The organism is Actinoplanes sp. NPDC004185, from assembly GCF_053603475.1.
This window is the reverse complement of record NZ_JBSGFR010000011.1, coordinates 109,866-165,764: the sequence shown is the minus strand read 5'-3', so window position 1 is coordinate 165,764 and position 55,899 is coordinate 109,866. Positions and strand designations below refer to the sequence as shown.

The window sequence follows — 55,899 nt, the reverse complement described above, 5'->3', positions numbered from 1 at the left end:
AGGTCGGGGCTCTCCTGCGGCCTGGCGATGAGGAAGACCCCGGCGGCGAAGCGCAGGCCGTCGGCCCGCTTGTGCCGGATGCGCAGGGCCAGTTCGTGCAGGTCGGCGCGGATCGTGCCGGGCGTGGCCAGGGCGTGCAGGACGGCGACGCTGCCGTCGAGGGCGGCGGCGACACCGGTACGGACGCTGATCACGTACGCGGCGCCGGTGCGGGCCAGCTGCTCGCGGTGGAACGCGACCACGTCGGCGATCGGCTGTTCCGGCTCGAACGGCAGGCCCGCGATCGCCTGCCGGTCCAGCCCCAGCGCGGTGGCCACCTCGTCGACGGTCTCCTGGGCGAACGTGTCGATGCTGACCGGCGTGGCCGGCCAGCCGTTGCCCCGGGCCCGGGCCCAGGCCAGGGCCAGATCCAGCGCGGCCGAGCGCGTCACCGCGACCGGCAGCTCCGGCGGCAGCAGATCCCGGGACCGGGCGTACGGGACCAGCCCCAGCAGCAGTCCGTCGAGCTGTCCGGCCCGCAGCAGCCCGGCGACCCGTTCCCGGATCTGGTCCTCGTGCTCGTAGACCGCCCAGGCGAACCGCACCCCGGTCAGGGTGCGGGCCGCCTCCTCGAACCGGGGACGGTGGCTCGCGTGCAGCACCAGGCCGATCACCATCGCCGCCGGCACGCCCGCCCCCCGCCGCACACCTAGTGGTTCGTAATTGGTCCGTAGTAGCGTGCGCGAAAGGACCGCCCCGGTCAAGCTGGAGGAGACGGACATGACCCTCGACATCCCGGACGAGCTCATCGACTGGCGGGCCAAGGGCTTCTGGTTGCCGGCCGGCGAGGTCACGACCCGCGACTTCGCCGCTGCGCGGCATCACCTGTTCGACGGTTCGTTCACCTGGCCGCTGCTGGCGGTCCGGGATTCGGCGGTACGGGCGAACATCGCGACGATGGCCGCGTACGCCCAGCGGTACGGCTTCTCCTTCGCCCCGCACGCCAAGACGTCGATGGCCCCGACGTTGCTGGACGCCCAGCTGGCGGCGGGTGCGTGGGCGATGACCGTGGCGACGGCGAGCCAGGCCCTGGTGCTGCGCCGGCTGGGGGTGCCCCGGGTGCTGATCGCCAACGAGGTGCTCGATCCGACCGCGCTGGGCTGGCTGGCCGCCGAGTCCGCCGCCGGCTGGGAGGTGTTCCTCCAGGTCGACTCGGTGGCCGCGGTGGATGCGGTGGCGGCCGCTGGCGGGTTGCCCGTGCTGGTCGAGCTCGGGCATCCGGGTGGGCGGACGGGCTGCCGTACCGTCGAGGAGGTTGTCGCCGTGGCCCGCGCAGCCGCCGGCGCGCCGGGGGTCTCGCTGCTCGGGGTGACGGCCTACGAAGGCGCGCTGCCGGATGTCGAGGCGGTGGACGCGTTCCTGGCGACGCTGGTCGAGGCGGCCCGGGCGGTCGCCGGCCTGGCCGGGTCGGAGCTGCTGGTCTCGGCCGGCGGCAGCGCCTGGTTCGACCGGGTGATCAAGGCGCTCGAGGGCCAGTGGCTGGACGGCCACCAAGTCCGCGCGGTGTTGCGCAGCGGCGCCTCGGTGACCCACGACGACGGCTTCTACCGGGAGCGCACGCCGTTCAACCGCGAGCCGGGCGACGGGTCCCTGGCGGCCGCCCTGGAGATCTGGGCCCAGGTGCTGTCCACTCCGGAGCCCGGGCTGGCGATCGTGGGGATGGGCAAGCGGGACGCGCCCTTCGACGAGGGGCTGCCGGTCACCGAGGGGCTCACCGTGACGAAGATGAACGACCACCACACGTACGTGACCGGCGGTTCGCCCGCCGTCGGTGACATGCTGCGCTTCGGTCTGTCGCATCCGTGCACCGCTTTCGACAAGTGGCGGTTCATCCCGGTGGTGGACGACGAGAACGTGGTCGTGGACGTGCTGCACACGTACTTCTGAGCCCTCGACCAGCGAACTACTTACGAACCTGCGCGGTGATGACGTGATCCCTCGCCCGGCGGTGCTGATGCCCGGCTCCGGCAGCTTCACCCTGCACCCGGCGACCCCGGTGACCGCCGAGGCGAGCTTGGAACGGCTCGCCGCCCGGGTCCGGGAGTCGCTCCCGGCGGTTGCCGGACCGGGCGGTGATGAGGGCGGCGCGGTCCGGTTGCGGCTCAGCACCGGGCTGGCGCCGGAGGGGTACGTGCTGGACGTCGGCGCCACGGGGATCGACATCCGGGGCGGCTCCCCGGCCGGCGTGCACCACGGCGTGCAGACGCTCCGGCAGCTCCTGCCGGCCGACACCCTGCGCCGCGCCCCGATCATGCCCGGTCCAGTGCCGGTGCCGGCCGTGCACATCGAGGACGCGCCACGCTTCGGCTGGCGCGGCGTGCTGCTGGACGTGGCGCGCCACTTCATGCCGGTCGCCGACGTACTGCGGTTCATCGACCTGGCCGCGTTCCACAAGCTCAACGTCTTGCACCTGCACCTGACCGACGACCAGGGCTGGCGGGTGGAGGTGCCGGGCCGGCCCCGGCTGACCACGGTCGGCGCCTGGCGGCCCCGGACGATGCTCGGCTCGCGGATCCACGACCGCTACGACGACCGGCCGCACGGCGGGTACTACAGCCCCGCCGACCTGCGGGAGATCGTGGCCTACGCGGCCGACCGGCACATCAGCGTGGTGCCCGAGATCGACATGCCGGGGCACATGCAGGCCGCGATCGCCGCGTACCCCGAGCTGGGCAACGGGTTCGCGGGCGGGGTCCGTACCTCCTGGGGCATCTCCCCGCACGTGCTGAACGTCTCCGACGAGGCCCTGGATTTCTGCCGCGAAGTCCTCGACCACGTCGTCGCGATCTTCCCGGGCGAGCTGATCGGCATCGGCGGCGACGAGTGCCCGTCGGGCGAGTGGGACACCCCGGCGGCCCGCGCCCGGATCGCCGCCGCCGGCCTGGCCGGCCCGCACGAGCTGCAGGCCTGGTTCACCGCCCGGATCGCCGACCACCTGGCCGGGCACGGCCGCCGGATCTACGGCTGGGACGAGATCCTCGCCGGTGGCGCACCGGCCGGAGCCACCATCGCCGCGTGGCGCGGTGCCGAACCGGCGATCCTGGCCGCCCGGGCCGGCCACGACGTGGTCTCCTGCCCGGACACCTCGGTCTACCTGGACTACCGCCAGTCCGACAACCCGGGCGAACCGACCCCGGTCGGCACCCTGCTGACCCTGGCCGACGTGTACGCCTTCGAGCCGGTCCCACCCGGACTGAGCGAGGCCGAGGCGGGGCGGATCATCGGCGCGCAGGCCAACGTCTGGACCGAGCACCTGGAGTCGGCCCGGCGGGTGGACTATCAGGCCTATCCGAGGCTGTGCGCGTTCGCCGAGACGGTGTGGGGTCCGGCGGACCGTGACCTCGCCGACTTCACCGCCCGGCTGGGGCCGCATCTAGGTCGGCTGGATGCGCTGGGGGTCAACTATCGGCCGCTGTCCGGGCCGCGCCCTTGGGACGCCCGGCCGGACGCGCCGGGCCATCCCCGGGATCTGGCGGACCGGGTGGCCGAGGTGCACGAGATGACGGCTGACCTGCGGCGCTGATGCGGCCGGATGCGGCATCGGCCTGAGGAGGCGGATGTCGGCCGGTCAGGAGTGGACGTCGGCCTCCGGGTCGGCGGCCGGGTCCGGCTCCAGCAGCAGCCGGGCGTAGTTCTCCATCGAACGCTGATAGCGCGGCAGATGCCCCGCCAACGCGCCCACCGCGATCCCCACCGCCTCCCGCTCCCGCCCCATATCCGCCAGCGACAAAGCCAGCACCGCCTTCACCGCATCGTCGAGCTCATCCGAACCGGCGGCCAGCTCCGCGGTCAGCAGCGTGACACTCTCCGGCGCCTCACCCAGCTCCCGCAGCGAGCTCGCGAGCTGGATCACGGCCTGCCGGCGACGGCTGCCGGACAGACCGGCCGCCAGCGCCTCCCGGTAGAGCGGCACGGCCTGGCCGGTGCGCCCGACGGCGTCCAGCGAGCCGGCCCGCTCGAAGAGTCCGATCGGGTCGTCCGGGCCGAGTTCGTCGGTGAGCTGCTCGACCAGCTTCAGGAAGGGCGCCTCGTCGAGCTCGTCGAACGCCGCCCACGCGGCGTCCATCCGCCGCTCCCAGTCCGGTGTGATCATGGTTTCAGCGTCGCACGACGGACGGCTTGACGCGGCCGGGCCTCGGCTGATCGGATGATCACAGCGTCGCAGTGCACCCGGCCAGGAGACCGCCGCGGGCATGGAGGCGCCGGACCATGGGACAACTCCGTGGACAGTGAATACTTCCGCTTCCGGGCGTACGGCCAGCAGTTGATCGAGATCCACATCGGCTTGCGCGACATGCTCGCCGACCTGCGGGAGGGCTTCGTCCCCGACGCCGAGCTGGGCGTCCACTGCCTCGCGTTCTGCGCCGCGGTCACCCGGCATCACACCGGTGAGGACACCGGCGTGTTCCCGCTGCTGGCCGAGCGTCATCCGGACCTGCGCGCGTTCCTGGCCGGGCTGGAACGCGACCATCAGGTGATCGCCGGCCTGCTGACCCGGGTGAGCACGCTTAGCCGGCAGCTGCGCGACGAGCACACGGCGGCCGGGGCCGCGGCGGTGCAGAGTGAGCTGGACGGGCTCGCCGCCGTGCTCGAGACGCATTTCATCGGTGAGGAGAAGCGGCTGGTCGCCGTGTTGGACGCCCTCGACCCTTCCGAGGGATTGACCGGTCTCACCGCCTAGGCCCAGCATTGCCCTACGCGACCGCAGGGAGTGCGTGTGAGTGCTTCGTCACGGCGGGCCGAGCTGCTCGAACGTCAGCGGGAGCTGCGCGCCCGGCACGACGCGCTGGGCGGGCTGGGCGCGGAGCCGCCCTACGACGCCGGGCAGCTCGATCGGGTCTTCACCGGCACCGACGAGCTGATGACGGTGGTCGACGAGCTCGCGGGCGAGGCCGCCCAGCGCCGGCTGATGCTGACGTTCGTGCTGCTCGGCGTGGCCGCGCTGGCTGCCGTGCTCGTCGCGGCCGGGGTGCTGCCGGCCTGGGCGCTGCTCGGCGTCGTGGTCGTGCTCGCCGCGGCGATCGCTCTGTGGCTCACCACCCGGGCCGGGCCGGGGGCGAGCCCGTGAGCGCCGACGCCTCCGGTGACCTCGCCCGGGTCGCCGCCGGGCTGCGCCGCGAGATGGGCAGCAAGGTCAACACCTTGCGCCTGCAGCTCACCCAGGAGATGCAGCGGATCGACAAGACGGCGGAGAGACGCGCCCGGGAGGCTTCCGCGCGGTTCGACGCCGGCGAAGCGCGGGTGGACGCCCTCGCCGCGGAGCAGACCGAGTTGCGCCGGCACGTCGAACGCAAGCTGCGCGAGTACGCGACCCGGGCCGGCCGGCTGGAGGGGGAGATCCAGCAGATCGAGGGGCTGCTGCGCCGGCAGCAGGGTGAGCTCCCGGTGGATCTGGACACCGTGCCGGCCGAGCTGGCGCCGCTGGTCGCGGACGTCCGGGCGGCCGAGCAGGTCCGGTCCTCCATCATGGACGACGCTGCCGTGGCCTTGCGCCGGCAGCAGATCGAGCGCTTCGAGCAGGACGAATGCCGGCTCGCGGAGACCCGGCAGCGGGCGCTGGGCGTCAGCCGTTCACTCGCCGTCCGCAAGGCCGGCGGGTGGGCGTTCCGGCGCGCGGCCGCGGCGTACCGGTCGGAGCGGGCCCTGATGGACGAGCAGGAGGCGCAGGTCGCGGCGGCGCGCGTGCAGCGGGACGAGGCGGAGCGGGAGTTGCATCGCGACGCCGCGCAGCAGCAGGCGTACAGCGCGCATCCGGGCGCCTCGGCCGCGGACCGGCTCGCCGCGCACGTCCGGGACCGGATCGACGCTGCCGTCGCCGGCTACGAGCTGTTCCCGCCGTGGTTCACTACCGTGCTCGGGCACCGGCCGTTGCCCGCCCGGGCCGCCGACTGGCGGGAGGTCGCGGTCCAGGTGGTGCTCTACCGGATCACCCATGGGGTCACCGACCGGGTGGTGGCGCTGGGTCCGCCGCCGGAGAGCGGCCACCGCGCCGCCCAGCACCGCGCCGTCCACACAGCACTGAGGCAGCTCGACGAGTGACCGGGCGGCACAATCGTCGGATGAACGACGATTGGACGCAGGCCGACAGCCGGGTCCGCTTCGACTGGGGTCCGTCCGGGGCGGACGCCGTCAGCCCCGGCGCCGGCCTCGTCGCCGTGGTCGACGTGCTCTCCTTCACCACGGCCCTGACCGTCGCCGTCGAGCGGGGGATCGCCGTCCTGCCGTACCGGTGGGGTGACGACTCGGCCGAGCGGGTGGCCCGGGAGCATCGCGCGGTGCTCGCCGTCGGGCGCAAACGGGTGGTGCGGCCGGATCAGGTGAGCCTGTCGCCGGACAGCATCCGGCGCAGCACGGGGATCGAGCGGCTCGTGCTGCCCTCGCCGAACGGCGCGACGATCTCGGCCCGGCTGGCCGAGGCCGGCGCGACCGTCGTCGGGGTGTCGCTGCGCAACGCGGACGCGGCCGCGGCGAGCGTCGTGCGCCGGCTGGGTGCGGGGGAGGCGGTCGCGGTGGTCGCGGCCGGGGAGCGCTGGCCGGACGGTTCGTTGCGGCCGGCGGTCGAGGACCTGTGGGGTGCGGGGGCGTTCATCGACGCCCTGGTACGGCGGGGAGCCGGTGGTCTCTCCGTCGAGGCGGGGACGGCGCTGGCGGCGTACCGGAGCGTCGCCGACGACGTGGCGACCGCCCTGCGCGACTGCGCCTCCGGGCGCGAGTTGCGGGCCCACGGTTTTCCGGAGGATGTCGCGGTGGCCGCGCAGCTGGACGCCACCACGGCGGTGCCGGTCTTGACCGACGGATGGTTCGTGGCAGATCCACTTCCGCCGGAAGGTCATCAGGGCGTTCTTTGATCTCCTGGCGCCTTGCCATGTCGGATTCCGACGTCGGCGTGGCTCTGGCTGGCGGATCGCGGTCGCGGTGAGAGATCGTGATGCGGTCACGCCTAGTGAGGAGATTCCCGTGCGGAAATGGTGGCCGCTGATCGCGGTGTGCCTCGGCACTTTCATGCTGCTCGTCGACGTCACCATTGTGAACGTCGCACTGCCGGAGATGGCGGTGGACCTCGGCACGTCGTTCAGCTCCCTGCAATGGGTCATGGACGGCTACGCGCTGTCACTGGCCGTCCTGTTGCTCGGCGCCGGGGCGCTCGGCGACCGGCTCGGGCACCGCCGGCTCTACATCGCCGGCCTGATCGTGTTCGCGCTGTCCTCGCTGGCCTGCGGGCTCGCCGGCGACGACGGCCTGCTGATCGCCGCCCGGGTGGTGCAGGGCATCGGCGCCGCGGCCATGTTCACCACCACGTTCGCCCTGCTCAACAGCGCCTACCAGGGTCGCTCCCGCGGCGTGGCGTACGGCGTCTGGGGCGGCGTCTCCGGCGCGGCCGCGGCCATCGGCCCGATCCTGGGCGGTCTGCTCACCGAGGCGCTGAGCTGGCGCTGGATCTTCCTGGTCAACCTGCCGGTGAGCATCGCCGCGCTGGTGCTGTGCTTCACCGCGCTGACTGCCGACCGCGCGGCCCGGCGCGGCCGCTTCGACCTGGCCGGCACCCTGACCTTCACCGTCGCGGCGGGGGCCCTGACGCTGGCCGTCATCCGGGCCACCACCGTCGGCTGGGGCTCGGTCCAGACCTGGGGACTGCTGCTGCTCAGCGGCCTCGCGCTGGCCGCGTTCGTCCTGGTGGAACGGCGTAGCCCGCACGCCATGCTGGACCTGGCCTTGCTGCGTAACCGTTCCTTCGCCGGCATCCTGGTGGCGGCGCTGCTGGTGAACTTCGCGGCCTTCGCGGCGTTCACCTACACCTCGATCTGGCTCCAGACGGTCATCGGGCTCTCGCCGCTGCAGGCCGGCCTGACCGGGCTGCCGATGTCGATCGTCTCGGTGATCGTCTCCGGGGTCGCGGGCGCCAAGCTGCACGGCCGCTCCCCGCGGCTGCTCATCGGCGGCGGGATGCTGCTGATCGGCCTGGGCAGCGCCCTCTGCGCCCTGCTGCTGGGCGCGCAGTCCAGCTGGTCCGCCCTGATGGCCGGGTACGCGGTCATCGGCGCCGGTGTCGGCCTGGTCATGCCCACCCTCGCCGAATCGGCCATGGGTGCTGTCCCGGCCCACCGCGGCGGCATGGCCGGTGGCGCGGTCACCACCGCCCGGCAGCTCGGCTTCGCGATCGGCATCGCCGTACTCGGCACGGTTTTCGCGGCCCGCGCGGAGGATCACCTGGGTGCGCAGGGCGCCCCGGAGCCGGAGCGGACCGCGCACGCCCTCGCCGGAGGACAGGCCGGCCGCATCCTGGCCGCGGTGCCCGACGGCCTGCGCGGCACGATCGACCGGGCCCTGCACGGCGCGGCGGTCGCCGGGCTGGACGCGGGCTTCCTGGTGGCGGCCGGGGTGGGCCTGCTCGGCGGGATCGCGGTGCTGATCCTCGTACGGCCGGCCGCCCCGGCACCCTCAGAGGACCGGCTCCCCGAGTACACCGCCGTCCACGAGTGAGACGGCATGCTTGACCCGGCTCAGCACCGGCACCGTCTCGCAGGTGCGGATCTCCGGGATGGCGGCGATCTCGGTGGTCAGATAGCGGTAGAGCTCCTCGGCGTCCCGGCACAGCGCGATCGCGGTGATCGTGGCGGTGCCGGTGACCGCCGCCGCCCAGGCCAGCTGGCGGTGATCGGCGAGCCGGGCGCCGACCGCGGCCAGATCGGCCGGCGCGACGGTGAGCCACAGGTTCGCCGCCGACCGGAAACCCATCAGGGAAGCCGCGACCTCGGTGTCGAAGTACACCGCCCCGGCGGCGATCAGCGCGCCCAGCCGCAGGGCGACCTTGCGCTGCGTCCAGCCGGTGACGGTGGCCAGCGCGGCATAACCGGCCCGGCCGTCCCGGGCGAGCGCGGCGAGCAGCGCCCGGTCCCCGGGCTCGACCCGGGCGCCGCCCTCGCCCCTCAGCTGCAGCTCAGCCCCCACCCGTACGCCGGGGTCGGCGCCGTCCAGCAACTGCTCGCGCTGCCCCGCGCTCAACTGCTCGTCGCCGGCGATCCAGTCGGTCTCGCCCCGGCCCACGAAGCGGTGCAGCACCTGATGGGCGCTGAGCGAGAGCACGTTGGCCGCCCGCGGCAGATGATGCAGCAGGCCCTCGCGGCGATCGTGGTCGGCGGTGACCCGCACCGCGCAGGTCAGCTCGGCGCCGCCGGCCCCGATCGTCACCCAGCTGGTGTCGGTGCGCCGCGCCAGCGCCTGCGCCGTCACGGCGGCGGTGCCGGGCCGGCAGGAGATCCGCAGCGTCCAGTACGTGGTCCCGGGCAGCCGCTCGGGGTCGGCCTGCCCGAAGACCCGGATCAGCCCCCGGGTGCGCATCCGCTGATAGCGCCGGGCGACGGTCTGCTCGGAGACGGCCAGCACAGCCGCCAGCCGGGCGAACGGAACCCGCGGAGCAAGCCGCAGTCCCTGGAGGATCTGCCGGTCCAACTGGTCGACCGAGGCGGATTCCGCCCCGCTGTGAGAGTCCACGGCTGGAATGGTACGTGCCCAGGTCAGCCGCCGAGGGTCGCCGCATCCAGGATGACGATCCCGTCCGGACGCTGGCAGCGCACCTCGACCAGCAGCTGATCGGCTCCGGTGACCTTGGCGCTCAACGCGCGGCCGGGCTCGTTGACGACACCACCCTGCACGCCGGCCTCGAGGGTCCGGAAGGTGTCGTCCTTCTGCCGGGTCTTCGTGTAGACCCGCACCTCGACCGGATCCGCCTTGCGGGTCTCCGCCCAGCCGCTCACCGTGGCCGCGAAGGTGCGGAACCTGCGGTCGAGCTCGTAGGTGAGGGTCCGGGTCTGGTCACCGGTGTTGTTACTGGGGCACTCGACGGCCACCGGCCGGGTGTAGTCCGCCGCGGTCACGCCGTCGGGCAGGGCCACCACCGTGCCGCCGATCCGGTCCAGGCTGTCCAGCGGCGTGCCGGCACCCGTCCCGGGCGGGGTCACCGTCGTACCGGCCGGGGGGCTCGTGTCCGACCGGGCCGGCGGGGTGGCGGGCGGGATCGCGGGCGCGGTGGTGGCAGTGCCCGACACCACCTGGTCGTCCGGGCCGGAGAAGTGCTGCCAGGCCCAGTTGCCCCCGGCCGCGAGCGCCGTCACCGCCGCGATGACGGCCGAGATCACGCCGGCCTTGTCACCCATGTTGAGGGCGCGCCAGCGCTCCCGCCGACTGTCTGTGTGTGTACTCGTGCTTTCGGTCACCACTCTTGCCTTAATCATCGATGCACGGCCGACGATGTGCGGAATATCGTCCCGGATGCGCGCCGATCGAGTGTTGCGTACCGCCGGCTGCGTGAAAAAGCACTTTCAACCGTTCCGGCGCTTCTCGTGTCCGTTCGACCGAGTCGTCCCGGTCATCGATCTTGGAGTTCGGGTGTCCTCACCGCAGCCGCCGTCCGGCGCCGGCCCGTCCATGCCACCGTCCGCCTCCCGCCCGCCGGCCTTCGGCCAGGCCCAGGCCCCGGCGCCCGGTGCGCCGAAGCAGCCGCCGGTCTCCGGGGCGCCGTACGGGTCCCCGGTGTCCGCGGGTCCCGGGCCGGGCCGGGGCGTGGCCCGGCTGGCCATGCTCGTCGCCGCCGTCGCGGTGCTGCTCTCTCTCGGTTCCCTCGGGGTCGCGGCGTGGGCCTTGAGCAAGGCGGACAACGCCGAGGAGACCGTGGCGGCGCTTCCGCCCGCGCCCGGCCCGGCGCAGGGCGCGGACCCCACAGCGCCGGCCGCCGAACCGACGGCCGGCACCGGGCCCACCGCCGACCCGGAGCCGGCCGAGCCGCCCGCCGGGGAGGCCAGCGCCGCGCCGCTCAACCCGCAGTCGGTCTTCAAGCTGTTCTACGAGAAGCGCACCCTGAACGTGCAGGTGACCGGCTGCGACACCCGGAAGATCGATCTGGACGAGCCCCGGCTCGACGCGGAGGGCGCGGCGGACATCTCCCTCGACGCGTGCACGGGCGGGATCGCCAAGATGGAGTTCAGTGACGGCGTCGTCGCGGCGGTGGGAGAGAGCGCCATGACGCCGAACGCGTGCGCCGAGCAGATTCAGTTCAGCGCCATCCCGTCGACCAAGGAATACGCCATGCGCAAGGGCGACGCCTACTGCATCCAGACGTCGCTGGCCGCGGCCAACAGCCGGGGCGACAGCCAGCGCATGGTGGTCGTCACGGTCACCGGGGTCAGCGCCGACAATCTGGTCACGTTGCAGGCGACCGCGTACATCGTGCCTCAGTGAGCGGTGCGGTCCCGGGCCTGTGCGCAGCGGTACGGGGCGTAGCTGACACAATGTCGGGTGCGCCCCGTGAACCCCTGTGAGGAGAAGTTTCCGTGATCCGTACCCATGACGCCGGCAGCTTGCGTGCGAGCCACGCCGGTCAGACGGTGACGCTCGCCGGGTGGGTCGCCCGCCGCCGCGACCACGGCGGTGTCATCTTCGTCGACCTGCGTGACGCCTCGGGTGTCGTGCAGGTCGTCTTCCGCGAGGAGGACGCGCACGCGCTGCGCAACGAGTTCTGTGTGAAGGTCACCGGTGAGGTCACCCAGCGCCCGGCCGGCAACGAGAACCCGGACCTGCCCACCGGGGCCGTCGAGGTCACCGCGAGCGAGCTGGTCGTGCTCTCCGAAGCCGCGCCGCTGCCGCTGCCCGTCGACGACACCATCACCGCCTCCGACGACCTGCGCCTCAAGTACCGCTACCTGGACCTGCGCCGCAGCGGCCCGGCCAACGCGCTGAAGCTGCGCAGCCGGGCCAACCAGATCGCCCGGGAGATCCTGCACGCGCGGGACTTCAACGAGATCGAGACGCCGACGCTGACCCGGTCGACGCCCGAGGGCGCCCGGGACTTCCTGGTCCCGGTCCGGCTGCAGCCGGGCACCTGGTACGCCCTGCCGCAGTCCCCGCAGCTGTTCAAGCAGCTGCTGATGGTGGCCGGCATGGAGCGCTACTACCAGATCGCCCGCTGCTACCGCGACGAGGACTTCCGCGCCGACCGGCAGCCGGAGTTCACCCAGCTCGACATCGAGATGTCCTTCGTGACCCAGGACGACATCATCGAGCTCGGCGAGGAACTCGTCGTCAAGTTGTGGGGCGAGCTCGCCGGCTACACCGTCCAGACCCCGATCCCGCGGATCACCTGGACCGACGCGATGAACCGGTACGGCTCCGACAAGCCCGACCTGCGGTACGGCGTCGAGCTGACCGAGCTGACCGACTACCTGCGCGGCACCGAGTTCCGGGTGTTCGCCGGGGCGATCGACGCCGGGGGTTACGTCGGCGCGGTCGTCATGCCGGGCGGCGCCGCGCAGACCCGCAAGGAGCTCGACGGCTGGCAGGACTGGGCCAAGGCGCGCGGCGCCCGTGGCCTGGCGTACGTGGTGCTGGACGCGGAGACCGGAGCGGCGCGCGGCCCGGTCGCCAAGAACCTGTCCGAGGCGCACCTGGCCGGGCTGGCCGACGTGGTGGGCGCGAAGCCGGGCGACGCGGTGTTCTTCGCCGCCGCGACCGAGCGCCGCGAGGCCCAGGAGCTGCTGGGCGCGGCCCGCATCGAGATCGCCAAGCGGTCGGGGCTGATCGACGAGTCCACCTGGGCGTTCTGCTGGGTCGTCGATGCGCCCATGTTCGAGAAGACCGACGACGGTGGCTGGACGGCCGTGCACCACCCGTTCACCTCGCCGAACGCCGAGTGGATGGACAAGTTCGAGGAGGCGCCGGACCAGGCGCTGGCCTACGCGTACGACATCGTGGTCAACGGCAACGAGATCGGCGGCGGCAGCGTCCGTATCCACCGCGGTGACGTGCAGAGCCGGGTCTTCGACCTGCTCGGCATCACCCCGGAGGAGGCCCAGGACAAGTTCGGCTTCCTGCTGGAGGCGTTCAAGTACGGGCCGCCGCCGCACGCCGGCATCGCCCTCGGCTGGGACCGCACCTGCATGCTGCTCTCCGGCAACGAGTCGATCCGCGAGGTCATCGCGTTCCCGAAGACCCGCGGCGGCTACGACCCGCTGACCACCGCGCCGACGCCGATCACCGCCCAGCAGCGGCTGGAGGCCGGCATCGACGCGAAGCCGAAGGCCACGGCGGCGACGCCGGGCACGGACGGCGTGGCAGCCCCGGTGGAGCCCTCGAACTGATGCGGGTGCTGGTCGTCGGCGCCAGCGGTCATCTCGGCAGCGAGGTGGCCCGGCTGGCGTCGGCGGCCGGGGCCGAGGTCGCCGGGACCTCCACCACCGGCGCGAGCGGCTGGTCCCGGCTGGACATCACGGATCGCGAGGCGGTCCGCGCGCTGGTCTCCCGGGTCCGGCCGGCGGTCGTGGTCAACGCGGCGTACCGGGCGGACAGCTGGGCGATCTGCGCCGACGGGGCAGCCCACGTGGCCCTCGCCGCTGCCGAGGCCGGTGCCCGTCTGGTGCACGTGTCCTCCGACGCGCTGCACGGCGGCCGGCCCGAGCCCTACGGCGACGAGGCGGCGCCGACCCCGATCTACCCGTACGGTGCGGCGAAGGCAGCGGCCGAGACGGCCGTCGCCGCGATCGACCCGGCAGCCGCCCTGGTCCGGACTTCGTTGATCGTCGGGGACGAGCGCAGCAAGCAGGTCCGCTTCGCCCTGGACCTCATCACCGGCCGGGCCCGGGGTGTCCTCTTCAGCGACATGGTCCGCTGCCCGATCGACGCGACCGACCTGGCCGCCGCGCTCCTGGAACTGGCCGGCGGCGGATACCAGGGCCTGATCAATGTCGCCGGGCCGCAGGCAGTGAGCCGCGCGGAGCTCGGTCGCCTGGTGGCGAGGCGCTACGGACTCGACCCGGCGGCCGTGCCGGTGTGCACGATCGCCGAGAGCGACCTCACGGCGGGCGCCGCGGAGGTCCGGCTGGACAGCACCCGCGCCACCGGCCTGCTCAAGACGCCGCTGCGCGGTGTCGGCGAGGCGCTGGGCGTCGCGTAGCCGGATCGGCGGCCATCGAGGTGCGCTTCCGGTGACCGTTGCCGATGATGGAGCCAACCCGTCACCGAGGAGGCGCCCGTGCTGGCCGAACCCACCATCCTGTGGCGCGACGAGCAGCTGTACGTCGCCCGGCGCGAGTCGATCACCATGACCGAGTTCGCCCGGGTCGCCGATCATCTGCCGGCGATGTTCGGCTGGCTGGGCGAGCGCGGGGTGGTGCCGGCCGGCGCCCCCTTCTTCCGCTACCGGGTGATCGACATGTCCGCTGAGCTGGTCGTGGAGGCCGGCATCCCGCTGTCGGCGCCGATCGAGGTCGCCGAGCCGGACTTCGTCGACGTGCTGCCCGCGGGCCGGTACGCGACCCTCACCCACGTCGGCCACCCCGACGAGCTGATGGGTGTCACCGCCACGCTGCTGGACTGGGGACAGCACCAGGGAGTGCGCTGGGACGTGACCCCGACCCCGGAGGGCGAGGTGTGGGGCGCCCGGCTGGAGGTGCTGCTGACCAACCCGGCCGAGGAGCCGGACCAGCACAAGTGGGAGACCGCGCTGCTGTTCCGCCTGGCCGACTAGCCTGCCGGCATGGAGTTCTTCTGCTACCACCGGGACCGGCCCGGCTCAGCGGCGCTGCGCGACGAACTGTTGTCGGCGCACTGGTCCTACATGGACGGCTATGCGGCCGGGATGATCGCCCGCGGCCCGACTCTCACCGACGACGGTGAGACGGCGACCGGCAGCGTGCACATCGTCGATCTGCCCGATCCCGCTGCGGCGCGCGCGTTCGCCTTCGAGGAACCCAACTACCAGGCCGGCGTGTACCGGGACGTGCTGCTGCGCCGATGGCGCAACCTGCTCGGGCGCACGATGTGGGACTTCTCGGGCGGCCGGAGCGGCGGCCATCGCTACCTGGTGCTCGGCCTCGGCGCGGGGCCGGGCGCCGACCTCGCCCTGCCGGCCGCGGCGGACGAGCTGATCGCGTACGGCCCGCTGCTGGCCGACGACGGTGTCGCCTGGCTGGGCACGGCGGCGCTGGTCCGGGCGGTCGATGCCGGCCGGGCGCGGACGGTCCTGACCGCCGACCGGTACGCCGCCGTCGAGGTGCACAATTGGGCCTTCGGCGGGCGCCCCTGACGTACCTCCACTGTGGACCGCTTTGCCCGGATTCCCGGGTGGCGCTAGTCAGTTGTGAGTATTTCTCTTGATCGTTGATCTATCACTATACGTGTCTGCGCGGATACGATCAGCGGCAGCGACGGCGCGCCCACCGGTGTTCGTGTCGAGTCGCTGTTGTCTGTCGCCGCTTGCCGACCCCACAAGGAGTTGCAGTGGACGCGTACTTCATGACCGCGCGCCATGAACAGTTGCGTCAGGAGGTGCGAGCGTTCGCGGAGACCGAGGTGCGCCTGCGGATCGACGAGATGGAAGCCTCCCGCGCGGTCCAGTACGACCTCTCGCGGCTGATCGCCCGCCAGGGCTGGATCGGTGTCACGATCGGCCCCGGGCACGGCGGCATGGGTCTCGGTCACCTGGCCAAGACCATCATCATCGAGGAGCTGGCCCGGGTCAGCGGTGCGATGGGCGCCATGGTGCAGGCGTCCCAGCTGGGCGTGGCCAAGATCCTTCACTTCGGCGACGCCGACCAGCAGGCGAAGTGGCTGCCGGCCATCGCGGCGGGGGAGTGCCTGCCGACGATCGCCGTCACCGAGGAGCACTCCGGCGGGCACGTGCTGGGCATGTCGGCCACGGCCGAGCGCGACGGCTCGGACTACGTCCTCAATGGACGCAAGGTCTTCGTCGGCAACAGCCACGTCGGTGACCTGCACGGTGTGGTGGTGCGCACCGGCACCGGCTCCAAGGGCCTGTCGGCGTTCCTGGTGGAGGCCGACCGGCCCGGCTTCTCGCTCGGCCCGCACCGGGCCGCGATGGGCCTGCACGGCTTCAGCTTCGGCGAGCTCGTCTTCGCCGACTGCCGGATCCCGGCGGCCAACCGGCTGGGTGCCGAGGGCGACGGCCTCTCCGTGGCCTACTCCTCCAGCATCCTGTACGGCCGCCCGAACCTGACCGCGGTGGCGCTGGGCATCCACCAGGCCCTGGTCGAGGAGACCTCGGCGTACGTCAGCGAGCGGCACCGCTACGGCAAGCCGCTCGGCGAACTGCTGCCGATCAAGCTCAAGCTCGGCCAGATGCAGTCCCGGCTGATGACCGCGCGGCTGGCCGCGTACCACGCCGTGCACACGCTGGACCAGGGGCTGCCCTGCGACGCGGAGCTGATGAACGCCAAGCTCATCAACGTCGAGTCCGCTCTGGACAGTGCCCGCAACGCGATGGAGATCCACGCCGCGGCCGGGCTCTACGCGGACCGGCCGGTGGAGCGCTACCTGCGCGACGCCCATCACATCTTCGCCCCGGCCGGCACCTCCGACGTGCAGCTGATCCGCCTGGCCGAGGTGGCCCTGGGGACGGCCAAGGGCCAGTGGTCGCAACGGCTGGCCGCACGTCCGGCCGAGGAGGCCGTCATCCCGTGAACCGCGATCAGCGGCCGTCCTCCCGCCGGTGGATCTGGGTGATCAGCTCGGCGGCCATCGACTTGATGGTCTCCAGGCCGGGCCGCCCCCACGGGCGGGGCTCCACGTCCACCACGCAGATCGTGCCGAGGGTCGTGCCCGTCCGGTCGATCAGCGGCGCCCCGAGATAGGACCGGATCCCGATCTCGTCGACCACCGGGTTGCCGGCGAAGCGGGGGTAGTCGCAGACGTCGTCGAGAACCAGCGCCTTGCGGCGTACCACCACGTGCGGGCAGTAGCCGTGGTCGCGGTCCATGACCCGGCCCGGCGTCGCGGACGGGTCACCCTTGGCCACGGTGTGCAGGCCGGCGAAGTACTGCCGGTCCTCACTGATGAAGTTCACCATCGCGTACGGGGCGCCGGTGACCTCGGTCAGCTTGCGGGCGAAGTCGTCGAACTCCGGGTCCGGCTGCTCACCGAGGCCCAGCTCGCGCAGCCGCCGCATCCGCAGCGGCACCTCCAGGTCGGTCGGGGTCAGCGGGTGGTGCGGGGACGAGTCGTAGATCATGCCAAGCTCCGGATGGCCGTCGGGGTGGGATGTACGCCGAGCAGGTGCTGGATGAGCTGGACGAGCACACCCGTGGCGGACCGGCTGTCACGGGCGTCGCAACTGACGATCGGCACCTCGGGCCGCAGGTCGAGCGCGCTGCGCACGTCGGCCGGCTCGTACCGGAACGCGTTGTCGAACTGGTTGACGGCCACCAGGAAGCCGATGCCGCGCGACTCGAAGAAGTCCACCGCCGCGAAACAGTCCTGCAGCCGCCGGGTGTCGGCCAGCACGACCGCGCCCATCGCCCCGGCGGACAGCTCGTCCCACATGAACCAGAAGCGTTCCTGGCCGGGCGTGCCGAACAGATAGAGGATGTGCCGCCGGTCGATGGTGATCCGGCCGAAGTCCATCGCGACCGTGGTGGTCGTCTTGCGCTCGATGCCGGTCAGGTTGTCGGTGCCGACGCCGGCGGTGGTGAGGATCTCCTCCGTCCGCAGGGGCTCGATCTCGCTGACCGCGCCCACGAACGTCGTCTTGCCCACCCCGAACCCGCCGGCGATGAGCAGTTTGAGCGGCGTCGGGAACGGATCAGAGTCGTCGCTGTAAGGCATTGAGAATGGTCTCCAGTACCGCCGTATTGGTGGGTTCGGCCGCCGGGCCGGGGGATCGGGTGTCGATGGCGCCGGCGTCGACCAGGTCGGAAAGCAGGATCTTGGTGACGACCGCGGGCAGCCGCAGCCGGGCGGCGACCTCGGCGACCGTCGTCGGGCTGCCGCACAACCCGAGGGCCTCGGCGTGGTCGGGCTCGAGCTGACCGTGCGGCAGCCGGCCGGTCGCCTTGACCATCGACAGCAGTTCCAGGTGGGTGCTGGGCTGGGTGCGCCCGTTGCTCACCGTGTACGGCCGGACGAGTCGTCCCGCGGCGTCGTCGAGCCAGTGCTCGTCGTCGGGCCGCCCCATCGTCACCGTCCCGCGCCGCCGGGATGGCCGGCCGCCTGCCGGACCGGGGTGCCCAGGTACGGCCGCACACTCTTGACCAGCTGCGCCATCTCGTAGCCGAGCACTCCCGGGTCGGCGTCCTTGCCCGCGATGACGGCGAGCACCGCGCCGGAGCCGGCGGCGGACACGAACAGCAGGGCGTCCTCCAGCTCGGCCACCACCTGGCGCACCGCCTCCCCGCCGCCGAACCGTGACCCGGCGCTGCGGGCCAGGGAGAACAACCCGGAGGCGATGGCGGCCAGGTGGTCGGCGCCGTCGTCGTCCAGTCCGTGCGCGGCCTTGCGCAGCCCGTCGGAGGAGAGCAGCAGCGCGCTACGGGTGTCCGGGACGCGCTCGACCAGCCCGGACAGCAGCCAGACGAGGTCCTGGGCGGAACGTACCGGGTCGTTGCTCAGCATCTGAGCACACCTTTCTCAGCGGGGCTCGGTCTGGGTGGAGCGGGGGAGTCAGTGCTGCTCGGTCGCGGCCGGCCCGGCGTCGCTGCGGGAGACGCCCTGCATGAACGAGGCCATGAGGCCGGGATCGTGCTCGGCCCCGTCGTCCTCGGGGGCCGGCGGCGGCGGTCCGAACTGGAGCTGCGGCGCCAGATGGGTCTGGCTGTGCCGGCGCGGCAGCGGGGGCGGGGTGACGGTGGGCCGGCCCTCGGCCACCTCGGCGCCGGTGCGCCGCGGCGCCTCGGCCACCACCGGCGCCCGGTCGGCGGACGCCGGTGGTGCGGATGCCGGTGAGGCGGAAGCCGGTGAAGCCGGGACGGGTGGTGCGGAGGCGGGCACCGCGGAGACCAGTGCGGGAGCGGCGGCGTCCGGGGCCCCGGCGAAAGCCGGCCAGGTCGGCGGGGGCGCCGCGATCTGCGACGGCCCGGGGACCCGCTGCACCAGCTCCATGGTGTTCTGGGTCAGGGCGGGCTGGGCCGCCACCGGACCGCGGTCGTCCTGGGCCGAGCCGAGCAGCTGCTGCGGGAGGATGACCACAGCCTGGGTGCCGCCGTAGATGTTGCCCTGCAGCTGCACGGTGACGCCGTGCTGGCGGGCGATCATCGAGACCACGAACAGGCCGATCCGGCCGTCGCGCAGCAGCTCGTCCAGATTGATGTCCTCCGGGTTGAGCAGCAGCCTGTTCAGCCGGTCCTGGTCCTCGCGCTGGATGCCCAGCCCCCGGTCCTCGACCTCGACCGCCACCCCGGCCGCGACGTGCTGCGCGCGCAGCAGCACCTGGGTCTGCGGCGGGGCGAACATCGTCGCGTTCTCGATCAGCTCGGCGACCAGGTGGATGATGCTGGCCACCGCGTGCCCGGGCACCGTGCCGTCGATCGGCGGCACCAGCTTGACCCGGGAGTAGTGCTCGACCTCGGCGATGGCCGAGCGCAGCACCTCGGTCAGCGCCACCGGCCGGCTCCACTGCCGCCGGGAGACCGCCCCGCCCAGCACCGCGAGGTTCTCCGCGTGGCGGCGGATGCGGGTGGCCAGGTGGTCGACCTGGAACAGGCCCTTGAGCAGGTCGGGGTCCTCGACCTCGTTCTCCAGCGCGTCCAGCAGCTTGATCTCGCGGTGCACCAGCGACTGCAGGCGGCGGGACAGGTTGACGAACACCTCGACCTGGCGCCCGGCTGACGTGCGTACCGGCATCGGCCGTTCCTCGGCCAGCCGCACCCGCTCGCCGAGCGCCTCGAGCTCGGCCCGGGCGTTCTCGACCGCGGCGCGGTAGCCGGCCGCTTCGGTCAGCGCGGCCGTGGTCTCGGCCCGGGTGTCGGCGAGATCGGCGCGGGCCAGCGCGGTCTGCGCGCGCGCCTCGGCGAGCTCGGCCCGCAGCCGGGCCGGCCGGTCGTCGAGGCGCCGGACCGTCCCCACCGCCTGGCCGGCCACGACGGTGAGCGCGACCACGCCCAGCAGGAAGACGATGATCAGCACCAGGTCCGACCGGTCCGCCCCGCCGGCCCAGAGGTAGCCGGCGGTGACCGCGAACAGCAGCGCGGCGGCCCCGGCGGGCGCCGCGACCAGCCACAGCAGCCGACCCCGCAACAGGGTGTCGTCCGGCGTAGGCACGGCGGACGAGGGTGATTCGGGCATGGGCGTCCTCAGTCGGCGGGAGACTTTGTGGCGGCTACGCATTCAGCGAATTCCACTGTGGAAGCAGCGACCACTCTAGTGCTCCGGAAAATCTTGTCCAGCGAAGTCGCGGAATGCCAGGAGAACCGCGCGCGCCGAACCGCCGGCCGTATTTCTGCACAAGGACTGCCGGCAATTACCGTCATTCGTTCAGGATCAGTTCCGTGGCGTGCCGGGACGCGGCCAGCAGCACCGGATCCGGATCGCGCTGCCACATCTCGATCGCCGCGTCGGCGAACTTGATGGCGTGCGCGTCACCGGACTCGGTGGCCTGCCGCAGCACGGCCGGCGCATCACCGGCACCCGGTGTGAAAGCGCGAGCGGCCGGGGGAGCGTAGGCGGCCGTCACCGCGGCGGTGGCCGCCCACGCCGCCGCGAGGCTCGGCCCGTGCAGCGCGACCGGCAGCGCCGGCAGAGTCCGCAGTACGGCCAGCGGTGCCGTTGCCGCGTGCACGAGCAGCACCGGGTTCCCGTACCCGTGGGTGGTGTGCAGGCGCACCGCCGCCGTGACTATCCCGGCCAGCCGGTCCTCGACGGTGTCCTGGTCCGGGCCGGGCACGGCCCCGACCGCGGCCGGCCAGCCCGGCAGGTCGGCGAGCTGGGCCAGCCGGGACCGGATGCCGGAGCGCTGGTCCGGCACCCGCGGTACGGCATCGAGCGCCGCCCGCGGATCCGAGCTCCGGTACGGCCCCCGCCCGGCCGGCGCCAGCGGCTGCCACCGCGCCGCCCAGTACGCCAGCCCCTGCCCCAGCTCGGCCACCCGCGCCGGGGTCTCCTGCTCGCGCAGCGCCCGCACCGCGTGCCCGACCCTGATCACCCCGTGCGTCGCCCCCGCGGCGACGCCGGGCAGCAGCCGCGGCCACCAGAGCGCCAGCACGTCCGGCCACGGCTCGGCACGCACCGCCCGGTCGAAGAACGCCAGCCAGTCGCCTGTGCGCACCGGGTCACCGAGCGGTTCCCGCCACTCGTCCGCGGCGATCGGTGCGATGCCCCGCGGCACCTCCACCAGCCGTCGCTCGTAGGTGTCCAGCCACCGGTGCACCTGGTCGGCGTGCCCGTGGTGGACCAGCGCCTCGGCCGCCATCGGGCCGTGGTTGGACAGCCAGCCGTCGTGTTCGGGCCCGGTGGTGTGCAGCCGCCGCAGGGCCTCGTCGAGAATTCCGGTCATCGTCGCAGCGTGCGGGTTGAACCTCGGTTGAGGTCAAGGGGCCATGATGGGCCGGTGGGTTTCGAGGAGGATCTGGACGCACGGCCGTTCTGGCGCCGGCTCAGCCGCGGCGAGCAGCGCTGGCCGTTCGCCCTGGCCATCGCCGTGATGATCGCCCTGCAGCTGACCCTGCCCGAGCGGTACAGCATGGGCGCGTGGTGGGTGCTGCCGGCCGTCGAGGTGGTCGTCGTCGGCGCGCTGGTGGCCGCGAACCCGGGCCGGCTGGAGCGCCGGACCCCCATGCTGCGCCGGCTGAGCCTGGGCCTGATCGCCGTGGCCAGCCTGGGCACGGCCTGGTCGGTCGTGCGGCTGGTCACCGACATCGCCGGCGGCGCCGACACCGGCAGTGCGGCGGACCTGCTGCGCAGCGGCGCCTCGATCTGGCTGATCAACGTGCTGACCTTCGCGGTCTGGTACTGGGAGCTGGACCGCGGCGGGGCACTGGAACGGGCGGCCGGCACCGACCCGTACCCGGATTTTCTCTTCCCGCAGATGACCACTCCGGACATGGCGCCCAAGGACTGGCGGCCGCAGTTCGCCGACTACCTGTATCTGGCGTTCACCAACGCGACCGCCTTCAGCCCGACGGACACGCTGCCGCTGTCGCGCTGGGCCAAGCTGACCATGATGCTGCAGTCGGCGATCTCGCTGGTCACCGCGGCCCTGGTGGTCGCCAAGGCGGTCAACGCGCTGGGATGAACAGGCGCATGCCCGGGTCGCGGTTGCGCACGAAGCCGAGCGAGGCGTAGAGCGGCTCGCCCTCCGCCGAGGCGCGCAGGTCGATCGCCCCGATGCCGCGCTGCTCGTACCAGGCGAGCAGGGCGGTCATGCAGGCCCGGGAGAAACCCCGGCGGCGGTACGCGGGGTCGGTCGCGACGTTGAGCACGTACCCGCGCAGCCCGGTCGGGTCGTTCGGGCCCGGCAGCCGCTGATCGATCGTGCCCACGACGCAGGCCGCGAGCCCCGGGCCGTCCGGCTTGTCCACCACGAACGCGGCCATGGTGTCGTTGCCCGGATCGAGCAGCCGGCGCACGACCGCGACACCGGGCCCGATCCAGGCCTGCGGGTCGCCGCCGCCGGGACGGACCGAATCCATCATCACGCTGCGCAGACGCAGGAGCTCGGCGGCATCCGCCACGCCGGCGCGCCGGACCTCGATCATGGCCGCCATTCTGACACGAAGGCTTGCACAATTTCTGTGCACAAGTATTGTGCAAGTCATGGAGCGCACTCAGGTCCACCTCGACGGCAAGCAGATCCGGGTCCTCGCCCACCCGTTGCGCTCGCGGCTGCTGGGCCGGCTACGGCTGGACGGGGCGGCCACCGCCACCCGGCTCGCCGAGGCGCTCGGCACCAACACCGGCGCCACCAGCTACCACCTGCGCCAGCTGGCCGACGTCGGGCTGGTCGTCGAGGACGAGAGCGCCGGCCGCGGCCGCGAGCGCTGGTGGCGGGCCGCCCACGACGTGAGCAGCTGGCAGCGCGACGCGTTCGCGGGGGACCCCGACGCGACCGCCGCCTCCGACTGGCTCGACAGCTACGGCCTGCAGCGCCTGGTCGCCCGGGCCGAGAGCTGGCAGCGGGCCCGGCCGGCCGAGCCGCCGGCCTGGCGGACCGCCGCCGGCTTCTCCGACTACATCCTGAGCCTGGGCAGCGAGCAGCTCAGCGCGCTCACCGCCGAGCTCGACACGGTCATCGAGCGCTATCGCGCCCGTAGCGAGAGCGATCCGGCGCCGGACGCCCGGCAGGTTCTCCTCTATCTGTATGCCGTGCCGAGGATCGAGGACCCGGCGTGAAAGCGCTGACGGCAGTGCAGGCGCGGCGTCGTTTCCTGTGGCTGCTGGCCCTGCGCTGGCTCCCGGTCGGCCTGATGATCCCGGTCACCGTGCTGCTCCCGCTGGACCGTGGCCTCAGCCTCGCCCAGTACGGCTCCGCGGCCGCCCTGCAGGGACTGGCCGTCCTGCTGCTGGAGCTGCCGACCGGAGGTCTGTCCGACGCGATCGGCCGGCGACCGGTGCTGCTGCTGGCCGGCGCCATCGAGATCACCGCCCTGTCGCTGCTCACGGTGGCCGACTCGGTACTGATGTTCATGATCTTCTACCTGTTGCAGGGCCTCTACCGCGCCCTGGACAGCGGCCCGCTGGAGGCCTGGTACGTCGACCACGCGCTGGCCGCCGACGCGCAGGCCGACATCGAGACGGGCCTGAGCCGCAGCGGGGTGGTCCTGGGCGTCGCCGTCGCCGCGGGTGCTCTGCTCACCGGAGGTCTGGTCGCCGTCGGCCCGACCGTGCCGGGCGGAGCGCTGAGCCTGCCGGTCTACGTCGCTCTCGGCCTGCAGCTCGTGTCGCTGGCGGCGGTGGCGCTGCTGATGACCGAGCGCCGCCCGGGCCGCGGGTTCGCCGCGCTGGCCCGGTCCGTGCGTGGGGTGCCGGCCGCGATCAGTGGCGCGCTGAGCCTGCTGCGGCGCTCCCGGGTCATCGCGGCGCTGGTGGCGGTGGAGCTCTTCTGGGGCTTCGGCATGGTGGCGTTCGAGAGCCTGATGCCGGTCCGGCTGGCCGAGGTCGTCGGCGACCCGGGCCGGGCGTCGGCGCTGATGGGGCCGGTCGGCTCGGTGGGCTGGCTGGCGTCGGCCCTCGGCGCGGCGCTGATCCCGCTGCTGGCCCGCCGCATCGGAGCGCCGTGGACCGGCTTCGTGCTGCGGATCCTGCAGGGCGTGACGGTGGTCGGGATGGCTCTGTTCGCCGGGCCGGTGGGAGTGATCGCGGCGTACCTGGTCTGTTACACCGTGCACGGGGCGGCGAACCCGGTGCACAACGGGCTGTTGCACCGTCAGGTCGACGGGCCGTACCGGGCCAGTCTGCTGTCGCTGAACTCGATGGTGAGCCAGCCCGCCGGTGCGCTGGGCCTGGTCACACTGACCGCCGTGGCGTCGGCCGCCGACCTGCGGATGTCCCTGCTGGTCGGTGCGGCGGTCCTGGCGGTGGCGGCGCCGCTCTACCTGGTCGCCCGCGGCTCGGAGGCGACCGTGACGCCGGTGGATGCCCCGACGCCGGATCCGGTGATCCACGGTGGAGTTTACTCGTGACCAGCACCGGGGTAGTAGCACGACAAGTGCTCTCATCCCCCCGGAGGAACCCATGCTTGCTATCGCCGCCGCGATCGTCTTCGGCATCTGGCTGCTGCTCGATCTCTTCGACACCAACCTCGGCGCTCCCGACCTGTTCAACTTCTCGACCATGGCCTCGCTGGGTCTGCTCCTGCTGTCGCTGTACCTGGCCGGCGTGGGCAGCGGCCCGCGCAACACGAGCAGCGGCAGCGGCCGCAGCTTCCGTGGCCGTCGCCCTGGCCGCGGCTGATCCGCTGATTTCGGCATACGGCCCGCCTTCGGTGCATTTCCGGCACACGAGGGCGGGCCGGTACTGTCGTTGCCGATGGAATTCGACGGACTCTTTCCGCTGACCGAGCCGGGTGGTGTCCGCACCGCGCCACCGGCCGGTGCGGCGTCCGCCGGCTTCACCACCTGGTCCGAGGACTCCCCGCTGCCCGTGCGGATGCGCCCGGCGAGCATCGACGAGCTCGTCGGTCAGCAGCACCTGCTCGCTCCCGGGGCCCCGCTGCGCCAGCTCGTCACCGGCACCACGCCGATGTCGGTCATCCTGTGGGGTCCGCCGGGCACCGGCAAGACCACCATCGCGCACCTCGTCGCCGGGGCCACCGACCGCAAGTTCGTGGCCATGTCGGCACTGACCGCCGGGGTCAAGGACGTGCGCGCGGTCATCGACACCGCCCGCCGCGAACGCCGCGCCGGCGGCCCTCCGACCGTGCTGTTCATCGACGAGGTGCACCGCTTCAGCAAGACCCAGCAGGACTCGCTGCTCGCCGCGGTCGAGGACCGCACCGTGACCCTGCTCGCGGCCACCACCGAAAACCCGTACTTCTCGGTGATCTCCCCGCTGCTGTCGCGCTGCGTGCTGCTCACCCTCCAGGCGCTGGGCGACGACGACGTGCGGCAGCTCGTCCGCCGCGCGGTCACCGACCCCCGCGGCCTGGGCGGCGCGGTCACGCTCACCGACGAGGCCGAGGAGCATCTGGTACGGCTGGCCGGCGGCGACGTCCGCAAGGCCCTGACGGCGCTGGAGGCCGCGGCCGGTTCCGCCGCCGCCCAGGGCGCCACCGAGATCGACCTGGCCACCGCCGAGCAGGCCGTCGACGTGGCCGCGGTCCGCTACGACCGCGACGGCGACGCCCACTACGACGTGATCAGCGCGTTCATCAAGAGCATGCGCGGCTCCGACCCGGACGCCGCCCTGCACTGGCTGGCCCGGATGCTGGTCGCCGGCGAGGACCCACGGTTCATCGCCCGGCGCATCGTGATCTTCGCCAGCGAGGACGTCGGCATGGCCGACCCCCAGGCGCTGCTGATCGCGACGGCCGCGGCCCAGGCCGTGCAGTCGGTCGGCCTGCCCGAGGCCCAGCTCAACCTGGCCCAGGCCGTGGTCCACCTGGCCACCGCCCCGAAATCGAACGCCGTGACCACCGCCCTGGGCGAAGCCCTGGCCGACGTCCGGGCCGGCCGCGGCGGCGCCGTCCCCCCTGCCCTGCGCGACGCGCACTACCCGGGCTCACGTGGCCTTGGTCACGGCAAGGGCTACCGGTATCCACACGACGACCCCAAGGGTGTTGTTAGGCAGCAGTATGTGCCGGATGATCTGATCGGCGCGGACTACTACCGCCCGACCGACCACGGCGCGGAACGCGCAGTCGGCGAGCGGTTGCCCCGCCTGCGCAGAATCGTCCGTGGCCCGGCCGCGGACCCCCGGCCCACGCCACCCGGCGCGGGCAGCTCGAACGGCCCGTCCGGCGACGGGCCGAAGGTGGACGACAGCGGCCCGGCCGCCGGAGAGGACCAGCCGTGAGCAGGCGCGGTGCCGAGAGGCCCGACGACGACGCCGACCAGCGCGAACAAGCCGGTCGCAGCCGCCGCCTGTTCGGCCGCGGCCGGCCGGAGCCGGTCGAGCCCGTCGAGGTGCCCCGCGAGGAGACCGGCTGGCTCGACGACCTGCGCAGCGCCAAGGAGGACCGCTCGGCGATCGGCCCCGGCACGTCGGCGGGAGAGGGCCGCACGAGCAAGAGTGGCCGCCGGGCGCCCGGACCGGACGACCCGGTGGACGACTCCGCCTTCCCGGCGGCGCCCATGTCGCCGGCTGGTCCGCGTTCCGCTGCCGCTCCGGGTTCGCCCGCGGCGCCTCGCTCAGGTCCTCGCGCTGCTCCCGGCGCCCGTTCCGGTGCTGGTCCGGTTCCGGGTTCGGCTCCCGGCGCTGGTGCTGGTCCCGTCCCTGGTTCTGCTCCCGGTCCTCGGCCGGGTGCTGGTTCTGCTCCCGGTTCCCGTCCGGGTGCTGGTTCTGTTCCGGGTTCTGCTCCCGGTTCCCGTCCTGGGTCCGGGGTTCCGGCGGGACCGCGCTCTCCGGTGGTGCCGGGGTCCCCGGCCGGGCCACGGTCCGGTCCGGGATACGGCACTCCGGCAGCACCGGCCTCCCCGGTCCGCGGCGACCAGCCGCCGGCGTGGCAGGCCGGCTCGGGTGAGCACACGACCGGTGGCTGGCAGGCCGGCTCGGGCGAGCACGCGACCCGTGGCTGGCAGGCGGCACCCGGGCAAGGCGTCCCCGGACAGGGCCCGGCCGGAGCGCGCCACGACAGCGTTCCGGGCGAGCCCACCGGACGGCACGCCCCCATCGATCGCAGCGAGCCCGGCATCCGCCCGCCCGGGCGGCGCGCGGCTCCCGCGGCTCCCGAGCCCGGTGCTGCGCCGCCTCCCGGTCACGGACGTCGGCAGATGGACGCCGGGCAGCTGAGCGGACGGATCGATCCGAACCCGTCCGGCTCCTTCCCGGCGGTCAGTCCCACCTCAGCCGTTCCGGCCTCGGGTAACGCTCCGGCGGTGCCCGGGGTTCGTCCGACCTCGCCCGCTTCACCGCCGGGCTGGCCCGGCTCGCCCGCCGCGCCGGGGTCTACCGGATCGCCCGCTGTGCCGCCTGCCGGCGGTCGTCGTGCTGCTGTGCCGCCCGCTGTTGGTGGGCCGGCTGCCGGTGGTCGCCGTGCCGCTGTGCCTCCCGTTGCTGGTGGGCCGGCTGCTGGTGGTCGTCGTGCTGTTGTGCCGCCCGCCGAGGGTGGGCCAGCGGCTGGTGGTCGTCGTGCCGCCGTGCCCCCTGCTGCTGGCGAGCCGGCTGGTGGTCGTCGTGCTGCTGCTGTGCCGCCGCCTGCTGCGGCCGGGCCGTTGCCGGCTGGTCCGGTGTCGCCCGCGAGCCGTGCTGCCCGGCACCAGGATCCCGGCGGTCGTCCGGCCGATCCCGGACAGCCTGACCAGCCGGGTTTCGCGCCTGGTGGGGACCAGTCGGGCTTCGTGCCCGGCGGGGACCAGTCGGGCTTCGTACCCCGGGGTCGGCGGGCCCGGGCCGACGAGCCGGATGCCTCTGTCCGGGGCGGCCATGCCGCGCCGGACCAGTTCGGTCCCGGTCGTGCGGGTCACGCGGCCCCGGACCAGCCGGGTCCCGCCCGCGCCGGGTATGCCCCGCCGGAGCAGGCCGGTCCCGCTCGCGGGGGCCACGCCGCGCCCGACGAGGTCGGAGGCTTCGCCACCGGTGGCCGCCCCAGCCGGCAGGCGGGTGGGTCGAGCCGTCCGGTGTCCGCGGTACCCGGTGCCGACGGCCATTCCTTCGGCGCCCGCAACGCCGGCTCGGCAGCCCATGCCCGGCCGGACACCAGCCCGGCGGACGGCGGCGGCCGCCACGGTCGTCCCGACCCCGGACAGCAGTCCGGCGACCGCCTCGGCCACCACACCGGCGCGATCCCGCCGACCGGCCGCGCCGGTGGCCAGCACGGCGCCCCGGACCCCGACGAGCCCGGAACAGGACCGATCGGCCGACGCGGCGCCCCCGGCCCGGCCGCCCCCACCGCCCGTGGCGGACCCGGTTCCACCACCGGGCCGGTCCGCGCGTCAGCGGTCGTACCGCCCGTCGTGCCCGGCCGTGAGGGCGTGCGCACTCCAGCTGTCCCCGGCCGCGCCGGGGCGATGGCCGGAAGCACGTCCGGTGTGATCGGTACGACCGGGCAGATCGCCCGCGCCGGTGAGGCGGCCGCCCGCGCGGCGGGCCGCGGCACCGGACGGGTTCCCCGGCCCGGTCAGCGTCCCGTTCCCGGCCAGCCGGGAGCAGGCCCGCAGGTCCCCGGTGCGCCGGTTCCCGGGTCGCCGGCTGCCGGTCAGCCCGGCCGAGGTGCGCCGGGGACCGCAGCGGGCGGCCGTGCGCAGCCCGGTGCCGGACGTCCCGGACCGGGTCAGCAGGGCACCCGCCCGCCGGTGCCCGGACGTGTCCAGCCGCCGGCTCCCGGTCAGCCGGGTGCCGGCCGTGCCGTACCCGGCCGGTCACCGGGCGGCCGTGTCGCCCCCGACCAGCAGCCCAGCGGCCTCGCCGGCGCTCCCGGGCAGCCGACGGGTCCCGGTCAGCCGGGCGGTCCCGGGGCCTTCTCCGGCCCGGTGGAGAGCGGCCAGCACAGCACCGGTGTCGTTCGCGGCCCGGGCCGCGCCGCACCCGGCCACGGCGGGCCGGGCCAGCCGAACGCCCCGGCCCGTCCGGGTCGCAACCCCAGCCCGGTGAGCCCCGCCGAACCGAGCGGGCTGCCGATCCGCCCGGGCAGCCCGGCACCGGGCGGCCCGGCTCACGGTCTCTCCGGCCCCGGCCTGCCCAGCGGCCTGCCCGGCGCTCTGAACCAGCCCGGCGGTCCTCGGCAGCCCGGCCATCCGGGTCAGCCCGGCGGTGCCGGTCAGCCTGGCGGTCCGCGGCAGCCCGGTCATCCGGGTCAGTCCGGCGGTGCCGGTCAAGCCGGTGGTCCCGGTCAGTCCGGCGGTCCGCGGCAGCCCGGCCATCCGGGTCAGCCCGGCGGTGCCGGTCAGCCTGGCGGTCTGCGGCAGCCGGGCCATCCGGGTCAGTCCGGCGGTGCCGGTCAATCCGGCGCCCCTGATCACCCCGGCGCGCCCGGTCATCTCGGCGGCGCGGATCGGCCGGGCGGCCGTCCCGGCGCTGGACAACCTGGTGGCCTCGGCAGTCCCGCCCAGCCGAGCGGCCTCGCCGGGCCGCACGGCGACGAGCGCACCGGCACGGGCGCCCGCCCGAACAGCCTGGACGATCCCGGCCGCCCCGCGCGCGGGACCGGTCCGGTGCTGCCCGGCCGCGGCGCCGCTGCTGTGCCCCCAGGTCCGGCCCCCGTCACGCCGGGCCGAGGCGCGGTCACGCCAAGCCGCGCCACCGGCCCTGTCACATCAGGCCATGGCGCCGGCCCGGTCACGCCGGGCCACGGCACCGGCCCGGTCACGCCGGGCCGAGGCGCAAGTCCGGTCACGCCGGGCCGGGGTACGGGCCCGGTAACACCAGGCCAGGTCACACCAGGCCAGGTCACACCAGGCCAGGTCACACCAGGCCAGGTCACACCCGGCCATGGCTCAGGCCCGGTAACGCCGGGACCGGGCGCAGGCCCGGCCACGCCAGGTCGCGCCACAGGTTCGGCCACGCCGGGCCGCGGCACCCCCGAGCTCCCGCAGAGCCGTGGCGCCGCGGAGGTCCTGCCCGGCCGGGCCGCCGTCGACGCACCCCGCGGGCGCGGCACCGGCGAAGTGCCGGCCCGGGCTCCATCAGACCCGCCGGAAGGCACCCCGGGCACCCCCGGACGCGGAGCCGCCGCGGTACCCGGTCGCGGTGCCGCTGAGGTGCCCGGCGACGTCCGGGCCGCGGCCGAAGTGCCCGGCCGTGGCACCGCTGAGGTGACCGGTCGCGCCGCAGCAGGCGTGCCCGGCCGCGGCGCTGCCAAGGTGCCCGGTCGTGGCGCTGCCGAGGTGCCCGGTCGTGGCGCTGCGGAGGTGCCCGGTCCTGGTGCTGCCGAAGCACCCGGCCGGGGCAAGGCCGAGGTGTCACCCGTACGGGGGACCGGACAGGTCGCCGTGGCGGGGCGGGGGACCGGCACCGTCACGCCGCCCGGGCGGGTTGCGGTTGTCGGCGCCGGCGGCGTACCCGATGCGGGTGAGAGCTCGGCCGACGACGAGCGTGAGTCTCCCGGTGGCCTGCTCGGCAAGGGTGCCGAGTTGCGCACCCGGCTGCGCACCGAGCGGCGGCTGCGGGTCATCACCCTGGTCACGCTCAGCGTCGTGGTGCTCGGGCTGCTTCCGCTGCTGTTCGGGATCCGGTCCGCGACGCGTGACCCCGTGTTCAACTCGCTCGATGCGCTCAGCGTGCCCGCCTGGGCCGACAAGCAGGTCGACGACCGGACCAGCGGCAGCATCTGGTGTTTCTTCGACTGCCGGTTCCGGGAGCGGACCGCGCAGTCCGAGCGGCCGTTCGAGGAGACCGACAGGGCCTACGCCGCCGCGCTGACCGGGGCCGGCTGGAAGGCCCGGAGCGGGGAGTGCTCCGATCAGCCCACGACCTCCGGCAAGTACACCTGCTGGACCAGGGACGAGTTCACTCTGGACCTGTGGGTGCGGCTGCCCGAGTGCGCTGTCGACGCCGTCGCCGCCCAGGATCCGGCCACTCAGCCCTCGGTCGGGCCGGACGGGCTGGTGCCCACTCCCGACCCGGACAAGTGCACCGGTTCGACCGTGAGCATCAAGGTGCAGAACGCCGTCACCGACCAGCGGGGCAAGCCGCAGCCGGCCGTGGATCCGTCCTTAATCGGCGAGACGCCCGACCCTGTTCTCACTCCTGATCCCCTGCTGGAGCCGACACCGACGGCGTCGTGAAGCGTCCACCGGTCACTGACGGTAGGGTCTGCACGTTGTCCCACTGTGAGGCACGTGAGTAGAGGAGACGCGTAGATGGACGTTACCGCCGGAGAAATCGCAGGCCTGATCGCGGCGGGCGCGTTTTTGATGCTCGTGCTGGTGCTCGCCGTGCCGATTCTCAAGCTGCGCCACACGGTCGACGCCGCCACCCAGGCGATCAACGACCTGAACGACCGGACCGGGCCGCTGCTCGGCAACGTCACCGACACGGTCAGCAACGTGAACACCGCGCTGGGCCAGGTCCAGGTCTCTTTGGACGGTGTCAACGTGCAGCTGGCCAAGGTCGACACGATGACCGAGCACGCGCAGAACGTCACGGCCAGCGTGGCCAACCTCGCCACCGTCGTGTCCGCCGCCGCCGCGAACCCGTTGATCAAGGTGGCGTCGTTCGGCTACGGCCTGCGCAAGGCCGCCGCCGCCCGCCGGCACGCCGAGGACGAGCGCGAGGTCCGCGTCTCCCTCAAGCAGCGCCGCAAGGCCGCCCGCGCGGCCCGCTGACCATCTCACCAGCTTTTCTAGCTCGGAAGGAAACACCGCCATGAAGCGGCTGCTCTGGCTGGGTGTCGGCCTGGCCGTCGGCGCCATCGTCGTGCGCAAGGTCACCCGTAAGGCCAACGAGTTCACCCCCACCGGCATCGCCACCTCCCTGTCGCAATCCGCTGGCGGTCTGGTCGAGTCGCTGCGTAGCTTCGTGGATGACGTCCGCGAGGGGATGGCCGAGCGCGAGCAGGAGATCCACCAGGCCTTCGCCGCGGGTGAGCTCTACGACGACCAATTCGCCGAGCTGCGTGACGGCACGCAGGGGCGGCATGCGAGTGAGGACCAGCGATGAAGACGGCGGAGATCAAGCGGCGCTTCCTGGCGCACTTCGAGGCGAACGGGCACACGGTCGTGCCGAGTGCCCCGCTGCCGGCCATCGACGACCCGAACCTGCTGTTCATCAACGCCGGCATGGTCCAGTTCGTGCCGTTCTTCCTCGGCCAGCGCACCCCGCCGTACCAGCGGGCCGTGAGCGTGCAGAAGTGCATCCGGACGCCCGACATCGACGAGGTCGGCAAGACCAGCCGGCACGGCACGTTCTTCCAGATGAACGGCAACTTCTCCTTCGGTGACTATTTCAAGGCCGAGGCCATCCGGCTGGCCTGGGAGCTGTCCACCAACCCGGTCGAGAAGGGCGGCTTCGGGCTGGACCCGGAGCGCATCTGGCCGACCGTCTACCTCGACGACGACGAGGCGTTCGAGATGTGGCGCGCGACCGGCGTGCCCGCCGAGCGGATCGTGCGCCGGGGCAAGAAGGACAACTGGTGGCACATGGGTATCCCCGGCCCGGGTGGCACCTGCTCGGAGCTCTTCTACGACCGTGGCCCCGAGTACGGCAAGGAGGGCGGCCCGGAGGTCGACGAGGACCGGTACATGGAGTACTGGAACCTCGTCTTCATGCAGTACGAGATCACCGACGTGAAGAGCAAGGAGAACTTCACGATCGTCAGCGATCTCCCCAAGAAGAACATCGACACCGGCATGGGGCTGGAGCGGGTCGCGTCCATCCTGCAGGGCGTCGACAACCTGTACGAGATCGACGAGGTCAAGCCGATCCTGGCCCGGGCGGCCGAGCTGTCCGGCAAGGTGTACGGCGCGCACTCCGGTCACGAGGCCGGCCTGTCGCACCCCGACGACGTCCGGCTGCGCGTGATCGCCGACCACGTCCGTACCGCGCTGATGCTGATCGGCGACGGGGTCACCCCGTCCAACGAGGGCCGCGGTTACGTGCTGCGCCGCATCATGCGCCGGGCGATCCGGGCCATGCGCCTGCTCGGCTGGCAGGGGGCCACGTTCCCCGAGCTGCTGCCGGTGGCGCGCGACTGCATGGCGCCGTCGTACCCGGAGCTGGCGGAGGAGTTCGGCCGGATCTCCACGTACGCGTACGCGGAGGAGGAGGCGTTCCTGTCCACGCTGCGCGCGGGCACGACGATCCTCGACACGGCGATCACCGAGACCAAGAAGTCCGGCGGCGCGAAGCTCAGCGGTTCGCAGGCGTTCCAGCTGCACGACACGTACGGCTTCCCGATCGACCTGACCCTGGAGATCGCGGCCGAGCAGGGCCTCGACGTCGACCAGGACGGCTTCCGCCGGTTGATGGCCGACCAGCGGTCCCGCGCGAAGGCGGACGCGGCCGCGCGCAAGACGGGCCACGCGGACCTGTCGGCGTACCGCACGGTGCTCGAGAACGGCGGACCGGTGCAGTTCACCGGCTACGCGGAGGTCTCCCGGGAGTCGCGGGTGCGTGCGCTGCTCGGCGACGGCGGCGCCAGTGTCGCGGCGGCGAACGAGGGTGACTATGTCGAGCTGGTGCTCGACACCACCCCGTTCTACGCCGAGGGCGGTGGCCAGCAGGCCGACACCGGCCTGATCAACGTCGGGGGCGGGCAGGTCGAGGTCGTCGACGTGCAGCAGCCGCTGCCCGGCCTGATCGTGCACAAGGCGCGGGTCGTTCGCGGTGAGGTGCGCGCGGGTGAGGCGGGCTTCGCCGAGATCGACGTGACCCGCCGCAAGGCGATCTCGCGGTCGCACACGGCGACCCACCTGATCCACCAGACCATGCGGGCGTTCCTCGGCGAGTCGGCGACCCAGGCGGGTTCGCTGAACGCTCCGGGCCGGCTGCGCTTCGACTTCAACACCCCCGGGGCCGTCTCGCCCGCGGTGCTGCACGACGTCGAGCAGCAGGTCAACGAGGTGCTGCTGCGTGACCTGGAAGTGCATGCGTTCGTCACCTCGCAGGAGGAGGCGCGCCGGCTCGGCGCGATGGCCCTGTTCGGGGAGAAGTACGGCGACGAGGTCCGAGTGGTTGAAGTCGGCGACTACGCGCGTGAACTCTGCGGCGGCACGCACGTGGCCCGCTCGGGTCAGCTGGGCCTGGTGAAGATCCTCAACGAGTCGTCGATCGGTTCCGGCGTCCGCCGGGTCGAGGCGCTCGTCGGCATCGACGCGTTCGGCTTCCTGGCCAAGGAGCACCTGCTCGTCGCGCGGCTCGCGGAGCTGTTCCGGGTGCCCGGCGACCAGGTCGCCGACCGGGTCGAGCAGACCGTGACGGCCCTGCGCGACGCCGAGAAGGAGCTCGAGAAGATGCGCGCGCAGCTGGTGCTCGGTGGGGCCGGTGCGCTGGCGGCGCAGGCCCGTGATCTGCGGGGCGTGGCGTACGTCGGGACCGAGGCACCCGAGGGTGCGGCGACCAACGACGTGCGTACCCTGGCCCAGGAGATCCGCGGCAAGATCGACGCCGGTCGTCCGGCGGTGGTCGCGGTCGCGGCCCGGTCCAACGGCAAGGCGTCACTCATCGTAGCGATCAACGCCACGGCGAAGAGTCGTGGTCTGTCCGCGGCCGATCTGGTCAAGGGCGCGCTCTCCGGCCGGGGTGGCGGCAACGCCGACCTCGCCCAGGGCGGCGGGGTGCCCGCTGACCAGGTGAATGTCTTGCTCGCAGCGGTGGAGAAGGCGGTCGGCGACGCCGCCTGAGAGGGAGGCCGTCGACATGTTGCCGTTGCCACGGGGTAGGCGGCTGGGTGTGGATGTGGGTAAGGTCCGCGTCGGGGTCGCACTCAGTGACCCTGACGGGATCCTGGCCACCCCCCTGGTCACGGTGCCCCGTGACATGGGTGCGGCGCCCGACGCCGTCCCCGGCGACATTGCTCAGCTCGTCCGCCTCGTGGGGGAGCACGAGGTGGTGCAGATCGTGGTGGGCCTCCCTGTGCGCCTCAACGGCGAGGAGGGGCCTGCCGCCATCGACATACGTGCGTACGCTGGGCGACTGGAACGGGCGGTAGGCTCCGTTCCGATCGTCCTGGCGGACGAGAGGATGTCGACCGTGGTCGCAACCCGTAGGCTGGCCGAACGTGGCGTACGGGGCAAGCGGCAACGGGCGGTCGTCGATCAGGCGGCCGCGGTGGAGATCCTGCAGAGCTGGCTGGACGCGCAGCGGAGGCAGACAAGATGATCGACGAGCTGGACCTGGCGTTCGACGAGCAGGCGGAGAAGGGCAGACCTCGCCACCGGCGGGGGTTCCGCGGTTCGAAGGGCGGCGGCGGCAAGGGCGGTAAGTCCGCGGTCGCCTTCCTCATGGTGTTCATCCTGCTGGGCGTGCTCGGCGTCGGCGGATACCTGGGCTACTCGAAGATCAAGGGTTTCTTCACGGCGGCCGACTACGACGGCCCCGGCACCGACCCGGTGCAGGTCAAGATCCCCAAGGACGCGTCGCTGACCGAGATCGGCAACGTGCTGTACGACGCCGATGTGGTCAAGAGCACAGCTGCCTTCACCGAGGCCGCGGACGCCAACCCCAAGGGCAAGAACATCCAGTCCGGCACGTACAACCTGCGCAAGCAGATGGCGGCCGCCCAGGCCGTGACCCTGATGCTCGATCCCAAGAGCCGGGTCACCAACGGCATCACCATTCCCGAGGGCAAGACCGCCAACCAGGTCTACGACATCCTGGCCAAGGCGACCGGGCTCAAAGCGGCCGATTTCAAGGCCGCGGCCAAGGACCCGGAGGCGCTCGGCGTCCCGGCGTTCTGGTTCAACCGCACCGACGGGCAGAAGAAGACGAAGTCGATCGAAGGCTTCCTCTTCCCGGACACGTACGAGTTCCCCCCGAAGGGCACCGCGGCGGAATACCTGACCCTCATGGTCGAGCACTTCATGAACGTCGCCAACGAGGTGGACTTCGTGAAGCAGGCCGAGACCCAGCGCAACATCAGCCCGTACGAGGTGCTGACGGTGGCGTCGCTGGCCCAGGCCGAGGCCGGCAACACCGAGGACTTCGGCAAGGTCGCCCGGGTGGCCTACAACCGGCTCTACGGCGACGACTTCCACTGCAAGTGCCTGGAGTTCGACGTCGGGATCAACTACTACTACCAGCTCACCGGCCGGCCGACGAAGCCGTCCGGCAAGATGACCGACAAAGAGCTGTACGACACGAAGAACCCGTACCGTCTGCACGGCAAGGACGGGCTCACGCCGACGCCGATCAACAACCCGGGCAAGGCCGCGCTGCAGGCCGCCCTCGCGCCGCCGAAGGGCAACTGGCTGTACTTCGTGGCGATCGACAAGCAGGGCCACTCGGCGTTCACCAACAGCTACCCCCAGCACGAGAAGAACATCGAGACCGCCAAGAAGAACGGCGTCCTCTGACGGTCCCCTAATCTGTGCCTGTGCAATCCACTGAGCGCGTCCGGCGAGCCGCCGTCTGCGGGAAACCGATCGGGCACTCCCTGTCCCCGGTCATCCACACCGCCGGCTTCGCCGCCGCGGGCCTGCTGACCTGGGCCTACACGGCGATCGAGTGCGCCGAGGCCGAGCTGCCCGGCCTGGTGGCCGGCCTCGGCCCGGAGTGGGCCGGGCTGTCGCTGACCATGCCGCTCAAAGAGGTCGCACTGACGCTGGCCGCGGCGGCGTCGCCGGTCGCGACCGCGATCGGCGCGGCCAACACCCTGGTACGGCGTCCCGACGGCACCTGGTTCGCCGACAACACCGACGTCCCGGGCATGGTCCGCGTCCTCGCCGACGCGGGCCTCGCGCCCGGCCCCAGCGGCACGGTGTCCAGCGCCCCGGGCTTCCACGCAGGCCACACGTCCGGCCCCAGCGTCACGGTGCTCGGGGGCGGCGGAACGGCCCGGGCCGCCCTGGCCGCCGCGGCCCAGCTCGGCGCCACTGACGTCACCGTGGTGACCCGGCGTCCCGAAGCCCGCGACGAGCTGGCCCCCGCCGCGGCCGCCCTGGGCGTGACCATCACCGGCGTGGAATGGGCCGACGCCCCGGCCGCCTTCGACGCCGACGCGGTGATCTCGACCGTGCCCAAGGGTGCGGCCGACGCGCTGGCGACCGCCGTGAAGTGGCGCCCCGGCACCGTGCTGTTCGACGCGATCTACGACCCGTGGCCGACCCCGCTGGCCGCCGCGGCCGCTCAGCACGGGGTCCCGGTGGTGTCCGGCCTCGACCTGCTGCTGGCCCAGGCGCTCGGCCAGTTCGAGCAGTTCACCGGTGTGCGCCCGGCACCGGAGGCGGCGATGCGGGCCGCCCTGACGGCGGCCTCCGCCGTCCGCTGAGCCGCTCAGGCCGCCCGCCGCGACCAGGTCAGGGTCAGCACCGACAGCAGCGCCACGAGCGCGAAGCTGACGATCGCCAGTGCCATCGGGATGCCGCGCCCCGGGTCACCGAAGCCGACCAGCGGCGCGGCCACTGCCGCGATCACCGACTGGATGCCGCCGAGGAGTGCGGCTGCCGTACCGGCTCGTTCGGGGTGCCGGTCCAGGGCCAGTGCGGTCCCGTTCGGGGTGATCATGCCGATGGTGCCGACCAGCACGAACAGCCCCGCGATCAGCGCCGCCAGGCTGCCCAGCAGGGCGGCGGTCAGCACAATGCCGCCCGCCACCACCTGCACCAGCAGCGTGACCAGCAGCAGCCGGCGGGGCGCGTACCGGTCCAGCAGCCGCCCGTTGGCCTGGCTGAGCACGATCAGTCCGCAGGCGTTCAGGCCGAACAGCAGGCTGAACACCGTGGGGGAGACGCCGTAGCCGTCCTGGAGCACGAACGACGAGCCGGAGATGTAGCTGAACAGCGCGGCGAACGCGAACGCCTGGGCCAGCGCGTACCCGAGGTAGAACCGGTCGGCGAAGAGCGTGCGGGCCGTCCGGGCGGTGTCGGCCAGGCCGCCGGGGCTGCGTCGCTCCGGTGGCAGCGTCTCCGGCATGCGCCAGCCGACGAGGGCCGTGAGCAGCGTCGCGATGACGCCGAGGGCGACGAAGATGCCGTGCCACGAGGTCACCTTCAGGACCGCGCTGCCCAGGCTCGGTGCGGCGATCGGGGCCACGCCGAAGATGAGCGTCAGCCGGGAGAAGAACTTCGCGGCGGCGACCCCGGCGTACAGGTCCCGCACGATCGCCCGGGCCACCACCACCCCGACGCCGCCCGCGATGCCCTCGGCCAGGCGGACCCCGGCCAGGATCGGCGCGGTCGGGGCGAGTGCGCACAGGAACGAGAAGATCGCGTACGCGCCGACGCCGATGATCAGCGGCCGGCGCCGTCCCCAGCGGTCACTGAGCGGGCCGCAGACCAGCTGCCCGACCGCCAGCCCGATCAGGCACGTGGTCAGCGACAGCTGCACCTGTGCATCGGCCACCCCGAGGTCCCGCGACAGCGCCGGGAACGCGGGCAGGTACATGTCCAGCGACAGCGGGCCGATCGCGGTGATGAGCCCGAGCATGACGACGAGCAGGGGCCCGTGGACGACCGGGACGGGCCGGACTACCGGCGTGGTGGGCTGGGACGACACCACCGGACGATAGCTCCGCGGCCGGCCCGTGGTCCGGCAGGCGGGACAGGGATGCCCGGCGCGGCGGCCAGCGACGACGGCGTGCCAGACTGTGACCCGTGTTGCGCTGGCTTACCGCAGGTGAATCCCACGGCCCGGCGCTCGTCGCCCTTCTCGAAGGGGTGCCCGCCGGTGTGCGGGTGACGAGCGAGGACATCGGCCGCGACCTCGCGCGCCGCCGTCTCGGCTACGGCCGGGGCGCGCGGATGGCGTTCGAGCAGGACGAGATCGAGATCATCGGCGGCATCCGCCACGGGGTCACCCTCGGCAGCCCGGTGGCGATCCGGATCGGCAACTCGGAGTGGCCCAAGTGGCGCACCGTGATGGCCGCCGACCCGGTCGACCCCGAGGAGCTCGCCGCCCAGGCCCGCAACGCGCCGCTGACCCGGCCCCGGCCGGGCCACGCCGACCTGGCCGGCATGCAGAAGTACGGCCACACCGACGCCCGGCCGATCCTGGAACGCGCCAGCGCCCGCGAGACCGCGGCCCGGGTGGCTGTCGGCGTGGTCGCCAAGGCACTGGTCAAGCAGGCGCTGGGCATCGACATCGTCTCGCACGTGATCGAGCTGGGTTCGGTCGCGGCCAAGGCCGGCCTGATCCCCACGCCCGACGACGCGGCCCGGATCGACGCCGACCCGTTGCGCTGCCTCGACCCGGAGGCCAGCGCCCGGATGGTGGCCGAGGTCGACGCGGCGAAGAAGGACGCGGACACCCTCGGCGGCATCGTGGAAGTGCTGGCCTGGGCCGTACCCCCGGGTCTGGGGTCGCATGTGCAGTGGGACCGCAAGCTGGACGCCCGGCTGGCCACCGCCCTGATGTCCATCCAGTCGGTCAAGGGCGTGGAGATCGGCGACGGGTTCACCCAGGCCCGCTCGCGCGGCTCGGTCGCGCACGACGAGATCATCCCGACCGCGGACGGCGTCAAGCGGATCACCGACCGGGCCGGCGGCCTGGAGGGCGGCATCACCAACGGCGAGAATCTGCGGGTCCGCGCCGCGCTGAAGCCGATCTCCTCGCTGAACCGCGCCCTGCAGACGGTCGACGTGGTCACCGGCGAGGCCACCACGGCGATCAACCAGCGTTCCGACGTGTGCGCGGTGCCGGCCGGCGCGGTGGTGGCCGAGGCCATGGTCGCGCTGGTGCTGGCCGAGGCCGCGACGGAGAAGTTCGGCGGCGACTCGGTCGCCGAGATCCGCCGCAACCTGGCCGGCTACCTCGACAGTCTGCTGATCCGGTGACCGCACCGGCCGCGGTGATCGTCGGTCCGCCCGGCGCGGGCAAGACCACGGTCGGGCAGGCGGTGGCCGCGCTGCTCGGCGTGGACTTCGCCGACACCGACCACCTGATCGAGGAGCGCGCCGGCAAGCCGATCCCGGAGATCTTCTTCGACGACGGCGAGGACGCCTTCCGGGCCCTGGAACGCACGACGATCGCCGAGGCGCTCGGCTCGTTCCCCGGCGTGCTCGCCCTCGGCGGTGGCGCGATCCTGCACGACGGCACCCGCGAGTCGCTGCGGGAGCACACCGTGGTGTTCCTCTCGGTGGAGCTGTCCGACGCGGTCAAGCGGGTCGGGCTGGGCGCGGGCCGCCCGCTGCTGTCGGTGAACCCGCGGGCGACCCTGAAATACCTGATGGAGCAGCGCCGCCCGCTCTACGCGTCGGTGGCCACCCACACGATCGCGACCGACGGCCGCAGCCCCGAGGAGATCGCCGCCGAGCTAGCCGCGCTGCTCAAGAATCCGGGCTAGCGCGGCCGGCTGGCTCAGCATCGGCCAGTGGCCGGTGGGCAGCATCACGACCTCGGCCTCGGTGAGACCGGCGAAGAACGGATGGCCGGCGGCCATCATCTCCTTGATCTGCTCCTCCGGGAACGTGCAGGCGACCAGCGTGGTCGGCAGATCCAGGGAGGTGGCCCGGGCGCCGAGCGGCTGCTCCACCGAGGCGCGGGGGTGCGGTGTGCTCCTCGTATGCAGCAGCGTCAACGCCGCCTCGTCCAGCCCGGCCAGCAGCACCGGGTCGGCGTCGGCGTCCCACTCGCGGGGCGGCACCGCGTCACCCGGGCCGGCCGGCTCCCCGGACATCGACTGCTGGGTGGTGCCCTCCGGCAGCGGCCCGCTGTCCACATAGACCACCCGGGCGATCCGCTCCCGCAACCGCAGCGCCGCGGCACTCACCGGCATCCCGCCGTAGCTGTGCCCGACCAGCACCACGTCCCGCAGGTCCTCGGTCTCGACCAGCCGGACGATGTCCTCGATGTGGGTGTCCAGATCAACGCCGGGACCGAGCAGATGGGAGCGGTCGGCGACGCCGGTCAACGTCAGCGGGAAGACCTCGTGCCCGCTGCCGCGCAGCGCCGCCGTCACGTCGTGCCAGGCCCATCCGCCGAGCCACAGTCCGGAAACCAGAACGTATGTCGTCATGCCCGCACGCTAAACCGGATACCGGACGATTCCGGTCCGGTATGGGGTGGAGAATTGCCGGCATGCCGCACCCCGCCTCACGTGTCCTCGCCATGCTGGAGCTGCTCCAGGCCCACCGCGGCATCCGCGGCGCCGAGCTGGCGGCCCGGCTCGCGGTGGATGAGCGTACGGTCCGCCGGTACGCGGGCACCCTGGCCGAGCTGGGCATCCCGGTGACGGCGGAACGCGGCCGGTACGGGGGCTACCGGCTCCTGCCCGGTTTCAAGCTGCCACCACTGATGCTCACCGACGACGAAGCGGTGGCCGTAGTGCTGGGCCTGGTGGCGGCGGACAGCCTCGGGTTGGCGACGGACGCCCCGGCGAGCGCCGCCGCGGAAGCGAAGATCACCCGGGTCCTGCCGGCGGCCCTGGCTGACCGGCTGGCGGCCCTGCGGGCGAGCCTGGGCCTGACCATGCGCCGCCGCGAGGCGGACGCTGCGCCGCGCCACGGCGCCACGCCGTCGACTGCTGATCTGTTGCTGACGCTGGGTACGGCGACCCGCTCGCAGCAGCGGCTCGCGCTCACCTACCGCACACCCCGCCGCCGCCCGCCCACCGAAGACGCGCCGGATACGCCGAACCCGACGCCCGAAGCGCCGGCGCCTGATTCGCGGGTGGCTGGTCCGCGGGCGGTCGATCCGCAGGCCGCTGATCCGCTGGTGGCGACCGCGGGTGATGGGGGCCAATCGGGCCGTGACCACCCCACCGCACCGACCAGATCAACCCGTCGGATCAGGCCGGGCGGGCCGGCGGCGGAGATGGCCGACCAGGCGGCGGCAGCCACGGGCCGCGCGGGACCGGCGATCGAGCCGGACGGTCCGGCGGACCCCGCCGAGGCCGAGGCCGGGACCGCGGCGCGGGTGAGCCGGCGGCAGGTCGATCCCTACGGGCTGGTGTTCCACAGTGGCCGCTGGTATCTCGTCGCCCATGACCACCGCACCGACGAGATCCGGTCGTTCCGGCTGGACCGGATCGCCGCCGCCGTGCCCACCGGCGAGGACTTCGAGGCGCCGCCGAACTTCGACGCCGTCGCGCACGTCACCCGGCAGTGGGCCGGGCTGCCCTGGAAGTGGGAGGTCGAGGTGCTGATCGAAGCCGACGTCGCCCAGGTGCGCCGCCGGATCCCGGTCGCCATCGCGGATGTCACCGAGGTCGCCGACGGGGTGCGGCTGAGCTGCCGGGCGCAGAGCCTGCCCGGGATGGCGCAGATGCTGGCCGGGCTGGGCTGGCCGTTCACGGTGGTCCAGCCGGACGAGCTGCGGACCGCTCTGGCCGAGCACGCCGCGCAACTCGCCCGCTACGCCGCCCGCTGACCCAGCCGCCCGCCGACCCCGCCGCCCGTCAGCTCAGCGGTCCGCTGACCGGGCCGACCGCTGGCAGAGCCGGCCGTAATCCCAGCCGGCCGCCGGCTAGCTCAGCCGCGCCTCGAGCGCCTCGACCCGCTGGATCAGTGGACGCAGCTCCTGCCGTACCACCGTGGTGAGCTCTTCCGGTCCGACCGGCGGCTTCGTCGCCCGCAGGTGGGCGTAGCCGCTGAGGGCGGCCGACACCGTCCGCCGCACCGTCCGGGCGTCGGCGCCCGCCGCCCGCAGGGTCCGCCCGGCGATCCCGTCCGGCTCGGCCGCGAGGCCGATGAGCAGATGCTCGCACCCCACGTAGTTGTGTCCGAGCGCGGTCGCCTCGGCGACCAGCATCTCCAGCGCGTTCGCGGCCGGCGTGCTGTAGCGCAGCCCCGGCCCGCCGCCCGGCTCGTCCTGCTCGGCCCAGGTGAGTGTCGCGGGCTCGATCTCCATCGCCCGCAGCAGGCGCAGCGCCAGGTTCTCGCCCTCGGTGATCATGGCGCGGAGCAGGTGGCCGGTGCCGACGTTGGGCGCGCCGGCGTCGCGGGCGGCGTTGATCGCCAGGGAGAGCACGGTGATCGCCCTGGGGGTGAACGAGGGCAGGGTGGCCGCGAGCCGGTCGGCGTCGAGGTCGCCCAGGGCGGTCTGCCGGATCACGGTGATCCGGCGGACCGCCTCCTCCAGGGCTCGCTGGCAGATCGCGGACACGGGCAGGCCGGACTCGCGGACGGCGTCGGCCAGTTCGTCGGGCAGGTAGACGTTGATTTTCGGCATGACCTAGATGTAACCCGTGATGGGGTTAGGTGTCTATAACCCCATGCCGCCAGCACTAGGATCAGCGCTGATGGACGACGTGACGCGAATCCCTGTGCCCGGTGACCGGCCCTATGACGTACTCGTCGGCCGGGGGTTGCTCGACGCCCTGCCCGGGCTGGTCGACGGCGCTGTGCGGGCCGCCGTCCTCCATGCTCCGCCGCTCAAGGAGCGGGCGGCCGCAGCCGCCGACGCCCTGTCGGCGGCGGGCATCCGGCCGCTGCCGATCGAGGTGCCCGACGCCGAGGCCGGCAAGTCGATCGACGTGGCCGCGCGCTGCTGGGACGAGCTCGGTGCGGCCGGTTTCACCCGCACCGACGTGGTTCTGGGCATCGGTGGCGGCGCGGTGACCGACCTGGCCGGGTTCGTCGCGGCGAGCTGGCTGCGCGGCGTGCGCTGGGTGCCGGTCTCCACGTCGCTGCTGGGCATGGTCGACGCGGCCGTCGGCGGCAAGACCGGCGTCAACACCGCCGCGGGCAAGAACCTGGTCGGTGCCTTCCACCCGCCCGCCGGAGTGCTGTGCGACCTCGACGTGCTCGACACGCTTCCCGGTGACGACCTGGTCGCCGGGCTCGCCGAGGTGGCCAAGTGCGGCTTCATCGCCGACCCGGTGATCCTCGACCTCATCGAGGGTGACCCGGCGGCGGCGGCCGACCCGCGCAGTGCCGTGCTGCGTGAGCTGGTCGAGCGGGCGATCCGGGTCAAGGCCCACGTGGTCGGCAACGACCTGCGCGAGTCCGGCCTGCGGGAGATCCTCAACTACGGTCACACGCTGGCCCACGCGATCGAGAAGAACGAGCATTACGCCTGGAAGCACGGCCACGCGGTCGCCGTCGGCCTGATCTACGCGGGCGAGCTGTCCCGGCTGTCCGGCCGGCTGGACGACGCGACCGCGGCCCGTCACCGGGCGGTGCTGACCCTGCTCGGGCTGCCGGTCAGCTATCAAGCCGCGGCCTGGCCCGACCTGCTCGCCGCCATGCGCGTCGACAAGAAGGCCCGGGCCGACACCCTGCGCTTCGTCGTGCTCGACGGCCTGGCGCGGCCGGGCATCCTCACCGGTCCTTCCGAGCAGACCCTGGCCGAGGCCTACCGGGCGGTGTCCGCGTGAAGACCTACGTCCTGAACGGGCCGAACCTGGGCCGGCTCGGCACCCGCCAGGTCGACGTCTACGGCGTCACCTCGTACGCCGACCTGGTCAAGCTGTGCCAGGAGGAGGGGCGTGAGCTCGGCCTGGACGTCGAGGTGCGGCAGACCGACGCCGAGCACGAGATGCTGGGCTGGCTGCATGCCGCCGCCGACGAGGAGGCCCCGGTGGTGCTCAACCCGGGCGCCTGGTCGCACTACTCGTACGCGGTCCGCGACGCCTGCGCGATGCTGCGCGCCCCGCTGGTCGAGGTGCACATCAGCAACATCCACGCCCGTGAGCAGTTCCGGCACCACTCGGTCGTCTCGGCGGTCGCCACCGGGGTGATCGCGGGCCTCGGCGTCGACGGTTACCGCCTCGCGCTGCGGCACCTCGCCGGTCGCCGTTGACCCGATTCGCCTGTTCACGACTCACGCCGGTAAACTCGCTCGGTCACCTCCCCGCGTCATCTGACCATCACGCTTTCAAAGACCAAGGCAGGACATGGCTTCCACCAACGACCTGAAGAACGGCCTCGTGCTCAACCTCGAAGGCGCCCTCTGGGCCGTCGTCGAGTTCCAGCACGTCAAGCCGGGCAAGGGCGGGGCGTTCGTGCGCACCACGCTCAAGAACGTCCTCTCCGGCAAGGTCGTTGACAAGACGTTCAACGCCGGCACCCGGGTCGAGACCGCGACCGTGGACAAGCGCACGATGCAGTACCTCTACCAGGACGGTGAGGACTTCGTCTTCATGGACCTGGACACCTTCGAGCAGATCACGGTGCCCGGCCCGACCGTCGGCGACAACGCGAACTACCTGCTCCCCGAGGCCGAGGCCACCGTCGCCACCCACGAGGGCGTGCCGCTCTACATCGAGCTGCCGACCAGCGTCTTCCTCGAGGTGACCTACACCGAGCCCGGCCTGCAGGGCGACCGCTCCACCGGCGGCACCAAGCCCGCCACCGTCGAGACCGGCGCGACGGTCAATGTCCCGCTCTTCATCACCACCGGTGAGAAGATCAAGGTCGACACCCGCGACGGCCGTTACCTCGGCCGTAGCTGATGGCCGAGGGCCCCAAGACCCAGATGCCGGCGCGCCGCAAGGCGCGCAAGCGGGCGCTGGACGTCCTCTACGAGGCCGACCTGCGCGATCTGCCGCCGGCGCAGGTCCTGGTCACCTACCTGGACCGTATCGAGAAGCCCCGCCCCGACCACCTGGACTACACGGTCAGCCTGGTCGAGGGCGTGGCGAAGAACCTCGACCGGATCGACGAGCTGATCGCCAGCTACGCCGAGGGCTGGACCATCGACCGCATGCCGGTGGTGGACCGCAACCTCGCGCGCATCGCGGTCTTCGAGCTGCTCTACGTGGGCGAGATCGACGACCCGGTGGCGATCTCCGAGGCGGTCGAACTGGCCAAGCAGATGTCCACCGACGACAGCCCGCGCTTCCTCAACGGGCTGCTCGGACGCATCGCCGAGTTCGCCAGCAGATAGTTCCTGTGCAACGACGGCCCGGATCTTGTGGTCCGGGCCGTTTTCTGTGGGAAGACCGAAGATCAAGGTCCGGTCGTGCCTGGTTGCATGGTGCGGACCGTCGCTCCCGCCGAGACCGGTCGCTGCGCTCCCTGCCAGGTGCGTGAGTTGGTTGCGCTTCCGCGCTGCGCGCGAAGGTCGACCCCAACGCTGCGCTGAAGATCTTTCTGTGAGTGATGCGGTCACCCGCGGTCACGGGAATCATGACCGCCGGCGGCCGCGCCCGGGCGTGGGAGATTCGGCCCGGGTGCCGTTGACCAGCATCGATCTGATCGATGGGGGTCAGTGGGGCGAGGTTCCGGTGACCGACCCGGCGTCGGTTGTGACCGCGACCGGTCGTGTCGGGCCATCTTTCGAGCGGGTCGGCCACAGCGCGGGGGTGTGACCAAGATCGCGATAGCCGGGCCCGGTCGGCAACGCTGTGTATCCCGCGCCTGGTGCCGCGGCCGCGTTGATCGCTTTGGGTGAGGTCACCCGGTCGGCCGAGGCTGGCCGGGGCGGTCACCCGGCGCGGTGACCGAGCGGACCGGGCGGCGGGCGGGGCGCGTCGGCCGGCGGGCCGGACCGGCGGAGGGCGGGGCAGTCAGGACGGGTCGGTGAAGACGCGAAGAGGGGACCCGCGTGTGCGGGACCCCTCTTCGGTGGCGGCGATCAGGAGGCGAAGAACGCCCGCGGGTCGGCGACCAGCACACCCTGCTCGGTCAGGCGCTCGATGAGGCCGGACGGCGAGATGTCGTACACGATGGCGAGCGCGCGCAGGTCGTCCGCACGGATCGACAGGACGCGTCCGTTGTAGTCACCGCGCTGCTGCTGTATGGCCCGGGCGTAGCGCGCGACGTAGGCCAGGTCCTCACCGGCGGCGTCGTACAGCTTCTCCAGGTCGAGCACGATCTTGTTGGTGGCCTCGAGCCGGACACCACTGCCGTCGGGCAGCAGCTCCGAGACGGGGACGCGGTAGAAGTCGGCCAGTTCGGCGAGGCGCGACACGGTGACGGCGCGGTCGCCACGCTCGTACGAACCCACGACGACGGCCTTCCAGCGGCCGTTCGACTTCTCTTCCACGCCCTGCAGGGACAGGCCCTGCTGCTGGCGGATGGAGCGCAGGCGGGCGCCCAACGACTTGGCGTACTCAGACGGCATTCGGACACTCCCAGTACTGTGCTGGCCCGGAGGGTTCTTCCTCGGATCGCTACGCTGCGTGACGGTACGGAGTTTGCAACCTCTGGTCAAGTGTCGACCGATGAGTCGCCGAGCCCGAGACTGAGTTGCCCGCATTCGTCCGTCTGGTCCGCGGGTCAGCCACGTCACCATGGTCAACGCCGCGCTCACTGGTAACGTAGCGTCAGCCATCAAGCGGCCCCTACCCGGGTCTGCTTGACCGACGTCCTTTAACGACCCGTCCCGTGAGGCGGGGAAGGAGGTCCGCTGTGGCGTCCCTACGTGACACCCACATCGGCAATGGGCAAGGTAAGACGCAAGGTAAAACCGTCCTCTCTCCGGCGGATCTGCACCGGGTGGTCGACCGGATCGCGCACCAGATCCTGGAGAAGACCTCCGGCGCCACCGGCACCGTGCTGCTGGGCATTCCGACCCGCGGCGTACCGCTGGCCCGCCGGCTCGCCGCCCGCATCCACGCCTTCGAGGGCATCGACGTGCCGGTCGGCGCGCTCGACATCACGCTCTACCGCGACGACCTGCGGCTGCACGCCACCCGCGCGCTCGGCAAGACCGAGATCCCGGGCGACGGCATCGACGGGCGCCGGGTCATCCTGGTCGACGACGTGCTGTTCTCCGGCCGCACGGTGCGGGCCGCGCTGGACGCGCTCAACGACGTCGGCCGGCCCAGCTCCGTGCAGCTCGCCGTGCTGGTCGACCGCGGCCACCGGGAGCTGCCGATCCGCGCCGACTACGTCGGCAAGAACATCCCCACCGCGCAGTCGGAGAGCGTGCGGGTCTCGCTGGCCGAGACCGACGGCGGCGTGGACGAGGTACGGCTCTCCGGCTCGGAGGAGACTCGATGATCAAGCACCTGCGCTCGGCCGCCGACCTGGACGCCGAGACCGCCACCCTGATCCTGGACACCGCCGGCGAGATGGCCGCCCTGGCCGGCCGCGAGGTCAAGAAGCTGCCCACCCTGCGCGGCCGTACGGTGGTCAACCTCTTCTACGAGGACTCCACCCGTACCCGGATCTCGTTCGAGGCGGCGGCCAAGCGGCTCTCCGCCGATGTGATCAATTTCTCGGCCAAGGGTTCCAGCGTGTCGAAGGGCGAGAGCCTCAAGGACACCGCGCTGACCCTGCAGGCGATGGGCGCCGACGCGGTCGTGATCCGGCACCCGGCCAGCGGCGCGCCGCACCGGCTGGCGTCCTGGGTGGACGGTTCGGTGATCAACGCCGGGGACGGCACCCACGAGCACCCGACCCAGGCGCTGCTGGACGCGTACACGATGCGCTCGCGGCTCGGCCGGATCGACGGCCTGCGGGTGACGATCGTGGGCGACGTCCTGCACAGCCGGGTCGCCCGGTCCAACGTGCTGCTCCTGAGCACCCTCGGGGCCAAGGTCACCCTGGTCGGGCCGCCGACGCTGATCCCGGTGGACATCGCCGCCGCGCTGGAGCCGGCCACCGAGGTCTCCTACGACCTGGACAGCGTGCTGCCGGACACCGACGTGGTGATGATGCTGCGGGTGCAGACCGAGCGGATGCAGGACTCCTTCTTCCCCTCGGCCCGCGAGTACAGCCGGCGCTACGGCCTCGACGTGCCCCGGATGCGCAAGCTGCCGGAGCACGCGATCGTCATGCACCCCGGACCGATGAACCGCGGCATGGAGATCGCGCCCGAGGTGGCCGACTCCTCCCGCTCCACGATCGTCGAACAGGTCGCCAACGGTGTCAGCGCCCGGATGGCCGTTCTCTACCTGCTGCTCGGAGGCAAGGCATGACCTCGTACCTGATCAAGGGTGTTTCCCTGCTCGGCGCCGCGCCGGCCGACCTGCTGATCCGCGACGGGGTGATCGCCACCGGTACGGACCCGCACGCCGAGGTCGTCGACGCCGCCGGGCTGGTCGCCCTGCCCGGCCTGGTCGACCTGCACACCCACCTGCGCGAGCCCGGCCGCGAGGACGCCGAGACGGTCGAGACCGGCTCGCGCGCGGCGGCCCTCGGCGGCTACACGGCGGTCTTCGCGATGGCCAACACCTCGCCGGTCGCGGACACCGCCGGTGTCGTCGAGCAGGTCTGGCGGCTGGGCCGCGAGGCCGGCCTGGTCGACGTGCAGCCGATCGGCGCGGTCACGGTCGGGCTGGCCGGCAAGCAGCTGGCCGAGCTGGGCGCGATGGCCACCTCGGCCGCCGGTGTGCGGATCTTCTCCGACGACGGCCACTGCGTCGCCGACCCGCGCCTGATGCGCCGCGCCCTGGAATACGTCAAGGCGTTCGACGGCATCATCGCCCAGCACGCGGAGGAGCCGCGGCTGACCGAGGGCGCCCAGATGCACGAGGGTGAGGTCTCCACCCGGCTCGGGCTGACCGGCTGGCCCGCGGTGGCCGAGGAGGCGATCATCGCCCGCGACGTGCTGCTGGCCGAGCACGTCGGCAGCCGCCTGCACGTCTGCCACGTCTCCACCGCCGGGTCGGTCGAGGTGCTGCGCCAGGCCAAGGCCCGCGGCGTACGCGTGACCGCCGAGGTCACGCCGCACCACCTGCTGCTCACCGACGAGCTCGCGGCCAGCTACGACCCGGTCTACAAGGTCAACCCGCCGCTGCGCACCGCCGCCGACGTGCAGGCCCTGCGCCAGGCCCTGGTCGACGGTGTGATCGACATCGTGGCCACCGACCATGCGCCGCACGCGGTCGAGGACAAAGAATGTGAGTGGGCCTACGCCCGCCCGGGCATGGTGGGTCTCGAGACGGCACTGCCGGTCGTGCTCTCCGTGCTCGGCGATCTGAGCCCCGATCATCGATGGGAGCTCATAGCCGAGCGCATGTCCCGCGCCCCGGCCCGCATCGCCGGCCTCACCGGGCACGGCACCGACCTCGCGGCCGGCTCGCCGGCCAACCTGACGCTGGTGGACCCGTCCGCCCGCCGGGTCGTCGACCCGGCCGAGCTGGCGAGCCGCAGCCGCAACACACCGTACGCGGGCACCACCCTGCCGGGTCGCATCGTCGCGACCTTCCTCCGGGGAGAGCCGACAGTCCTGGACGGAAAGGCCGTCAAATGAAACCAGCTGTTCTTGTTCTTGAAGATGGACGCACGTTCCTCGGTTCCTCCTACGGCGCCGAGGGGGAGACCTTCGGCGAGGCCGTGTTCACCACCGGCATGACCGGCTACCAGGAGACGCTGACCGACCCGTCGTACCACCGGCAGGTCGTCGTGCAGACCGCGCCGCAGATCGGCAACACCGGCGTCAACGCCGAGGACGACGAGTCGGACCGGATCTGGGTGGCCGGCTACGTGGTCCGCGACCCGGCCCGCCGGCCGTCGAACTGGCGCTCGACCGGTGACCTCGGTGAGCGGCTCGCCGCCGAGGGCGTCGTCGGCATCAGCGGCGTCGACACCCGCGCCCTGACCCGGCATCTGCGCGAACGCGGCGCGATGCGGGTCGGCATCTCGACCGTCGACCTCGACCCGGCGTCGCTGCTGGACCGCGTCCATTCCCAGCCGCAGATGGCCGGCGCGGACCTGTCCGCCGAGGTCACCACGGCCGAGCGCTACACGGTCGAGGCGGTCGGCGAGCACCGGTACACGGTCGCCGCGCTGGACCTGGGCATCAAGCGCAACGTCTCCCGGCGGCTGGCCGAGCGCGGCGTCACCACGCACATCTTCCCGGCCTCCTCGACGATCGAGCAGCTGCTGGAGGTCAGCCCGGACGCGGTGTTCCTGTCACCCGGCCCGGGCGACCCGGCCACCGCGGACGTGCCGGTGGAGCTGGCCCGGGCGGTCCTGACCCGCCGGGTGCCGCTGTTCGGCATCTGCTTCGGCAGCCAGATCCTGGGCCGCGCGCTCGGCTTCGGCACCTACAAGCTGGGGTACGGCCACCGCGGCATCAACCAGCCGGTGTTCGACCGGACCACGGGCAAGGTCGAGGTCACCTCGCACAACCACGGTTTCGCGGTCGACGCCCCGCTGAACACGGTCATCGACACCGAGTTCGGTGGTGTCGAGGTCTCGCACGTCTGCCTCAACGACAACGTGGTCGAAGGTCTGCGGGCGCTGGACGTGCCCGCGTTCACGGTCCAGTACCACCCCGAAGCGGCAGCCGGCCCGCACGACGCGGACTACCTGTTCGACCGTTTCGTGGAGCTCGTCGAGAAGGTTGAGGCCCGCTGATGCCGAAGCGCTCCGATCTGCAGCACGTGATGGTGATCGGCTCCGGCCCGATCGTCATCGGCCAGGCCTGCGAGTTCGACTACTCCGGCACCCAGGCGTGCCGGGTACTGCGCGCCGAGGGGCTGCGCGTCTCGCTGGTCAACTCCAACCCGGCCACGATCATGACCGACCCGGAGTTCGCCGACGCCACCTACGTCGAGCCGATCACCCCCGAGTTCGTCGAGCTGGTCATCGCCAAGGAACGCCCGGACGCGATCCTGCCCACCCTGGGCGGGCAGACCGCGCTGAACACCGCGATCGCCCTGCACGAGAACGGCGTCCTGGAGAAGTACGGCGTCGAGCTGATCGGCGCGAACGTCGACGCCATCCGCAAGGGCGAGGACCGCCAGCTGTTCAAGGACATCGTGGCCAAGGCCGGGGGCGAGACGCCTCGCTCGCGGGTCTGCCACTCGATGGACCAGGTGCACGCGGCAGTGGCCGAGCTGGGCCTGCCGGTGGTCATCCGCCCGTCGTTCACCATGGGCGGCTTCGGCTCCGGCATGGCCCACAACGACGAGGACCTCGACCGCCTGGCCGGTGGCGGCCTGGCGGCCTCCCCGGTGCACGAGGTGCTGATCGAGGAGAGCGTGCTCGGCTGGAAGGAGTACGAGCTCGAGCTGATGCGCGACAAGCACGACAACGTCGTGGTGGTCTGCTCGATCGAGAACGTCGACCCGATGGGTGTGCACACCGGCGACAGCGTCACCGTCGCCCCGGCCATGACCCTCACCGACCGCGAGTACCAGAAGCTCCGCGACCTGGGCATCGCCGTGCTGCGTGAGGTCGGCGTGGACACCGGCGGCTGCAACATCCAGTTCGCGATCAACCCGGCCGACGGCCGCCTGGTCGTGATCGAGATGAACCCGCGGGTGTCGCGGTCCAGCGCGCTGGCCTCGAAGGCCACCGGCTTCCCGATCGCCAAGATCGCCGCCAAGCTGGCCATCGGCTACACCCTGGACGAGATCCCGAACGACATCACGCTCAAGACCCCGGCGGCGTTCGAGCCGGCGCTGGACTACGTGGTCGTCAAGATCCCGCGGTTCGCGTTCGAGAAGTTCCCCGGCGCGGACGCCGAGCTGACCACCACGATGAAGTCGGTCGGCGAGGCGATGAGCCTGGGCCGCAACTTCGCCGAGGCGCTCAACAAGGCGATGCGCTCGATGGAGACCAAGGCCGCCGGCTTCTGGACCACCCCCGACGAGGCCGATCTCGACGCCGCTCTGGCCGCGTTGCGCGTCCCGCACGACGGCCGGCTCTACACGGTCGAGCGCGCGCTGCGGCTGGGTGCGAGCGTCGAGCAGGTGCACGAGGCCAGCGGCGGGATCGACCCGTGGTTCCTCGACGAGATCGCCGCCCTGATCGAGCTGCGGGACGCTGTCGAGGCGGCCCCGGTGCTCGACGAGGCCCTGCTGCGCCGCGCGAAGCGCTCGGGCTTCTCCGACCGCCAGCTCGCCGCGCTGCGCCCGGAACTGGCCGGCGAGGACGGCGTACGCAGCCTGCGGCACCGGCTCGGGGTGCGGCCGGTCTACAAGACGGTCGACACCTGCGCCGCCGAGTTCGCCGCGAACACGCCGTACCACTACTCCACGTACGAGGAGGAGACCGAGGTCGCGCCGTCCGACCGGCCCAAGGTGCTGATCCTCGGGTCCGGGCCGAACCGGATCGGGCAGGGCATCGAGTTCGACTACTCCTGCGTGCACGCGGTCATGGCGCTGCGCGAGGTCGACTTCGAGACCGTCATGGTCAACTGCAACCCGGAGACGGTCTCCACCGACTACGACACCGCCGACCGGCTCTACTTCGAGCCGCTGACCTTCGAGGACGTCCTGGAGGTGTTCCACTCCGAGGACTCGTCCGGCAAGGCCGCCGGCGGGCCCGGTGTGGTCGGTGTGATCGTGCAGCTGGGCGGGCAGACCCCGCTCGGCCTGGCCCAGCGCCTCAAGGATGCGGGCGTACCCATCGTCGGCACCTCGCCCGAGTCGATCGACCTGGCCGAGGACCGCGGCGCGTTCGGCCAGGTCCTGCACCGGGCCGGCCTGCGCTCGCCCGAGCACGGCACCGCGACCAGCTTCGACGAGGCCAAGACCATCGCCGACGAGATCGGCTACCCCGTGCTGGTCCGGCCGTCGTACGTGCTCGGCGGCCGCGGCATGGAGATCGTGTACGACGAGCCGACGCTGGCCGACTACATCGCCCGGGCCACCGAGATCTCGCCGGACCACCCGGTGCTGGTCGACCGCTTCCTGGACGACGCGATCGAGATCGACGTGGACGCGCTCTGCGACGCCACCGGCGAGGTCTACCTCGGCGGCGTCATGGAGCACATCGAGGAGGCCGGCATCCACTCCGGCGACTCGTCCTGCTCGCTACCGCCGGTCACCCTGGCCGGTTCGCACCTGGCCGAGGTACGCCGCTACACCGAGGCGATCGCCCGCGGCGTGGGCGTGCGCGGCCTGCTCAACGTCCAGTACGCCCTCAAGGACGACACGCTCTACGTCCTCGAGGCCAACCCGCGCGCGTCCCGGACGGTCCCGTTCGTCTCCAAGGCGACGGCGGTGCCGCTGGCCAAGGCGGCCGCCCGGATCATGCTCGGCGCCACCATCAAGGAGCTGCGCGAGGAGGGCATCCTGTTCCGCAGCCGCGACGGCGGCGAGACCCCGGCCAACGCACCGATCGCGGTGAAGGAGGCGGTGCTGCCGTTCAAGCGGTTCCGCACCCCGGCCGGCAAGGGCGTGGACAGCCTGCTCGGCCCGGAGATGAAGTCGACCGGCGAGGTCATGGGCATCGACCCCGCCTTCGGGCCGGCCTTCGCCAAGTCGCAGGCGGCCGCGTACGGCTCGCTGCCGACCAGCGGCAAGATCTTCGTCTCGGTGGCCAACCGCGACAAGCGCTCGATGATCTTCCCGGTCAAGCGCCTGGCCGACCTGGGCTTCACCATCGTCACCACGGCCGGCACCGGCGAGGTGCTGCGCCGGCACGGCATCGAGTGCGAGATCGTGCCCAAGCACTTCGAGAGCCCCGGCCAGAACGCGGTGGCGCTGATCCAGGCGGGCGAGATCGCCCTGATCATCAACACGCCGCAGGGTTCGGGGGCGAGCGCCCGCTCGGACGGCTACGAGATCCGCAGCGCTGCCGTCACGTACGACATCCCCAGCATCACCACCGTGCCGGGCGCGGCCGCGGCGGTGATGGGCATCGAGGCCCTGATGCGCGGCGACATGACGGTCCGCCCGCTGCAGGAGCTGCACGCCATGCTGCGGGAGGGCGAGTGAGTTCGTTCGCGAGCGAACCGCCGACACGGGGCACGGCCGAGGCGATCGCGTGAGCGCGTTCACCGGGGCCGTCCGGCCGGTTCTGTTCCGGCTGGGCGGCGGTGACCCGGAGAAGGCGCACGAGTTCACCCTGGCCCGGCTGGCGTCGCTGGGCGCCCGGACGCGGGCGCTGCTGAGCAGCCGCTATGCGGTCGAGGCGCCGGTGGAGGCCTTCGGGGTGCGGTTCCCGAACCCGGTGGGGCTGGCGGCCGGCATGGACAAGAACGGCGTGGCCCTGCCGGCCTGGCCCGCGCTCGGCTTCGGCTTCGTCGAGGTCGGCACGGTCACCGCGAAACCGCAGCCCGGCAATGACAAGCCCCGGCTGTTCCGGCTGCGGGACAGCGAGGCCGTGATCAACCGGATGGGGTTCAACAACGCGGGCGCGGCGGCCCTGGCCACCCGCCTGGCCGAGCTGGGACCCCTGGCGGTGCCGCTGGGCATCTCGCTGGGCAAGTCCAAGGTCACGCCGCTGGAGGAAGCGGTGGAGGACTACCTGACGTCCTACAACCTGCTGCACCCGTACGCGGACTACATCGCGGTCAACGTGTCGTCACCCAACACCCCCGGGCTGCGTACGCTGCAGGACAAGTCGGCCCTGGCGGCGTTGCTCGGGGCGCTGGTGGGCCGGAAGCCGGTGCTGGTGAAGATCGCCCCGGACCTGACCGAACCGGCCATCGCGGAGCTCCTCGAGGTCTGCCTGGCGTACGGCGCGGCGGGCGTCATCGCGACCAACACGACGCTGTCCCGCGACGGGCTGGCGGCGGCCGACCAGCCGCGGGCGGGGGAGACGGGCGGGCTGTCCGGGCGGCCGCTCACCGAACGGGCCCGCAAGATCGTCCACTTCGTCCACGAGGAGACCGGCGGCCGCCTGCCCATCATCGGCGTGGGCGGCATCCTGGAGCCGGACGACGCGACCCGCATGTTCGACGCGGGGGCGGCTCTGGTGCAGCTCTACACCGGCTTCATCTACCGCGGGCCGGCTCTGGTCCGGGCGACGGCCAGGGCCTACGCGAATGCCGGGGAGAAGGCCACGCCGTGAACCCCGGCCCGGTCGCGGGGCCGGTCTTGAGTCGCGGCGGCGGGCGGGACGAGGCCGAGCTGCTGGCCCTCGACCGGGCCCACGTCTGGCATCCCTACGGGCCGATGCCCGGGCGCAGCGAGCCCTACGTCGTCGAGAGCGCCGAGGGTGTCCGGCTGCGGCTGGCCGACGGGCGGGAGCTCATCGACGGCATGTCGTCGTGGTGGGCGGCCATCCACGGCTACCGGCACCCCGTGCTGGACGCGGCGCTGAGCGAGCAGGCCGGCCGGATGAGCCACGTCATGTTCGGCGGGCTCACCCACGCGCCCGCCGTCGAGCTTGCCACCACCCTGGTCGAGCTGACCCCGGACGGGCTCGAGCACGTCTTCCTCTGCGACTC

57 protein-coding genes (2 of these 57 running past the window's edge) are annotated in these 55,899 nt (G+C 72.7%); 39 read left to right on the top strand and 18 right to left on the bottom strand.

The genetic code is table 11. The annotated features are described in order from the left end of the window. On the bottom strand, window positions 1-668 hold the 5' portion of the coding sequence (locus ACWEOZ_RS14060) for a transcriptional regulator (protein ID WP_451911100.1). Its footprint begins 643 nt before the window's first position; 668 of the gene's 1,311 nt are visible here — the first part of the coding sequence; it begins with the start codon at window positions 666-668; its stop codon lies beyond the left edge, outside the window. A 49-nt stretch (window positions 669-717) separates the two neighbouring features. On the opposite strand from ACWEOZ_RS14060, the gene ACWEOZ_RS14055 reads away from it, so the two are divergent. Both ACWEOZ_RS14055 and ACWEOZ_RS14050 read left to right on the top strand, forming a co-directional pair. Beyond that, window positions 718-1,926: an alanine racemase gene (locus tag ACWEOZ_RS14055; protein WP_451911099.1), complete on the top strand. Its 1,209-nt coding sequence runs from the start codon at window positions 718-720 to the stop codon at window positions 1,924-1,926. A gap of 43 nt (window positions 1,927-1,969) precedes the next feature. Further along, window positions 1,970-3,562: a beta-N-acetylhexosaminidase gene (locus tag ACWEOZ_RS14050; protein ID WP_451911098.1), complete on the top strand. Its 1,593-nt coding sequence runs from the start codon at window positions 1,970-1,972 to the stop codon at window positions 3,560-3,562. 45 nt (window positions 3,563-3,607) lie between these two features. On the opposite strand, the gene ACWEOZ_RS14045 is transcribed toward ACWEOZ_RS14050, so the two are convergent. Next, a complete protein-coding gene (locus ACWEOZ_RS14045) occupies window positions 3,608-4,132 on the bottom strand; it encodes a tetratricopeptide repeat protein (RefSeq protein WP_451911097.1) in 525 nt (174 codons plus the stop codon). A 129-nt stretch (window positions 4,133-4,261) separates the two neighbouring features. On the opposite strand from ACWEOZ_RS14045, the gene ACWEOZ_RS14040 reads away from it, so the two are divergent. The 5 genes from ACWEOZ_RS14040 to ACWEOZ_RS14020 all read left to right on the top strand — a co-directional run bounded on the left by ACWEOZ_RS14040 (window position 4,262) and on the right by ACWEOZ_RS14020 (window position 8,520). Then, window positions 4,262-4,720: a hemerythrin domain-containing protein gene (locus ACWEOZ_RS14040; RefSeq protein WP_451911096.1), complete on the top strand. Its 459-nt coding sequence runs from the start codon at window positions 4,262-4,264 to the stop codon at window positions 4,718-4,720. Between the two features lie 36 nt (window positions 4,721-4,756). After that, window positions 4,757-5,107 carry a hypothetical protein gene (locus ACWEOZ_RS14035; protein ID WP_451911095.1) on the top strand — a complete coding sequence of 117 codons (351 nt, stop codon included), beginning with the start codon at window positions 4,757-4,759 and terminating at the stop codon, window positions 5,105-5,107. Beyond that, complete coding sequence (locus ACWEOZ_RS14030) at window positions 5,104-6,078, top strand: hypothetical protein (protein WP_451911094.1); 975 nt, start codon at window positions 5,104-5,106, stop codon at window positions 6,076-6,078. Before ACWEOZ_RS14035 ends, ACWEOZ_RS14030 begins: the two co-directional genes overlap by 4 nt. Before the next feature lie 20 nt (window positions 6,079-6,098). Then, complete coding sequence (locus tag ACWEOZ_RS14025) at window positions 6,099-6,887, top strand: 2-phosphosulfolactate phosphatase (protein ID WP_451911093.1); 789 nt, start codon at window positions 6,099-6,101, stop codon at window positions 6,885-6,887. 109 nt (window positions 6,888-6,996) lie between these two features. Next, the gene (locus tag ACWEOZ_RS14020; RefSeq protein WP_451911092.1) at window positions 6,997-8,520 is read left to right on the top strand and encodes a DHA2 family efflux MFS transporter permease subunit; all 1,524 of its coding nucleotides are present in this window, start codon (window positions 6,997-6,999) and stop codon (window positions 8,518-8,520) included. Here ACWEOZ_RS14020 and ACWEOZ_RS14015 read toward each other — a convergent pair. Then, window positions 8,479-9,531: an Lrp/AsnC family transcriptional regulator gene (locus ACWEOZ_RS14015; RefSeq protein WP_451911091.1), complete on the bottom strand. Its 1,053-nt coding sequence runs from the start codon at window positions 9,529-9,531 to the stop codon at window positions 8,479-8,481. The genes ACWEOZ_RS14020 and ACWEOZ_RS14015 overlap by 42 nt on opposite strands. 23 nt (window positions 9,532-9,554) lie before the next feature. Continuing rightward, on the bottom strand, window positions 9,555-10,193 hold the full coding sequence (locus ACWEOZ_RS14010) for a hypothetical protein (protein WP_451911090.1): 639 nt from the start codon (window positions 10,191-10,193) through the stop codon (window positions 9,555-9,557). A 232-nt stretch (window positions 10,194-10,425) separates the two neighbouring features. On the opposite strand from ACWEOZ_RS14010, the gene ACWEOZ_RS14005 reads away from it, so the two are divergent. From ACWEOZ_RS14005 to ACWEOZ_RS13980, 6 genes are all read left to right on the top strand, one after another. Continuing rightward, on the top strand, window positions 10,426-11,274 hold the full coding sequence (locus ACWEOZ_RS14005) for a hypothetical protein (protein WP_451911089.1): 849 nt from the start codon (window positions 10,426-10,428) through the stop codon (window positions 11,272-11,274). A gap of 92 nt (window positions 11,275-11,366) precedes the next feature. Further along, window positions 11,367-13,169, top strand: coding sequence for an aspartate--tRNA ligase (aspS, locus tag ACWEOZ_RS14000; protein WP_451911088.1), 1,803 nt, complete (start codon window positions 11,367-11,369; stop codon window positions 13,167-13,169). Then, window positions 13,169-13,981, top strand: a complete 813-nt coding sequence (locus ACWEOZ_RS13995) for a sugar nucleotide-binding protein (protein WP_451911087.1) — start codon at window positions 13,169-13,171, stop codon at window positions 13,979-13,981. The genes aspS and ACWEOZ_RS13995 overlap by 1 nt, the downstream gene beginning before the upstream one ends. Window positions 13,982-14,059: 78 nt before the next feature. Beyond that, window positions 14,060-14,554 (top strand): GyrI-like domain-containing protein, encoded by a 495-nt coding sequence (locus ACWEOZ_RS13990; protein WP_451911086.1) that lies wholly within the window; start codon window positions 14,060-14,062, stop codon window positions 14,552-14,554. 9 nt (window positions 14,555-14,563) lie between these two features. Beyond that, on the top strand, window positions 14,564-15,112 hold the full coding sequence (locus tag ACWEOZ_RS13985) for a YciI family protein (RefSeq protein WP_451911085.1): 549 nt from the start codon (window positions 14,564-14,566) through the stop codon (window positions 15,110-15,112). Window positions 15,113-15,306: 194 nt separating this feature from the next. Further along, window positions 15,307-16,506 carry an acyl-CoA dehydrogenase family protein gene (locus ACWEOZ_RS13980; protein WP_451911084.1) on the top strand — a complete coding sequence of 400 codons (1,200 nt, stop codon included), beginning with the start codon at window positions 15,307-15,309 and terminating at the stop codon, window positions 16,504-16,506. Between the two features lie 7 nt (window positions 16,507-16,513). Here ACWEOZ_RS13980 and ACWEOZ_RS13975 read toward each other — a convergent pair whose 3' ends face one another. The 6 genes from ACWEOZ_RS13975 to ACWEOZ_RS13950 all read right to left on the bottom strand — a co-directional run bounded on the left by ACWEOZ_RS13975 (window position 16,514) and on the right by ACWEOZ_RS13950 (window position 21,307). After that, complete coding sequence (locus tag ACWEOZ_RS13975; protein WP_451911083.1) at window positions 16,514-17,053, bottom strand: GAF domain-containing protein; 540 nt, start codon at window positions 17,051-17,053, stop codon at window positions 16,514-16,516. Then, entirely contained in the window at window positions 17,050-17,646 is a 597-nt protein-coding gene (locus ACWEOZ_RS13970) for a GTP-binding protein (RefSeq protein WP_451911082.1), read from the bottom strand. Before ACWEOZ_RS13970 ends, ACWEOZ_RS13975 begins: the two co-directional genes overlap by 4 nt. After that, on the bottom strand, window positions 17,624-17,995 hold the full coding sequence (locus tag ACWEOZ_RS13965; protein ID WP_451911081.1) for a DUF742 domain-containing protein: 372 nt from the start codon (window positions 17,993-17,995) through the stop codon (window positions 17,624-17,626). Before ACWEOZ_RS13965 ends, ACWEOZ_RS13970 begins: the two co-directional genes overlap by 23 nt. A gap of 2 nt (window positions 17,996-17,997) precedes the next feature. After that, on the bottom strand, window positions 17,998-18,432 hold the full coding sequence (locus ACWEOZ_RS13960; RefSeq protein WP_360556153.1) for a roadblock/LC7 domain-containing protein: 435 nt from the start codon (window positions 18,430-18,432) through the stop codon (window positions 17,998-18,000). A gap of 48 nt (window positions 18,433-18,480) precedes the next feature. Beyond that, a complete protein-coding gene (locus ACWEOZ_RS13955) occupies window positions 18,481-20,076 on the bottom strand; it encodes an ATP-binding protein (protein WP_451911080.1) in 1,596 nt (531 codons plus the stop codon). Between the two features lie 205 nt (window positions 20,077-20,281). After that, window positions 20,282-21,307 (bottom strand): questin oxidase family protein, encoded by a 1,026-nt coding sequence (locus ACWEOZ_RS13950; RefSeq protein ID WP_451911079.1) that lies wholly within the window; start codon window positions 21,305-21,307, stop codon window positions 20,282-20,284. Window positions 21,308-21,361: 54 nt separating this feature from the next. On the opposite strand from ACWEOZ_RS13950, the gene ACWEOZ_RS13945 reads away from it, so the two are divergent. Next, window positions 21,362-22,045 (top strand): hypothetical protein, encoded by a 684-nt coding sequence (locus ACWEOZ_RS13945; protein ID WP_451911078.1) that lies wholly within the window; start codon window positions 21,362-21,364, stop codon window positions 22,043-22,045. Here the strand turns inward: ACWEOZ_RS13945 and ACWEOZ_RS13940 are convergent. Next, window positions 22,029-22,508, bottom strand: coding sequence for a GNAT family N-acetyltransferase (locus ACWEOZ_RS13940; protein WP_451911077.1), 480 nt, complete (start codon window positions 22,506-22,508; stop codon window positions 22,029-22,031). The genes ACWEOZ_RS13945 and ACWEOZ_RS13940 overlap by 17 nt on opposite strands. Window positions 22,509-22,566: 58 nt before the next feature. Between ACWEOZ_RS13940 and ACWEOZ_RS13935 the strand changes: the two genes are divergently transcribed. From ACWEOZ_RS13935 to ACWEOZ_RS13920, 4 genes are all read left to right on the top strand, one after another. Further along, the gene (locus ACWEOZ_RS13935; protein WP_451911076.1) at window positions 22,567-23,142 is read left to right on the top strand and encodes a helix-turn-helix domain-containing protein; all 576 of its coding nucleotides are present in this window, start codon (window positions 22,567-22,569) and stop codon (window positions 23,140-23,142) included. Continuing rightward, window positions 23,139-24,431, top strand: coding sequence for an MFS transporter (locus ACWEOZ_RS13930; protein WP_451911075.1), 1,293 nt, complete (start codon window positions 23,139-23,141; stop codon window positions 24,429-24,431). Before ACWEOZ_RS13935 ends, ACWEOZ_RS13930 begins: the two co-directional genes overlap by 4 nt. 52 nt (window positions 24,432-24,483) lie before the next feature. Beyond that, the gene (locus tag ACWEOZ_RS13925) at window positions 24,484-24,702 is read left to right on the top strand and encodes a hypothetical protein (protein WP_212992672.1); all 219 of its coding nucleotides are present in this window, start codon (window positions 24,484-24,486) and stop codon (window positions 24,700-24,702) included. Between the two features lie 75 nt (window positions 24,703-24,777). After that, window positions 24,778-26,262, top strand: a complete 1,485-nt coding sequence (locus ACWEOZ_RS13920; protein WP_451911074.1) for a replication-associated recombination protein A — start codon at window positions 24,778-24,780, stop codon at window positions 26,260-26,262. Window positions 26,263-27,314: 1,052 nt separating this feature from the next. Here ACWEOZ_RS13920 and ACWEOZ_RS13915 read toward each other — a convergent pair. The 3 genes from ACWEOZ_RS13915 to ACWEOZ_RS13905 form a co-directional block, all read right to left on the bottom strand. Next, window positions 27,315-28,223 (bottom strand): hypothetical protein, encoded by a 909-nt coding sequence (locus ACWEOZ_RS13915; RefSeq protein ID WP_451911073.1) that lies wholly within the window; start codon window positions 28,221-28,223, stop codon window positions 27,315-27,317. 543 nt (window positions 28,224-28,766) lie between these two features. Beyond that, window positions 28,767-29,480: a hypothetical protein gene (locus ACWEOZ_RS13910; RefSeq protein WP_451911072.1), complete on the bottom strand. Its 714-nt coding sequence runs from the start codon at window positions 29,478-29,480 to the stop codon at window positions 28,767-28,769. Window positions 29,481-29,660: 180 nt separating this feature from the next. Beyond that, entirely contained in the window at window positions 29,661-29,837 is a 177-nt protein-coding gene (locus ACWEOZ_RS13905; RefSeq protein WP_451911071.1) for a hypothetical protein, read from the bottom strand. A gap of 267 nt (window positions 29,838-30,104) precedes the next feature. Here ACWEOZ_RS13905 and ACWEOZ_RS13900 point away from each other — a divergent pair, with 267 nt between their 5' ends. From ACWEOZ_RS13900 to ACWEOZ_RS13870, 7 genes are all read left to right on the top strand, one after another. Then, entirely contained in the window at window positions 30,105-31,130 is a 1,026-nt protein-coding gene (locus tag ACWEOZ_RS13900) for a hypothetical protein (protein ID WP_451911070.1), read from the top strand. A gap of 75 nt (window positions 31,131-31,205) precedes the next feature. Then, window positions 31,206-31,670 (top strand): DUF948 domain-containing protein, encoded by a 465-nt coding sequence (locus ACWEOZ_RS13895; RefSeq protein ID WP_451911069.1) that lies wholly within the window; start codon window positions 31,206-31,208, stop codon window positions 31,668-31,670. 40 nt (window positions 31,671-31,710) lie between these two features. Continuing rightward, window positions 31,711-32,004 (top strand): hypothetical protein, encoded by a 294-nt coding sequence (locus tag ACWEOZ_RS13890; RefSeq protein WP_451911068.1) that lies wholly within the window; start codon window positions 31,711-31,713, stop codon window positions 32,002-32,004. Next, a complete protein-coding gene (alaS, locus tag ACWEOZ_RS13885; RefSeq protein WP_451911067.1) occupies window positions 32,001-34,685 on the top strand; it encodes an alanine--tRNA ligase in 2,685 nt (894 codons plus the stop codon). The genes ACWEOZ_RS13890 and alaS overlap by 4 nt, the downstream gene beginning before the upstream one ends. 16 nt (window positions 34,686-34,701) lie before the next feature. Continuing rightward, complete coding sequence (ruvX, locus tag ACWEOZ_RS13880; protein WP_360556172.1) at window positions 34,702-35,163, top strand: Holliday junction resolvase RuvX; 462 nt, start codon at window positions 34,702-34,704, stop codon at window positions 35,161-35,163. Then, window positions 35,160-36,356 carry an endolytic transglycosylase MltG gene (mltG, locus tag ACWEOZ_RS13875; protein WP_451911066.1) on the top strand — a complete coding sequence of 399 codons (1,197 nt, stop codon included), beginning with the start codon at window positions 35,160-35,162 and terminating at the stop codon, window positions 36,354-36,356. The genes ruvX and mltG overlap by 4 nt, the downstream gene beginning before the upstream one ends. Before the next feature lie 20 nt (window positions 36,357-36,376). Continuing rightward, the gene (locus tag ACWEOZ_RS13870; RefSeq protein ID WP_451911065.1) at window positions 36,377-37,270 is read left to right on the top strand and encodes a shikimate dehydrogenase; all 894 of its coding nucleotides are present in this window, start codon (window positions 36,377-36,379) and stop codon (window positions 37,268-37,270) included. Window positions 37,271-37,275: 5 nt separating this feature from the next. On the opposite strand, the gene ACWEOZ_RS13865 is transcribed toward ACWEOZ_RS13870, so the two are convergent. Further along, the gene (locus ACWEOZ_RS13865) at window positions 37,276-38,496 is read right to left on the bottom strand and encodes a multidrug effflux MFS transporter (RefSeq protein WP_451911064.1); all 1,221 of its coding nucleotides are present in this window, start codon (window positions 38,494-38,496) and stop codon (window positions 37,276-37,278) included. A 98-nt stretch (window positions 38,497-38,594) separates the two neighbouring features. On the opposite strand from ACWEOZ_RS13865, the gene aroC reads away from it, so the two are divergent. Then, window positions 38,595-39,773 (top strand): chorismate synthase, encoded by a 1,179-nt coding sequence (gene aroC / locus ACWEOZ_RS13860; protein ID WP_451911063.1) that lies wholly within the window; start codon window positions 38,595-38,597, stop codon window positions 39,771-39,773. Beyond that, window positions 39,770-40,282, top strand: coding sequence for a shikimate kinase (locus ACWEOZ_RS13855; protein WP_451911062.1), 513 nt, complete (start codon window positions 39,770-39,772; stop codon window positions 40,280-40,282). The genes aroC and ACWEOZ_RS13855 overlap by 4 nt, the downstream gene beginning before the upstream one ends. Here ACWEOZ_RS13855 and ACWEOZ_RS13850 read toward each other — a convergent pair. After that, window positions 40,253-40,954 carry an alpha/beta fold hydrolase gene (locus ACWEOZ_RS13850; protein ID WP_451911061.1) on the bottom strand — a complete coding sequence of 234 codons (702 nt, stop codon included), beginning with the start codon at window positions 40,952-40,954 and terminating at the stop codon, window positions 40,253-40,255. The genes ACWEOZ_RS13855 and ACWEOZ_RS13850 overlap by 30 nt on opposite strands. A 62-nt stretch (window positions 40,955-41,016) precedes the next feature. On the opposite strand from ACWEOZ_RS13850, the gene ACWEOZ_RS13845 reads away from it, so the two are divergent. Further along, a complete protein-coding gene (locus ACWEOZ_RS13845) occupies window positions 41,017-42,306 on the top strand; it encodes a helix-turn-helix transcriptional regulator (protein WP_451911060.1) in 1,290 nt (429 codons plus the stop codon). A gap of 96 nt (window positions 42,307-42,402) precedes the next feature. On the opposite strand, the gene ACWEOZ_RS13840 is transcribed toward ACWEOZ_RS13845, so the two are convergent. Beyond that, on the bottom strand, window positions 42,403-43,107 hold the full coding sequence (locus ACWEOZ_RS13840; RefSeq protein ID WP_451911059.1) for a Clp protease N-terminal domain-containing protein: 705 nt from the start codon (window positions 43,105-43,107) through the stop codon (window positions 42,403-42,405). A gap of 70 nt (window positions 43,108-43,177) precedes the next feature. Between ACWEOZ_RS13840 and aroB the strand changes: the two genes are divergently transcribed. From aroB to nusB, 4 genes are all read left to right on the top strand, one after another. Then, window positions 43,178-44,254 (top strand): 3-dehydroquinate synthase, encoded by a 1,077-nt coding sequence (gene aroB, locus ACWEOZ_RS13835; RefSeq protein WP_451911058.1) that lies wholly within the window; start codon window positions 43,178-43,180, stop codon window positions 44,252-44,254. Beyond that, on the top strand, window positions 44,251-44,679 hold the full coding sequence (gene aroQ, locus ACWEOZ_RS13830) for a type II 3-dehydroquinate dehydratase (RefSeq protein ID WP_451911057.1): 429 nt from the start codon (window positions 44,251-44,253) through the stop codon (window positions 44,677-44,679). Before aroB ends, aroQ begins: the two co-directional genes overlap by 4 nt. Window positions 44,680-44,773: 94 nt before the next feature. Next, window positions 44,774-45,331 carry an elongation factor P gene (efp, locus tag ACWEOZ_RS13825; protein ID WP_212992656.1) on the top strand — a complete coding sequence of 186 codons (558 nt, stop codon included), beginning with the start codon at window positions 44,774-44,776 and terminating at the stop codon, window positions 45,329-45,331. 23 nt (window positions 45,332-45,354) lie between these two features. Next, on the top strand, window positions 45,355-45,765 hold the full coding sequence (gene nusB / locus ACWEOZ_RS13820; protein ID WP_212992722.1) for a transcription antitermination factor NusB: 411 nt from the start codon (window positions 45,355-45,357) through the stop codon (window positions 45,763-45,765). A gap of 690 nt (window positions 45,766-46,455) precedes the next feature. Here nusB and bldD read toward each other — a convergent pair. Beyond that, a complete protein-coding gene (gene bldD / locus ACWEOZ_RS13815) occupies window positions 46,456-46,944 on the bottom strand; it encodes a transcriptional regulator BldD (protein WP_015624001.1) in 489 nt (162 codons plus the stop codon). A gap of 311 nt (window positions 46,945-47,255) precedes the next feature. Between bldD and pyrR the strand changes: the two genes are divergently transcribed. The 7 genes in view from pyrR to ACWEOZ_RS13780 are tightly spaced (at most 49 nt apart) and all read left to right on the top strand, a layout consistent with a single transcriptional unit that may run on beyond the window. Next, window positions 47,256-47,825, top strand: coding sequence for a bifunctional pyr operon transcriptional regulator/uracil phosphoribosyltransferase PyrR (gene pyrR / locus ACWEOZ_RS13810; protein ID WP_451911136.1), 570 nt, complete (start codon window positions 47,256-47,258; stop codon window positions 47,823-47,825). Further along, window positions 47,822-48,745 (top strand): aspartate carbamoyltransferase catalytic subunit, encoded by a 924-nt coding sequence (locus ACWEOZ_RS13805; protein WP_451911056.1) that lies wholly within the window; start codon window positions 47,822-47,824, stop codon window positions 48,743-48,745. Before pyrR ends, ACWEOZ_RS13805 begins: the two co-directional genes overlap by 4 nt. Further along, window positions 48,742-50,022: a dihydroorotase gene (locus ACWEOZ_RS13800; protein WP_451911055.1), complete on the top strand. Its 1,281-nt coding sequence runs from the start codon at window positions 48,742-48,744 to the stop codon at window positions 50,020-50,022. Before ACWEOZ_RS13805 ends, ACWEOZ_RS13800 begins: the two co-directional genes overlap by 4 nt. Further along, the gene (carA, locus tag ACWEOZ_RS13795; RefSeq protein WP_451911054.1) at window positions 50,019-51,131 is read left to right on the top strand and encodes a glutamine-hydrolyzing carbamoyl-phosphate synthase small subunit; all 1,113 of its coding nucleotides are present in this window, start codon (window positions 50,019-50,021) and stop codon (window positions 51,129-51,131) included. Before ACWEOZ_RS13800 ends, carA begins: the two co-directional genes overlap by 4 nt. Beyond that, complete coding sequence (gene carB, locus ACWEOZ_RS13790; protein ID WP_451911053.1) at window positions 51,131-54,442, top strand: carbamoyl-phosphate synthase large subunit; 3,312 nt, start codon at window positions 51,131-51,133, stop codon at window positions 54,440-54,442. Before carA ends, carB begins: the two co-directional genes overlap by 1 nt. Window positions 54,443-54,491: 49 nt before the next feature. Beyond that, on the top strand, window positions 54,492-55,520 hold the full coding sequence (locus ACWEOZ_RS13785; protein WP_451911052.1) for a quinone-dependent dihydroorotate dehydrogenase: 1,029 nt from the start codon (window positions 54,492-54,494) through the stop codon (window positions 55,518-55,520). Window positions 55,521-55,546: 26 nt separating this feature from the next. Further along, a protein-coding gene (locus ACWEOZ_RS13780; protein ID WP_451911135.1) for an adenosylmethionine--8-amino-7-oxononanoate transaminase crosses the window boundary here: on the top strand, window positions 55,547-55,899 show its beginning. It continues 934 nt past the right edge of the window; the window shows 353 of its 1,287 coding nt (coding positions 1-353); the start codon lies at window positions 55,547-55,549; the stop codon falls past the right edge of the window.

Bases quoted from the DNA above. Each gene is read 5' to 3' on its own strand.
- ACWEOZ_RS13965 (WP_451911081.1), bottom strand. From the start codon at position 17,995: ATGGGGCGGCCCGACGACGAGCACTGGCTCGACGACGCCGCGGGACGA.
- ACWEOZ_RS13845 (WP_451911060.1), top strand. From the start codon at position 41,017: ATGCCGCACCCCGCCTCACGTGTCCTCGCCATGCTGGAGCTGCTCCAG.
- ACWEOZ_RS13935 (WP_451911076.1), top strand. From the start codon at position 22,567: ATGGAGCGCACTCAGGTCCACCTCGACGGCAAGCAGATCCGGGTCCTC.
- ACWEOZ_RS13850 (WP_451911061.1), bottom strand. From the start codon at position 40,954: ATGACGACATACGTTCTGGTTTCCGGACTGTGGCTCGGCGGATGGGCC.
- carA (WP_451911054.1), top strand. From the start codon at position 50,019: ATGAAACCAGCTGTTCTTGTTCTTGAAGATGGACGCACGTTCCTCGGT.
- ACWEOZ_RS13995 (WP_451911087.1), top strand. From the start codon at position 13,169: ATGCGGGTGCTGGTCGTCGGCGCCAGCGGTCATCTCGGCAGCGAGGTG.
- ACWEOZ_RS13920 (WP_451911074.1), top strand. From the start codon at position 24,778: ATGGAATTCGACGGACTCTTTCCGCTGACCGAGCCGGGTGGTGTCCGC.
- ACWEOZ_RS13890 (WP_451911068.1), top strand. From the start codon at position 31,711: ATGAAGCGGCTGCTCTGGCTGGGTGTCGGCCTGGCCGTCGGCGCCATC.
- ACWEOZ_RS14025 (WP_451911093.1), top strand. From the start codon at position 6,099: ATGAACGACGATTGGACGCAGGCCGACAGCCGGGTCCGCTTCGACTGG.
- carB (WP_451911053.1), top strand. From the start codon at position 51,131: ATGCCGAAGCGCTCCGATCTGCAGCACGTGATGGTGATCGGCTCCGGC.
- ruvX (WP_360556172.1), top strand. From the start codon at position 34,702: ATGTTGCCGTTGCCACGGGGTAGGCGGCTGGGTGTGGATGTGGGTAAG.
- ACWEOZ_RS13905 (WP_451911071.1), bottom strand. From the start codon at position 29,837: ATGGCCGGGTGTGACCTGGCCTGGTGTGACCTGGCCTGGTGTGACCTG.
- ACWEOZ_RS13800 (WP_451911055.1), top strand. From the start codon at position 48,742: ATGACCTCGTACCTGATCAAGGGTGTTTCCCTGCTCGGCGCCGCGCCG.
- ACWEOZ_RS13925 (WP_212992672.1), top strand. From the start codon at position 24,484: ATGCTTGCTATCGCCGCCGCGATCGTCTTCGGCATCTGGCTGCTGCTC.
- ACWEOZ_RS13895 (WP_451911069.1), top strand. From the start codon at position 31,206: ATGGACGTTACCGCCGGAGAAATCGCAGGCCTGATCGCGGCGGGCGCG.
- ACWEOZ_RS13840 (WP_451911059.1), bottom strand. From the start codon at position 43,107: ATGCCGAAAATCAACGTCTACCTGCCCGACGAACTGGCCGACGCCGTC.
- nusB (WP_212992722.1), top strand. From the start codon at position 45,355: ATGCCGGCGCGCCGCAAGGCGCGCAAGCGGGCGCTGGACGTCCTCTAC.
- efp (WP_212992656.1), top strand. From the start codon at position 44,774: ATGGCTTCCACCAACGACCTGAAGAACGGCCTCGTGCTCAACCTCGAA.
- aroB (WP_451911058.1), top strand. From the start codon at position 43,178: ATGGACGACGTGACGCGAATCCCTGTGCCCGGTGACCGGCCCTATGAC.
- bldD (WP_015624001.1), bottom strand. From the start codon at position 46,944: ATGCCGTCTGAGTACGCCAAGTCGTTGGGCGCCCGCCTGCGCTCCATC.
- ACWEOZ_RS13940 (WP_451911077.1), bottom strand. From the start codon at position 22,508: ATGATCGAGGTCCGGCGCGCCGGCGTGGCGGATGCCGCCGAGCTCCTG.
- ACWEOZ_RS13950 (WP_451911079.1), bottom strand. From the start codon at position 21,307: ATGACCGGAATTCTCGACGAGGCCCTGCGGCGGCTGCACACCACCGGG.
- alaS (WP_451911067.1), top strand. From the start codon at position 32,001: ATGAAGACGGCGGAGATCAAGCGGCGCTTCCTGGCGCACTTCGAGGCG.
- ACWEOZ_RS14045 (WP_451911097.1), bottom strand. From the start codon at position 4,132: ATGATCACACCGGACTGGGAGCGGCGGATGGACGCCGCGTGGGCGGCG.
- ACWEOZ_RS13975 (WP_451911083.1), bottom strand. From the start codon at position 17,053: ATGATCTACGACTCGTCCCCGCACCACCCGCTGACCCCGACCGACCTG.
- ACWEOZ_RS13985 (WP_451911085.1), top strand. From the start codon at position 14,564: ATGGAGTTCTTCTGCTACCACCGGGACCGGCCCGGCTCAGCGGCGCTG.
- ACWEOZ_RS13960 (WP_360556153.1), bottom strand. From the start codon at position 18,432: ATGCTGAGCAACGACCCGGTACGTTCCGCCCAGGACCTCGTCTGGCTG.
- ACWEOZ_RS13805 (WP_451911056.1), top strand. From the start codon at position 47,822: ATGATCAAGCACCTGCGCTCGGCCGCCGACCTGGACGCCGAGACCGCC.
- mltG (WP_451911066.1), top strand. From the start codon at position 35,160: ATGATCGACGAGCTGGACCTGGCGTTCGACGAGCAGGCGGAGAAGGGC.
- ACWEOZ_RS13970 (WP_451911082.1), bottom strand. From the start codon at position 17,646: ATGCCTTACAGCGACGACTCTGATCCGTTCCCGACGCCGCTCAAACTG.
- ACWEOZ_RS14010 (WP_451911090.1), bottom strand. From the start codon at position 10,193: ATGGGTGACAAGGCCGGCGTGATCTCGGCCGTCATCGCGGCGGTGACG.